45 protein-coding genes, 1 other RNA gene, 3 pseudogenes and 1 other annotated feature (1 of these 50 running past the window's edge) are annotated in these 57671 nt (G+C 67.7%); of the genes and pseudogenes, 21 read left to right on the forward strand and 28 right to left on the reverse strand.

Going from position 1 to position 57671, the window contains the following annotated elements; all coding sequences use genetic code 11:
* On the forward strand, positions 1–285 hold a 285-nt coding region (locus HC022_RS00985; protein ID WP_167451001.1), incomplete at its 5' end, for an ATP-binding cassette domain-containing protein.
* A 10-nt stretch (positions 286–295) separates the two neighbouring features.
* Here HC022_RS00985 and HC022_RS00990 read toward each other — a convergent pair.
* On the reverse strand, positions 296–766 hold the full coding sequence (locus HC022_RS00990; RefSeq protein WP_167451002.1) for an SRPBCC family protein: 471 nt from the start codon (positions 764–766) through the stop codon (positions 296–298).
* 55 nt (positions 767–821) lie between these two features.
* Positions 822–1787 carry an NAD(+) diphosphatase gene (nudC, locus tag HC022_RS00995; protein ID WP_167451003.1) on the reverse strand — a complete coding sequence of 322 codons (966 nt, stop codon included), beginning with the start codon at positions 1785–1787 and terminating at the stop codon, positions 822–824.
* A 200-nt stretch (positions 1788–1987) separates the two neighbouring features.
* Here nudC and HC022_RS01000 point away from each other — a divergent pair, with 200 nt between their 5' ends.
* Complete coding sequence (locus HC022_RS01000; RefSeq protein ID WP_167451004.1) at positions 1988–3967, forward strand: bifunctional 2',3'-cyclic-nucleotide 2'-phosphodiesterase/3'-nucleotidase; 1980 nt, start codon at positions 1988–1990, stop codon at positions 3965–3967.
* A gap of 68 nt (positions 3968–4035) precedes the next feature.
* Positions 4036–4134, forward strand: an RNA gene (gene ffs, locus HC022_RS01005) — signal recognition particle sRNA small type.
* A gap of 612 nt (positions 4135–4746) precedes the next feature.
* Here ffs and HC022_RS01010 read toward each other — a convergent pair.
* The 3 genes from HC022_RS01010 to HC022_RS01020 form a co-directional block, all read right to left on the reverse strand.
* Complete coding sequence (locus tag HC022_RS01010; protein WP_167451005.1) at positions 4747–5256, reverse strand: dual specificity protein phosphatase family protein; 510 nt, start codon at positions 5254–5256, stop codon at positions 4747–4749.
* 1 nt (position 5257) lies between these two features.
* Positions 5258–6094: a neutral zinc metallopeptidase gene (locus tag HC022_RS01015; RefSeq protein WP_089954101.1), complete on the reverse strand. Its 837-nt coding sequence runs from the start codon at positions 6092–6094 to the stop codon at positions 5258–5260.
* Positions 6095–6528: 434 nt separating this feature from the next.
* Positions 6529–6780, reverse strand: coding sequence for a hypothetical protein (locus tag HC022_RS01020; protein WP_167451006.1), 252 nt, complete (start codon positions 6778–6780; stop codon positions 6529–6531).
* Between the two features lie 96 nt (positions 6781–6876).
* Between HC022_RS01020 and HC022_RS01025 the strand changes: the two genes are divergently transcribed.
* Positions 6877–8649: a DNA polymerase III subunit gamma/tau gene (locus HC022_RS01025; protein ID WP_167451007.1), complete on the forward strand. Its 1773-nt coding sequence runs from the start codon at positions 6877–6879 to the stop codon at positions 8647–8649.
* Positions 8650–9002: 353 nt separating this feature from the next.
* On the opposite strand, the gene HC022_RS01030 is transcribed toward HC022_RS01025, so the two are convergent.
* Positions 9003–9929, reverse strand: a complete 927-nt coding sequence (locus HC022_RS01030) for an NAD(P)-dependent oxidoreductase (RefSeq protein ID WP_167451008.1) — start codon at positions 9927–9929, stop codon at positions 9003–9005.
* Entirely contained in the window at positions 9926–11029 is a 1104-nt protein-coding gene (locus HC022_RS01035) for an FAD-binding oxidoreductase (RefSeq protein WP_167451009.1), read from the reverse strand. Before HC022_RS01035 ends, HC022_RS01030 begins: the two co-directional genes overlap by 4 nt.
* A 249-nt stretch (positions 11030–11278) precedes the next feature.
* Here HC022_RS01035 and HC022_RS01040 point away from each other — a divergent pair, with 249 nt between their 5' ends.
* Both HC022_RS01040 and HC022_RS01045 read left to right on the forward strand, forming a co-directional pair.
* Complete coding sequence (locus tag HC022_RS01040; RefSeq protein ID WP_167451010.1) at positions 11279–13081, forward strand: BamA/TamA family outer membrane protein; 1803 nt, start codon at positions 11279–11281, stop codon at positions 13079–13081.
* Complete coding sequence (locus HC022_RS01045; RefSeq protein WP_167451011.1) at positions 13078–17355, forward strand: translocation/assembly module TamB domain-containing protein; 4278 nt, start codon at positions 13078–13080, stop codon at positions 17353–17355. The genes HC022_RS01040 and HC022_RS01045 overlap by 4 nt, the downstream gene beginning before the upstream one ends.
* A 299-nt stretch (positions 17356–17654) precedes the next feature.
* Here HC022_RS01045 and HC022_RS01050 read toward each other — a convergent pair whose 3' ends face one another.
* Entirely contained in the window at positions 17655–21206 is a 3552-nt protein-coding gene (locus HC022_RS01050) for an ExeM/NucH family extracellular endonuclease (protein ID WP_167451012.1), read from the reverse strand.
* A gap of 391 nt (positions 21207–21597) precedes the next feature.
* On the opposite strand from HC022_RS01050, the gene HC022_RS01055 reads away from it, so the two are divergent.
* Genes HC022_RS01055 through HC022_RS01065 form a run of 3 tightly spaced genes read left to right on the forward strand, consistent with a single transcriptional unit; the run spans position 21598 to position 23836 of the window.
* The gene (locus tag HC022_RS01055) at positions 21598–22539 is read left to right on the forward strand and encodes a sulfurtransferase (RefSeq protein WP_008884114.1); all 942 of its coding nucleotides are present in this window, start codon (positions 21598–21600) and stop codon (positions 22537–22539) included.
* Positions 22539–23675, forward strand: a complete 1137-nt coding sequence (locus tag HC022_RS01060; RefSeq protein WP_167451013.1) for a YeeE/YedE thiosulfate transporter family protein — start codon at positions 22539–22541, stop codon at positions 23673–23675. Before HC022_RS01055 ends, HC022_RS01060 begins: the two co-directional genes overlap by 1 nt.
* Positions 23672–23836 (forward strand): hypothetical protein, encoded by a 165-nt coding sequence (locus HC022_RS01065; RefSeq protein WP_165616991.1) that lies wholly within the window; start codon positions 23672–23674, stop codon positions 23834–23836. Before HC022_RS01060 ends, HC022_RS01065 begins: the two co-directional genes overlap by 4 nt.
* Before the next feature lie 76 nt (positions 23837–23912).
* On the opposite strand, the gene HC022_RS01070 is transcribed toward HC022_RS01065, so the two are convergent.
* The 3 genes from HC022_RS01070 to HC022_RS01080 are packed head-to-tail and all read right to left on the reverse strand — an operon-like array spanning position 23913 to position 26640.
* On the reverse strand, positions 23913–24371 hold the full coding sequence (locus tag HC022_RS01070) for a CYTH domain-containing protein (RefSeq protein ID WP_167451014.1): 459 nt from the start codon (positions 24369–24371) through the stop codon (positions 23913–23915).
* Between the two features lie 2 nt (positions 24372–24373).
* Positions 24374–25117 carry a ParA family protein gene (locus HC022_RS01075; protein ID WP_008883628.1) on the reverse strand — a complete coding sequence of 248 codons (744 nt, stop codon included), beginning with the start codon at positions 25115–25117 and terminating at the stop codon, positions 24374–24376.
* Positions 25114–26640 carry a CHAD domain-containing protein gene (locus HC022_RS01080; RefSeq protein ID WP_254884854.1) on the reverse strand — a complete coding sequence of 509 codons (1527 nt, stop codon included), beginning with the start codon at positions 26638–26640 and terminating at the stop codon, positions 25114–25116. The genes HC022_RS01075 and HC022_RS01080 overlap by 4 nt, the downstream gene beginning before the upstream one ends.
* 379 nt (positions 26641–27019) lie before the next feature.
* Here HC022_RS01080 and HC022_RS01085 point away from each other — a divergent pair, with 379 nt between their 5' ends.
* Positions 27020–27994, forward strand: a complete 975-nt coding sequence (locus tag HC022_RS01085; protein ID WP_167451016.1) for a transporter — start codon at positions 27020–27022, stop codon at positions 27992–27994.
* 171 nt (positions 27995–28165) lie between these two features.
* Complete coding sequence (locus HC022_RS01090) at positions 28166–28852, forward strand: YbaY family lipoprotein (protein WP_368484591.1); 687 nt, start codon at positions 28166–28168, stop codon at positions 28850–28852.
* Positions 28853–28879: 27 nt separating this feature from the next.
* On the opposite strand, the gene HC022_RS01095 is transcribed toward HC022_RS01090, so the two are convergent.
* Positions 28880–29212, reverse strand: coding sequence for a hypothetical protein (locus HC022_RS01095; protein ID WP_152335377.1), 333 nt, complete (start codon positions 29210–29212; stop codon positions 28880–28882).
* Positions 29213–29323: 111 nt separating this feature from the next.
* Positions 29324–29863, reverse strand: coding sequence for an HdeD family acid-resistance protein (locus HC022_RS01100; RefSeq protein ID WP_167451018.1), 540 nt, complete (start codon positions 29861–29863; stop codon positions 29324–29326).
* Between the two features lie 437 nt (positions 29864–30300).
* Here HC022_RS01100 and HC022_RS01105 point away from each other — a divergent pair, with 437 nt between their 5' ends.
* Positions 30301–31854, forward strand: coding sequence for a phospholipase D family protein (locus tag HC022_RS01105; protein WP_167451019.1), 1554 nt, complete (start codon positions 30301–30303; stop codon positions 31852–31854).
* Between the two features lie 16 nt (positions 31855–31870).
* Here HC022_RS01105 and HC022_RS01110 read toward each other — a convergent pair whose 3' ends face one another.
* A complete protein-coding gene (locus HC022_RS01110; protein ID WP_167451020.1) occupies positions 31871–32326 on the reverse strand; it encodes a hypothetical protein in 456 nt (151 codons plus the stop codon).
* Between the two features lie 25 nt (positions 32327–32351).
* Positions 32352–32750: a phage holin family protein gene (locus tag HC022_RS01115; protein WP_008885814.1), complete on the reverse strand. Its 399-nt coding sequence runs from the start codon at positions 32748–32750 to the stop codon at positions 32352–32354.
* Positions 32751–33067: 317 nt separating this feature from the next.
* On the opposite strand from HC022_RS01115, the gene HC022_RS01120 reads away from it, so the two are divergent.
* Complete coding sequence (locus HC022_RS01120) at positions 33068–35029, forward strand: cytochrome c3 family protein (RefSeq protein WP_368484592.1); 1962 nt, start codon at positions 33068–33070, stop codon at positions 35027–35029.
* Between the two features lie 78 nt (positions 35030–35107).
* Here the strand turns inward: HC022_RS01120 and HC022_RS01125 are convergent, their stop codons facing one another.
* The 5 genes from HC022_RS01125 to betI form a co-directional block, all read right to left on the reverse strand.
* Positions 35108–35914: a glycoside hydrolase family 25 protein gene (locus HC022_RS01125; RefSeq protein ID WP_254884856.1), complete on the reverse strand. Its 807-nt coding sequence runs from the start codon at positions 35912–35914 to the stop codon at positions 35108–35110.
* A 183-nt stretch (positions 35915–36097) separates the two neighbouring features.
* Positions 36098–37756, reverse strand: coding sequence for a choline dehydrogenase (gene betA / locus HC022_RS01130; RefSeq protein WP_167451022.1), 1659 nt, complete (start codon positions 37754–37756; stop codon positions 36098–36100).
* Complete coding sequence (gene betB, locus HC022_RS01135) at positions 37756–39213, reverse strand: betaine-aldehyde dehydrogenase (protein ID WP_167451023.1); 1458 nt, start codon at positions 39211–39213, stop codon at positions 37756–37758. The genes betA and betB overlap by 1 nt, the downstream gene beginning before the upstream one ends.
* Positions 39214–39234: 21 nt before the next feature.
* A complete protein-coding gene (gene betC, locus HC022_RS01140; RefSeq protein ID WP_167451024.1) occupies positions 39235–40746 on the reverse strand; it encodes a choline-sulfatase in 1512 nt (503 codons plus the stop codon).
* Positions 40743–41315 (reverse strand): transcriptional regulator BetI, encoded by a 573-nt coding sequence (gene betI / locus HC022_RS01145; protein WP_089954168.1) that lies wholly within the window; start codon positions 41313–41315, stop codon positions 40743–40745. The genes betC and betI overlap by 4 nt, the downstream gene beginning before the upstream one ends.
* 99 nt (positions 41316–41414) lie before the next feature.
* On the opposite strand from betI, the gene choX reads away from it, so the two are divergent.
* The 5 genes and pseudogenes from choX to HC022_RS01170 all read left to right on the forward strand — a co-directional run bounded on the left by choX (position 41415) and on the right by HC022_RS01170 (position 46553).
* Positions 41415–42335 (forward strand): choline ABC transporter substrate-binding protein, encoded by a 921-nt coding sequence (gene choX / locus HC022_RS01150; protein WP_167451025.1) that lies wholly within the window; start codon positions 41415–41417, stop codon positions 42333–42335.
* Between the two features lie 116 nt (positions 42336–42451).
* Positions 42452–43288 (forward strand): choline ABC transporter permease subunit, encoded by an 837-nt coding sequence (gene choW / locus HC022_RS01155; RefSeq protein WP_008883970.1) that lies wholly within the window; start codon positions 42452–42454, stop codon positions 43286–43288.
* On the forward strand, positions 43285–44307 hold the full coding sequence (gene choV / locus HC022_RS01160; RefSeq protein WP_167451026.1) for a choline ABC transporter ATP-binding protein: 1023 nt from the start codon (positions 43285–43287) through the stop codon (positions 44305–44307). The genes choW and choV overlap by 4 nt, the downstream gene beginning before the upstream one ends.
* A gap of 154 nt (positions 44308–44461) precedes the next feature.
* Positions 44462–45618: pseudogene (locus HC022_RS01165) on the forward strand (IS5 family transposase).
* 302 nt (positions 45619–45920) lie between these two features.
* Positions 45921–46553 (forward strand): annotated as a pseudogene (locus tag HC022_RS01170) (tyrosine-type recombinase/integrase).
* 176 nt (positions 46554–46729) lie between these two features.
* Here HC022_RS01170 and HC022_RS01175 read toward each other — a convergent pair.
* Together HC022_RS01175 and HC022_RS01180 are read right to left on the reverse strand one after the other, a co-directional pair.
* Positions 46730–46990 (reverse strand): hypothetical protein, encoded by a 261-nt coding sequence (locus tag HC022_RS01175; RefSeq protein WP_217703850.1) that lies wholly within the window; start codon positions 46988–46990, stop codon positions 46730–46732.
* 144 nt (positions 46991–47134) lie between these two features.
* A pseudogene (locus tag HC022_RS01180) lies at positions 47135–48007 on the reverse strand (IS3 family transposase); the annotation flags it as partial.
* Positions 47573–47726: a sequence feature (AL1L pseudoknot), on the reverse strand. (Overlaps the previous pseudogene by 154 nt.)
* 409 nt (positions 48008–48416) lie before the next feature.
* Here HC022_RS01180 and HC022_RS01185 point away from each other — a divergent pair.
* From HC022_RS01185 to HC022_RS01195, 3 genes are all read left to right on the forward strand, one after another.
* A complete protein-coding gene (locus HC022_RS01185; protein WP_167451027.1) occupies positions 48417–49409 on the forward strand; it encodes an ABC transporter substrate-binding protein in 993 nt (330 codons plus the stop codon).
* A 105-nt stretch (positions 49410–49514) separates the two neighbouring features.
* Positions 49515–50549, forward strand: coding sequence for a proline/glycine betaine ABC transporter permease (locus HC022_RS01190; RefSeq protein ID WP_008886133.1), 1035 nt, complete (start codon positions 49515–49517; stop codon positions 50547–50549).
* 10 nt (positions 50550–50559) lie between these two features.
* Entirely contained in the window at positions 50560–51603 is a 1044-nt protein-coding gene (locus HC022_RS01195; protein WP_167451028.1) for a glycine betaine/L-proline ABC transporter ATP-binding protein, read from the forward strand.
* A 307-nt stretch (positions 51604–51910) separates the two neighbouring features.
* Here HC022_RS01195 and HC022_RS01200 read toward each other — a convergent pair whose 3' ends face one another.
* The 6 genes from HC022_RS01200 to HC022_RS01225 all read right to left on the reverse strand — a co-directional run.
* Positions 51911–52963, reverse strand: coding sequence for a phage late control D family protein (locus HC022_RS01200; protein WP_167451029.1), 1053 nt, complete (start codon positions 52961–52963; stop codon positions 51911–51913).
* 427 nt (positions 52964–53390) lie between these two features.
* A complete protein-coding gene (locus HC022_RS01205) occupies positions 53391–54026 on the reverse strand; it encodes a TetR/AcrR family transcriptional regulator (protein ID WP_167451030.1) in 636 nt (211 codons plus the stop codon).
* 133 nt (positions 54027–54159) lie between these two features.
* Positions 54160–55467, reverse strand: a complete 1308-nt coding sequence (locus HC022_RS01210; protein WP_008885787.1) for a TRAP transporter large permease — start codon at positions 55465–55467, stop codon at positions 54160–54162.
* A gap of 21 nt (positions 55468–55488) precedes the next feature.
* Positions 55489–55983 carry a TRAP transporter small permease subunit gene (locus HC022_RS01215; RefSeq protein WP_167451031.1) on the reverse strand — a complete coding sequence of 165 codons (495 nt, stop codon included), beginning with the start codon at positions 55981–55983 and terminating at the stop codon, positions 55489–55491.
* A gap of 63 nt (positions 55984–56046) precedes the next feature.
* On the reverse strand, positions 56047–57168 hold the full coding sequence (locus HC022_RS01220) for a C4-dicarboxylate TRAP transporter substrate-binding protein (RefSeq protein WP_167451032.1): 1122 nt from the start codon (positions 57166–57168) through the stop codon (positions 56047–56049).
* 68 nt (positions 57169–57236) lie between these two features.
* Positions 57237–57671, reverse strand: partial view of a haloacid dehalogenase gene (locus HC022_RS01225; protein WP_167451033.1) — the 3' portion only. It continues 282 nt past the right edge of the window; the window shows 435 of its 717 coding nt (coding positions 283–717); its start codon lies beyond the right edge, outside the window — the gene reads right to left on this strand; the stop codon is at positions 57237–57239.

The raw sequence follows: 57671 nt of genomic DNA on the forward strand, positions 1-57671 counted from the left end.
GCCGAGATCGGCATGGCGGGCTTTGCGGGACGCGATCCGGCGACGCTTTCGGGCGGTCAGAAGGCGCGGGTGGCGCTGATGCGCCCCCTGCTGGCCGAGCCCCGCGCGCTGCTGCTCGACGAGCCGTTCTCGAGGCTCGACGCCGGGCTGCGCGGCCAGATCCGCGCGCTGGTCTTCGAGCGTGCGCAATCGCAGGGCCTGCCGGTTCTGCTGGTGACGCATGATGCCGCCGACGCCGAGGCGGCGGGTGGGCGGGTCATCCTGCTGGGACGACGGGATGACTGACGCGACAGGCTCAGCCCTCGCGCTTCAGCCGGTCTTCGAGGTGGTTGGCATATTCCGCCATCTTCACCCGGAAGCGCTTGTCGATTGTGCCCTTGGCAAGCTTCATCGACTGCACCATGAGCCGCGCCGACAGGGTGCGCGGCAGCAGCTCGATCTTCACGCCGACCCGGGTGCGGCTGCGCGAGAGCGCCACGAAGTCGATGGTGCTTCGGGTCTCGAGCCCGCCGATCACGGTCTGGTAGACCATGCCGTTGGGCGGGTCGTACTCGACCAGCGTCACCTCGGCCTCGCGCGCCTTGCCGCGAAACCGGAACGAGGCGAGCCAGACCATGCCCGCGGCGGGGGCCGCGTGGTCGCCCGAGAGCCGGCGCACCTCTGCCCCGCGGCGCATCGCCTGCCGTTCGATCTGGTCGAAATCCGTCGCCTGGGCGAAGACCCGGTCCAGCGGCGCCTCGATGTCCTCGCGTGTGGAAAACTCCATCTGCCCGGTCCTCTGCCCCATCATTTCGATGTTGTGGTTGGCCGCCAGTCTTGCTTCAATCCAGCCGGTCCGCAAGCCAGTTGCGCAGCAGAAAATGCGCGATGGATCCGCGCCTTGCGGGCTGGATCGACGGGTTGGTTCCGGCAAAAGAGGCGACGAGTTCCTCGCGCGTGACCCAGCGGGCGGTCTCGATCTCGTTGGGGTCGATGGTGATCTCTTCGCTCTCGGCGATGCCGTGACAGCCGATCATCAGCGACGCCGGGAAGGGCCAGGGCTGGCTGGCGAGATAGGAGACCGCACCGACTTCGACGCCCGCCTCCTCCCAGACCTCGCGGCGCACCGCCGCCTCGAGCGTCTCGCCGGGTTCGACGAAGCCCGCGAGGCAGGAATACATGCCCTCTGGCCAACCGGGAGAGCGGCCCAGCAGGCAGGAATTGCCGCGGGTCACCAGCATGATGACCACCGGATCGGTGCGCGGGAAATGCGGCGTGCCGCAGGACGGGCAAACCCGCTGCCAGCCCGCCTGGGCGACCTCGCTCTTCGCGCCGCAGCGGGCGCAGAAGCCGTGCGCGCCATGCCACGTGAACAGCGCCCACGCCGTGGCGCCAAGCTCGGCATCGCGCGGGCCCAGCCGGTTCAGCAGGGCGCGCAGCTCGACGAAGCGCTGGTCGCCGGTGCAGGCCGGGTGCACCTGCTCGGAGCTGTCGAGAAAGCCCTCGGCCCCCGGTGCGCCCTCGTCCGGCTGCCATTCCGACAGGTCGCGGGCGAAGATCGCCTCGCCCTCCTCGCGCCCGAGGAAGATCGGTGCAGTCGCGGCGCCGTCGAACACCGTGTGCTCGAGCGGCAGGCGCACCAGCGTGGCGCTCTCGTCGCCGCTCACCAGCACCTTGCCGCGCCAGAGCGCGATGGTCCGGCTGCCCTCGGCCTGCACCAGTGCCGCCATCGCCGGGATGTCGCCCCGCAGCTCGGCCGCGCGGTCGAGCCCCGAGCCTCCGAACGTCACCTCTTCCGCATGTCTCATGTCCCGCCCCGCATCACGCACACCAGTCTCGGAGGCTTGCATGACACGGCTCGCGCGGGGTGGCAAACCGCTTGCCGCGAAACCTGCCTCTTGCGCGAAGCCTATCCTTCCGGTTGAGTTGAGGTCTGGCGGGCCGGCCCTCCCCGGATCCCGGCCCCAGCGGTCACCGCACCAAGGCACCTGCCCAGAGGAGAGCTGCCATGCCCCGTATCCGTCCTTCCGATCTCACCCGCCGCACCTTCCTGGCGGGCTCGGCCGCAGGCTCTGCCCTGATCGCGCTGCATCCCTATTCCGCCAATGCCGCCCAGAACCAGGCGCACCTGCGGATCATGGAGACCACCGACCTGCACGTGCACGTCTATCCCTACGATTACTACGCCGACAAACCGGTCGACACCGTGGGGCTCGGGCGCACCGCCTCGATCATCCGTGGCATCCGGGCCGAGGCCACCAACTCGATGCTGCTCGACAACGGCGACTTCCTGCAGGGCAACCCGATGGGCGACTACATCGCCTACGAGCGCGGCATGAAGGAGGGCGACATGCACCCGGTGATCGCCGCGATGAACGCCGTGGGCTACGACGCCGGCACCATCGGCAACCACGAGTTCAACTACGGGCTCGACTTCCTGATGAAATCCACCGCGGGCGCCGAGTTCCCGGTGGTGCTCGCCAATATCGCGACCGAGGCCGGGTCCTCGCCCCGCGAGGACAAGACGCTGTTCAAGCCCTACGTGATCCTCGACCGCGAGCTCACCGACGGCGCCGGGAACACCCACCCGATCCGCGTGGGGGTCATTGGCTTCACCCCGCCGCAGGTGATGTACTGGGACCGCAAGCACCTCGAGGGCAACGTCACCGCCCGCGACATCGTCGCGACCGCGCAGGCCTACGTGCCGCAGATGATCGAGGAAGGCGCCGACATCGTCATCGCGCTCAGCCATTCGGGCATCGGCGCGGCGCAGTACGAGGAAGGCATGGAGAACGCCAGCGTGCCGCTCGCCGGGGTCGAGGGCATCGACGCGGTGATGACCGGGCACAGCCACCTCGTCTTCCCCTCGGCCGATTACGCCGACCGCGAGGCCATCGACCTCGACGCCGGCACCATCCACGGCACGCCCGCGGTGATGGGCGGGTTCTGGGGCTCGCACATGGGGCTCATCGACCTGCTGCTCGAGCGCGACGGCGACGGCTGGCGCGTGGTCTCCACCAGCTCCGAGGCGCGACCGATCTCGCAGCGCAACGAGGACCGCTCGGTCACCGCGCTGGTCGAGGACGACGCCGAGGTGCTGGCGGCCGCGGCGCAGGAACACGAGGAGACGCTGGCCTACGTGCGGCGCCCGGTCGGCAAGACCTCGGCGCCGCTCTACTCCTACTTCGCGCTGGTGGCGGACGACCCGTCGGTGCAGATCGTGTCGATCGCGCAGGAATGGTACATCAAGCAGATGCTGGCGGGGACCGGGTACGAGGGGCTGCCGATCCTCTCGGCGGCGGCGCCCTTCAAGTCCGGTGGCCGGGGCGGCCCGGACTATTACACCGACGTGCCGGCCGGGGACGTGGCGATCAAGAACGTCGCCGACCTCTACCTCTACCCCAACACCGTCCGCGCGGTGAAGGTCACCGGCGCGCAGGTGAAGGACTGGCTGGAACGCTCGGCCGGCATGTTCAACCAGATCGAGCCCGGTGCGCAGGACGCGACGCTGCTGAACCCCGAGTTCCCGAGCTACAATTTCGACGTGATCGACGGGGTGACCTACCAGATCGATCTCTCCGAGCCGTCGAAATTCGCCGCCAAGGGCGAGCTCGCGAATCCCGACGCCAATCGCATCAAGGAGCTGATGTTCGACGGCGCGCCGGTCACCCCCGACATGGAATTCGTCATCGCCACCAACAACTATCGTGCCTCGGGCGGCGGCAACTTCCCCGGCGCCATGGGCGACACGGTGATCTTCGAGGCCCCGGACACCAACCGCGACGTGATCGTGCGCTACATCGTCGAGCAGGGCACCATCAATCCCAGCGCCGACGGCAACTGGAGCTTTGCGCCCATGCCCGGCACCACCGTGCTCTTCGAGACCGGACCGGGGGCCCGTGCCTATGCCGACGGGTTGCAGGGGCTTGCGATCGAGGAGGCCGGCGACACCCCCGAGGGCTTCGCGCTCTACCGCATCACGCTTTGATCACGCGACCCGGCGTCACCGACGGCGCCGGGGTTGCGAATCCGTCGCAATGCCCCTAAGTGAGGGGTCGAGAGGTTGGCGCGGGCAGGCACCTCGCCAACCCGGTCAGGTCCGGAAGGAAGCAGCCGTAACGAGCCCCGCTTGGGTCGTTGTCCAGCCTCTCACCTCAACAGGGCAAGCCCGCCTGCCGGCGGACGGCCCATGCGCCAGACTGCGGCATCAGCCATCTTCCCCAGATCGACTGCCGCCGCCCGATGGCGCCAGGCGGGATTTTTCGCCAGAAGAATCTCGCTGCCCCCAAGTCCCCGCTGCCCCCAAGTCCCCCGCTGCATCCAGGTCCCCCCGCTGCAACAGCCGTGCCGCTGCGGATGACCGCGGCATCGATCTACCTGCCTCAGCCCTCCGCGATCTCCCAGCGCTGCGTTCCCGTGCGGCGCTCAGATGGTGCGCGCCGCGCTGTCGCCCGAGATCCCCGTGGGTATCGCAGACCTCGCTCTTCACATTCGGAAACGCAGAGACACCGCCGCGTGACACGGTGCCGCCCGCGGACAGTGCGCCAGCGCCATGGCGTTGGCAATGCAGGCGCCCAGCCCCTCAAGCTTCGTGGCGCAGGAACACCGCTGAAAGATGCGGAGCCGCCATCCCAGTCCTCTGCGCGCTGGCTTCAACGCCGAGAAGCCCGGCCCCTGACTCCCCGCACCTCAGAAACGCCCCTGCGCGCGCCCTGCCGCACGCATCACGCCAGCGCGCCGACCTCTGTGTCGCAGTGACCGGCTCCGTCAGTCGCCTCGGCGCAGGAACAGCGCCGCCTGGCGCGGGGCCGACATGGCCCAGTGCATCTGTGCGGTTGTCTCGACGGCGCAGGGCCGCACCGTGCGCAGCCGCGCCAGCGCGTCGTCGTGTGCCTCACCCGCCTCGATCATCAGCCGCAGCGCCACCATGCCCGAGCGGCCGCAACCGCCCCGGCAATGCACGAGCACCCGCCCGCCCCCGCTCAGCGCACTCCGCGCCAGCGCGCTGACCTTCGGCCAGCGGGCGAGGAACGCCTCGTCGGGCGTACCGAAATCGACGATGGGCAGATGCTCCCAGCGGGCGCCGTGATCCTGCACGTGGTGCCCGATCCCCGACGCCCCGGCGGCGGCCATCTCGGCCGCCGAGGTCAGCGTCAGCACCATCGCGGGGCGCCATTCGGCCAGATGGGCCGCGTCTCCGGCGAAATCGCCTCCGGCCCCCGGCAGCGGCGAGATGGCGAGGATGCCGCCGGCCACTGGGAGCGCGTGGAGGATCATCTCAGAGCTGTTCCGCGGAGAAGGTGTTGCAGGCCCGGATGTCGCCCGAATCGTAGCCCCGTGCGAACCAGCTCGCGCGCTGTTCCGAGGTGCCGTGTGTGAACGTGTGCGGCTGCGGCACCTGCCCCGCCCGCCGCTGCAGCCGGTCGTCGCCGATCATCCGCGCCGCGTTGAGCGCCTCTTCGATGTCGCCGGGCTCGAGCAGCCCGTCCACGTGGGTCGCCCAGACCCCGGCGAGGCAATCGGCCTGCAGCTCAAGCCGCACGGTCAATGCGTTGGCCTGGGTCTGGCCGGAGCTGCGCCGGGCCTCGTCGACCTTGCCAAGGATGCCGAGCTCGTTCTGGACGTGATGGGCGACCTCGTGCGCGATGACGTAGGCCGAGGCGAAATCCCCCGAGGCGCCAAGCTGCCGCGAGAGCGTGGCGAAGAACTCGGTGTCGAGATAGGCCTTCTGGTCGATCGGGCAGTAGAACGGGCCGGTGGCGCCGCTCGCACCGCCGCAGGGCGATTGGGTCTGCCCGGAGAAGAGCACCAGCACCGGCGCCGCGTAGCTGCGGCCGACCTGCTCGGGGAAGATCTGGGTCCAGACCTCCTCGGTGGTGGCGAGCACCTGCGACGAGAACTCGGCGGCGCGCTCTTCCTCGGCGCTGATCTGGCGCGGGGCGCCGCTCTGGCCCGACAGGTCGCCGAGCAGCGGGGTGACGTCGATGCCGGCGAAATATCCGATGGCCAGCACCACCAGGAGGCCGATGCCTCCGATCGGGGCGATCCCGCCCCCTCCCGACCTGCGACGGCGATCCTCGACGTTGCTGCTGCGACGAACTCCCCTGAGACGCATCCGGCGACCCTTTCTGGTGATGGCTCGAGGGGATCATAGCCCCCCCGTGGCGTAGCGTTAATAGACAACGAACGCGCAGGGGACGGTTTGGATCCCGCCCCGCCAGCGCCGTGCCGGGCCTTCCCGCCCGCGGCGGGGCCGGATAGTGCGGCGGCGGAGGGTCGGGATATCGCACCCGAGGCGGTTTGGGCGATCTCGCCGGAGACGGGGCGAGGAATTGCGTCGGCCGCTCGCAGGCGCGTCGCGGACATGCAGACGGTGACCACGTTCGGCCAGCCTGCCACAGCGATTCTGACGGAGCGGCCCCCAGCGTGGCCCTGCCACAGCGAAACAGGACCTCCGTCACAGCACAGCGCCTCCGCTACAGCACAGCGCCTCCGTCACGCGCGGCCGCGCCTTCGTGGAACGACCGCGCGCCAAAGCCCCTCGTCGGGTCAGACGGCCTGCCCCGGATGTGCCTCGACCCAGTCCTGGAGGAAGGCCGCCACGTCATCGCGCCCGGCGCTGCGGATCGCGCTGCGCGGCAGGGCCACGCCCGCGTGCAGCGCCAGCTCGAGGCGGGCGATGTGGTCGGCCCCGTCGCGGTCCGGCGCGTTCTCCGAGCCGTGCAGGGTCGTCGACAGCAGCGTGCCGCCGCAGCGGTTGACGTGCGACAGGTCCGGGCGCTGGCCCAGCAGGTCAGACATGACCTCGGGCGCGCAATCGGCTTTTCTGCGTACGCCGGTTTACCTCGGGCGGCGGGGCGCATACCTTGGCCCGGTCCATCACCGCAACAGGCCCCAATGTCCGAGCAAAGCCCGAAGTATCAGGTCCTCGCCCGCAAGTACCGCCCCGAGACCTTTGCCGATCTCGTCGGACAGGATGCCATGGTGCGCACCCTGAAGAACGCGTTCAAGGCTGGCCGGATCGCCCAGGCCTTCATCATGACCGGCATCCGCGGCACCGGGAAGACCACCACGGCGCGGATCATCGCCAAGGGCATGAACTGCATCGGCCCCGACGGCGAGGGCGGCCCCACCACCGAGCCCTGCGGCGTCTGCGAGCATTGCAAGGCGATCATGGAAGGCCGCCACGTCGACGTGATGGAGATGGACGCGGCGTCGAACACCGGCGTCGGCGACATCCGCGAAATCATCGACAGCGTGCACTATCGGGCGGCCTCGGCACGCTACAAGATCTACATCATCGACGAGGTGCACATGCTGTCCACCTCGGCCTTCAACGCGCTGTTGAAAACGCTTGAGGAACCGCCGGCGCACGTGAAGTTCATCTTCGCCACCACCGAGATCCGCAAGGTGCCGGTGACGGTGCTGTCGCGCTGTCAGCGCTTCGACCTGCGCCGCATCGAGCCCGAGGTCATGATCGCGCTGCTGCGCAAGATCGCCGCTTCCGAAAGCGCCGAGATCACCGACGACGCGCTGGCGCTGATCACCCGCGCCGCCGAGGGCTCGGCCCGCGACGCGACCTCGCTGCTCGACCAGGCGATCTCGCATGGCGCGGGCGAGACCACGGCCGAGCAGGTGCGGGCGATGCTGGGGCTCGCCGACCGAGGCCGGGTGATGGATCTCTTCGAGAAGATCATGCGCGGCGACGCGCCCGGCGCCCTGACCGAGCTCTCCGAGCAATACGCCGACGGGGCTGACCCGCTGGCGGTGCTGCGCGATCTGGCCGAGCTCACGCACTGGGTGTCGGTGGTGAAGATCACCCCGGAGGCGGCCGAGGATCCGACGATCTCGCCAGACGAGCGCGCGCGCGGACAGGCGCTGTCGGCGAACCTCGGGATGCGGGCACTGACCCGGATGTGGCAGATGCTGCTCAAGGCGCTCGACGAGGTGGCGCAGGCGCCCAACGCGATGATGGCCGCCGAGATGGCGGTGATCCGGCTGACCCACGTGGCCGAGCTGCCCTCGCCCGAGGAGCTGATCCGCCGGCTGCAGGACACGCCCCCGCCGCCCCCGCCCGGTCCCGGTGGCGGTGGCGGTGGTTACGCGCAGGCGCCCGGCGGTGCCGCGACGCAAGCGATGGGCCATCCGCAACAGACCCACCCCGGTCCCGGGCCGTCGGGCCCCGTCGCCTCGCAGGGCAACACGGTTCTGGCGCTGGCCGCAGACGGAGCGCTGGCGCGCTTCCCGAGCTTCGAGCACGTGATCGAGCTGATCCGCGCCAACCGCGACGGGCTGCTTCTGGCGCAGGTCGAGCGGCACGTGCGGCTCGCGGCCTACCAGCCCGGCCGGATCGAGTTCACGCCGACCGACAACGCGCCCGCCGATCTCGCGCAGAAACTCGGCAGCGCGCTGCAGCGCTGGACCGGCAACCGCTGGGGGGTCTCGGTGGTGAACGGCTGCGAGACGCCGACGGTCTACGAAAAGAACCACGCCGCCGAGCTCGCGATGAAGGCCGAGGCCACGGTGCACCCGCTGGTACAGGCCGCCATCGCCGCCTTCCCCAGCGCCGAGATCGTCGAGATCCGCACCCCCGAGGCCGCGATGCAGGAAGCCACCGCCGAGGCTCTGCCCGAGGTCGAGGACGAGTGGGACCCGTTCGAGGAAGACTGATGTCTTTTGCCCGGCCGGGGGGGCGCCGGCGACAGGCCGGCGTGTGCTGGCACCTCTGGGGCGCGGGTGGCTGCGCAACCCTGTGGCAGACGGGTATCTGCGGGCCCATGGACGTGCGGGTTTCCGAGGGCCCTGCCGCCGGTTGGATCGCTGGCTACCGCCGACGCATGGAGTTCAGGCGCGCCTCTCTCCTTTGGAGGACGGACCACGCCTTCGTCGTGTCGACTCGGGCCAGGCCGCCGTCGCGTGGGTGTCGAACCACGCCTCTGTCGAGCGGACGCCGGAGCCACGCACCGGGCCGAAGGCCGGGCCACGCACGCGGCGCATGTCGTCCTGACAATTGAAAACCACGCTCAGTCGGTCGCGGGTCTCCGGGCGTAGACCTCGGCGGCGCGGCGCAGGCCGTCCTCGATGCCGATCTCGGGGCTCCAGCCCAGAAGCGCGCGGGCGCGGGAAATGTCGAGCACGCTCGATTTCAGTTCGTTCTCCAGCGGCTCGCGCCGCAGGTCGAGGCTCTGCCCTGTCACCTCCTGCACCAGCGCCACCAGCCGTGCCAGCGAGGTGCCCTGACCGGTGCCGAGGTTCAGCGTGGTGACCCGCTCGGGCAGGTCCACGGTCACCACCCGCTCCACCGCGCGGGTGAAATCCGCCACGTGCAGGTAGTCCCGCAGGCTCTCGCCCGTGCCGAACAGCCGAAACGGCGCGCCGCTGCGCAGCGCCTCGAGCAGGATCGTCACCACGCCGAAGCCCGGGCCCGCGAGCGGCGAGCCGTAGGCATTCGCGAGGCGCAGCACCGTGAGCCTGAAGCCGTGCCGCTCGGCCAGCATCCGCAGCGCCTGCTCGGTGGCGGTCTTCTGCAGCGTGTAGAAGGATTTCGGCACCAGCGGCGCGGTCTCCGGGATCGGCAGGTCGTCGGTGTCGCCGTAGACCCCGGCGGAGGAGACATAGACGAGATGCCCCGCCCAGCCGCGCGCCACCAGCGCCTCGGCAAAGGCGGCCTGCGGTTCGATCTCGCGGCGGCTGAGGTCCTCGAAACGGGCGAAGGGCACGCGCGGGCTGGCGAGGCCGGCGCAATGCACGATGGTGGCCGAGCGCTCCTCTCCGGGCAGCCAGTCCGGCGTCAGCACAGCGGGCGTGACGATCTGCGCCAGCGTCTCGGCGCGGAGCGGCAGCGGCTTGCGGGCGACGCCGGTGACCCTGCCCGGCAGCGCCGCCGAAAGGTGGTCGAGCAGCTCGAAGCCCAGCACGCCCGAGCTGCCGGTGACGTAGATTGCGCTCATGCCGCGGCCGCCGCGAAACGGGCGGGCGCGAGCGCGGCGCAGGTGGCAGCGTCGAGCGCGGGCGTTTCGCCAAGACAGAGCGCCCGGGCGAGCCCCGCCAGCGCCGGCGCGGTCTGGATGCCGTGGCCGCCCTGCCCCGCCAGCCAGAGGAACCCCTCGGCGCCCGTGTCGAAGCCGCAGACCGGGGTCTTGTCGGGCGCGAAGCTGCGCAGACCGGCCCAGCTCGAGACCATGCGCGTCACCGGGATGGTGACCGCGGTCTCGAAGCGGTGCAGCCCCTCGGCCAGCACCATGTCGTCGGGCCATGCATCCTGCGGCGGCACCGGGTCGGCGTCGGCGGGGCTGACCATGAGCTGGCCGCCCATGGGCTTGGCGTACCAGGTCTCGGCGATGGAGCCGAAGAGCGGCCAGCCGGCGCAGGGCTGGCCGTCGGGCGCGGGAATCACCGCCGCCGAGCGCCGGTGCGGGGTGATCGCGATATCCTGCGCACCCGCCATGCGCGCCACCTCCGAGGCCCATGCCCCGGCGGCATTGACGACGATGGGCGCGGTGTGGATCTCGCCCCCCGCCGTCACCTGCCAGAGCCCGCCGCCGCGGCTCAGCCCGGTCACCGCCGCGTTGGTCCGCAGCGTGCCGCCGTTGGCCTTCAACCGCCGCAGGTAGCCCTGCAGCATCATGTCGACGTCGATGTCCCGGGCGTCGGGCTCGTAGACCCCGCCCGCCACGAGGTCCGGCTTCAGGATCGGCACCATCGCCTCGGCCTCGGCGCCGGTCAACCGTTCGAGCCCGGCGCTGCCGGCGAGGTAGTCCTCGAGCACCGGCATCTCGGCCTCGGTGGCGACCATCAGCTCGCCGCGCGGGGTCAGCAGCGGCGCGTCGATGTCGAGGTCCGGCGCCTCGAAGAAGCCCACGGCCTCGTCGCTGAGCGCCCGCAGCGCGGCGTTGCCGTAGTTTCGGATGAAGATCGCGGCAGAGCGCGCGGTGGAGTGGCGCCCCGGCCCCGGCTCGGTCTCCAGCAGCAGCACGTCGGCCTCCGCGGACAGGGCCGCCGCCGCGCTCATGCCGGCCATGCCGCCGCCGATCACGATGATGTCAGCCATGCGCCCTCCGTTCGCCTCCGAGGGGCCAGGAAAGCCCCTGTCCCGGACCGGGATAGACAGTGCTGCACCTGCACGCAAGCGATGCTCCGCCGATGCCCGGATCCGGGGGCGCGTCCTTGCGGCAACGCAAGCCCAACAATGCGCCGGATCTGCGATTGGTTACTGGCCAGCGCCCGGTCGCTACCCTAGTGTCTAAACGCACCCGCCCCGGAGCCGCCGCTCCGCGAGGCAAGAAAAAGGACCACGCCCGTGACCCTTAGGCGCACCTCTGTCGCTCTTGGCATCGCTCTGTCCCTCTCCGCCATCCCGGCCGCGGCCATCGAGACGGTGAACTTCTCGACCCCCGGCATGGACGAGGATCTCAGGGCCCAGATCAAGAGCAACTCCGCGCTTGCGGCGGCCGAGGACGAGGGCCGCGTGTCCGGTCAGGACGTGCTCGCGGCGGCGCTGTCGGATTACGGCGTGCTGCTCGAGACACTCTATGCCAACGGCTATTACGGCGGCACCATCAGCATCACCCTAGACGGGCGCGAGGCGGCGGACATCCCGCTGCTGCAGACCCCCGACGCGGTCAACCGGGTGGTGGTCGACGTCCGGAGCGGGCCCAAGTACAAGTTCCGCACCACGCGGCTCGAGCCGCTGGCCCCCGAGACCGAGCTGCCCGAGGGCTTCGCCCCCGGCAACACCGCGCGCGCCAGCATCGTGGGCGAAGCCGCTGACGCCGGCATCGACGGCTGGCGACAGCTGGGCCGCGCCAAGGCCGAGCTGACCTACCAGCAGGTGACGGCGAACCACCCCGACCGCCGGCTCGACGTCGACATGCGCATCACCCCCGGGCCGGAGCTGCGCTTCGGCAAGCTGCGCACGCTCAACGACAGCGCCGTGCGCAGCGCCGCGCAGCGCCGCATCGCGGGCCTGCCGACCGGCGAGCGCTTCGACCCCGACGAGCTTGACGAGGTGGCCCGCCGCCTGACCGACACCGGCGCCTTCTCGAGCGTGACGCTGCGCGAGGAAGAGGTGCCCAATGCCGACGGAACGCTCGACATCGAGCTGCGCGTCGCCGATGCCAAGCCCCGCCGCTTCGGCTTCGGCGCCGAGATCAGCTCGCAGGACGGGCTTACGCTCACCACCTACTGGCTGCACCGCAACCTGCTCGGCGGCGCCGAGCACTTCCGCGTCGATGCCGAGGTCTCGGACATCTCGAGCGAGACCAGCGAGATGGACGCCAGCCTCACCGCCCGGCTCGAGGTCCCCGCCGCCATCGCCGAGCTGGGGCCCAACACCGACGCCTTCTTCCAGGCCGCGCTCTCGAGCGCCAACGAGCCGACCTACAACTCGGACAGCATCGGACTGACCGCGGGTTTCACCCGGCGCTTCACCGATAAACTGACCGGCGAGATCGGCGTGGGGCTGCTCTACTCGCAGACCGAGGACGACCTAGGCGACCGCGAGTTCCTGCTCTTCACGCTGCCGACCTCGCTTACCTGGGACAAGCGCGACGACGACCTGAACGCCAAGTCGGGCTTCTACACGAACACCGAGTTCACGCCCTTCATCGACCTCGACGGCAACAGCAGCGGCGCCCGCCTCTACACCGACCTGCGCGGCTACTACGGCTTCGGCGAGTCCAAGAACACGGTTCTGGCCGGCCGGCTGCAGCTTGGGTCGGTGATCGGCCCCGAGCTCGAAGACACCCAGCCCGAGTTCCTGTTCTACTCCGGCGGCGCGGGCTCGGTCCGCGGCCAGCCCTACCAGTCGCTGACCGTCGATCTCGGCGACGGTGACGAGACCGGCGGGCGCAGCTTCCTTGGGCTGTCCGGCGAGATCCGGCAGGATTTCGGCGCCAACTGGGGCGTCGTGGCCTTTGCCGACGCCGGCTTCATCAGCGCCGACAGCGCCCCGGGCGGCGACGGCGAATGGCATTCCGGCGCCGGTCTCGGCGTCCGTTACAACACCCCCATCGGCCCGCTCCGGGTGGATGTCGCGGCGCCCACCAGCGGCGACACCGGCGAAGGGGTCCAGCTTTACATCGGCATAGGTCAGGCGTTTTGAAACGGCTTCTCCTCCTCCTCCTCCCGCTCCTCTTCTGCCTGAGCCAGCCCGCCCAAGCGCAGGATGACGACGAGGGCACGCGCCTCGAACGGCTGATCGAGGACGCGCTCTCGTCCGAGGGCACGCAGGTCACCGTGCGCGGCTTCCGCGGTGCGCTCAGCTCGCAGGCGACGATGGAGCGCATGACCATCGCCGACGAAGACGGCATCTGGCTCACCCTCGAGAACGCCGAGCTCGACTGGAGCCGCCTGGCGCTGCTGCGCGGGCGGCTGCAGGTGGACACGCTCTCGGCCGAGCGGCTCGAGGTGGCGCGCACGCCGACGTCGAACACCGAGGCCCCTGCCCCAGAGGCCAGCGGCCAGCCGTTCTCGCTGCCCGACCTGCCGGTCTCGGTGAACGTGGGCGAGTTCCGCGTCGACCGGGTCGAGCTCGGCGCGCCGCTGATCGGCGAGCCGGTGGTGCTGACGGTCTCGGGCGCGGCGCAGCTCGCCGACGGCGATGGCAACGTCGAACTCGACGTGCAGCGCGTCGACGGTCCCCGCGATGCGCTCACCTTCGCCGGCAGCTATGCCAACGAGAGCCGCCAGCTGTCGCTCGACCTCGTGCTCGACGAGGCCTCGGGCGGCCTGCTGACCACCAAGGCCAACCTCCCCGGCGCCCCGGACCTGCGGCTGACGCTGCAGGGCAAGGGCCCGATCGACGACTTCACCGCCGCGCTGGCGCTCGCCACCGAGGGCGAGGACCGGTTTTCCGGCGACATCACGCTGCAGGGCTCGGTGGGCGCGGATCACCGCTTTGCCGCCGACCTGTCGGGCGACCTGCGCCCGCTGTTGCCGGACGAGCAGCGCGCCTTCCTCGGCGACAACCAACTGCTGCGCACCAGCGGCGTGGTCGAGGCCTCGGGCGCCATCGAGCTCGACACGCTGGAACTGCGCACCGCCGCTGTCGACCTGACCGGCGCCGCGCGCATCGGCGCCGACGGCTGGCCCGAGCGGCTGGCGCTCGACGGGCGCATCGCCTCGGAAGACGGCAGCCCGGTCACGCTGGCCTTTACCAGCGACGTCACCCGGATCGACGAGGCGGTGCTGACGCTGTCCTACGACCGCGCGCAGGGCGACGGCTTTACCCTCGAGGTGCTGGCGCAGGGCATCGACCGCCCCGAGCTGGCGCTGCGCGAGGCGAAGATCAACGGCGAGGGCACCATCTCGCGCAACGCCGACAGCGCAACGCCCGGCGAGATTGCAGGCCAGCTTCAGCTGGCGGTGGACGGGCTGGCGCTTGCCGACGAGAACCTGCAAAGCGCCGCGGGCGACGCGCTCGAGGGCGCTCTGGCCTTCGACTGGCAGCAGGGCAACGGCTTTGACCTGACCGACATCGACATCGCCGGCGCGGGCATCTCGATCACCGGCGACGTGGCCTTCTCGGGCCTCGCCGAGGGCGAGGACCCGGCCATCGAGCCGAACCTCGCGATCCGCACCGACGACATCGCGCGCTTCTCGGGACTGGCCGGGCGCGCCCTTGGCGGCGGCGCCGCCTTCGATCTCGAGGCCCGCGCCGAGCCGGTCTCGGGCCGCTTCGACGTCAACCTCTCGGGCACCGCCACCGACCTCTCGGCGGACATCCCGCAGATCGACGGGCTGCTCGCGGGCGAACTCAGGCTGGCGCTTGCCGCCGAGCGCAACGAACAGGGCACCTTCCTGCGCAACCTCGACCTCGACGGCGATGGCATCGTGATGACCGCCAGCGGCGAGCTGCGCACCGGCGCCAGCACCGGCAGCTTCGACCTCTCGCTGCCCGACCTCTCGCGGGTGCAGGACGGCATGTCCGGCCCGCTGACCGTGAACGGCGACCTGCAGGAAAGCGCCTCGGCCTACACGCTCGACTTCACCGCCGCCGCGCCGGGCCGCACCGCGCTCGACGGCGTGCTGACCGCCACCAAGGACGAGGCCGGGGCGGTCGAGAGCCTGTCGTTCAACGGCACCGCCGCCTCGGACGAACTCGCGGCCTTCGCCGCCCTCGCCGGGCGCCCCCTGCGCGGCTCGGTGAGCTTCGAGGGCCAGGGCTCCTACGCGCTCGACGACGGCACCGCCAGCGCCATCGGAGCGCTGGTGACGCAGGATGTCGGCATCGGCATCCCGCAGGCCGACGGGCTGCTCGAGGGCCGGGTGACGATGAACGTCAACGGCTCGCGCAGCAGCGAGGGCATCTTCCTGCGCACGCTCGAGATCGACGGCCCGGCCATCACCCTCGACGCGCAGGGCCAGATGGTGCCAAACGCCAGCACCGCGACCTTCGACCTCGTGCTCTCGGACCTTGCGAAGGTGCAGGACGGCATGTCCGGAGCCGCCGCGCTCAAGGGCGACCTGCAGGAAAACGGCGAGGCCTACGTGGTGAACTTCAGCGCCACCGGCCCCGGCGAGACCGCGGCGCAGGGCGTCGTCACCGCCGGCAAGACCGACGCGGGCGAGATCGCCACCGTGGCCTTCGACGGCACCGCCTCGGCGCGCCGGCTCTCGGCATTCGCGCCGCTCACCGGGCAGGCGCTGCGCGGCTCGCTCGATTTCGACGGCGAGGGCTCGTATTCGCTCAGCGATGGTTCGGCCCGCGCCGACGGCACGCTGACCACGCAGGATCTGGGGCTCGGCATTCCCACCGCCGACCAGCTGATCGGCGGCACCGGCCGCGCCGTGGTCTCGGCCTCGCGCGATGCCGACGGCACCATCACCGTGCAGCAATTCGACCTCAGCACCGCCGAGATCACCGCCTCGGCCAGCGGTAGCCTCGGCCAGTCCGGCGACAGCGCACTGACCTTCGACGTGGCGCTGCGCGACCTCGGGCTGCTGGTCGAACAGCTTCCCGGCCGCGCCACCGCCAGCGGCACCGTTTCGGCCACCGGCACCGGCCCCTATCAGGTCAACACCACCCTCTCCGCCCCCGGCGGCACGCAGGCGCAGGTGAGCGGCAGCATCGCCCGCAGCTTTGACAGTGCCAACATCGCGGTGAACGGCAACGCGCCGCTGTCGCTGGCCAACCGCATTGCCGAGCCCAACCTGCTGAACGGCACCGCCCGCATCGACCTGCGCCTCGACGGGCCGCTGGCGGTGTCGTCGCTGTCGGGCTCGGTGCGCGTGAACGGCGCCGACATCGTGCTGCCCGGCCCCGCGCTCACGCTCACCGGCGTTGACATCGACACCCAGCTCGGCGGCGGGCAGGCGCAGCTCACGGTCGAGGGCGCGCTCTCGAGCGGCGGCAGCCTGCGCAGCCAGGGCACCATCGGTCTCACCAGCCCCTACAACGCCGATCTCCGGGTGCGGCTGCGCGACCTGCTTCTGCAGGACCGGCGGCTCTACCAGGCCACCGCCAGCGGCAACGTGACGGTACAGGGCCCGCTGCTCACCGGCCCAGCCATCGGCGGGTGGGTCGAGATCGAGCAGGCCGAGATCCGCATCCCCGAAACCGGGCTCGGACCGGGCAGCCGCAGCTTCACGCTCACCCACGTGCGCGAGCCGGCGCCGGTCCGCCAGACCCGTCTCCGCGCCGGTCTCGTGGAGACGGAACAGCAGGGCCGCGGGTCGTCCTACACGCTGCCGCTCGACCTCGAGATCCGCGCCCCGCAGCAGATCTTCGTGCGCGGCCGTGGCCTCGACGCCGAGCTCGGCGGCTCGCTGACGCTTACCGGCACCTCGGCCGACATCGTGCCCTCGGGCCAGTTCGAGCTGATCCGCGGCCGGCTCGACATCCTCGGCCAACGGCTGGTGCTGGAAAAGGCCGTCCTGCAGCTGACCGGCGACTTCATCCCGACCATCGACGTGCTCGCCACCACAGAGGTCGAAAGCGCCACGGTCTCGGTCGCGCTTAAGGGCGAGGCCACCTCGCCCGAGGTGACCTTCTCATCCAACCCGGCCCGCCCCGAGGAAGAGGTGCTCGCGCTGCTGCTCTTTGGCCGCGATCTGGGCGAGCTCTCGGCGCTGCAGGCGCTGCAGATCGCCTCGGCGGTGAACTCTCTCGCCGGGCGCGGCGGCGAGGGCATCATCGGCAACCTGCGGCAGGGCTTCGGGCTCGACGATTTCGACGTCACCACCGACTCCGAGGGCAACGCGGGCCTGCGGCTGGGCAAGTACATCACCGAAAAAATCTACACGGATGTCGAGGTGAGCAGCGGCGAAAGCTCGATCAACCTCAACTACCAGATCAACCGCAACATCAAGGCGCAGACCAGCGCCACGTCGGACGGCGACACCACGCTCGGGATCTTCTTCGAGAAGGACTACTGAGCCCCCCGTCTCGACCGGCACTTCCTGAAGACCACCGGACCACGCAGAAGGGGCGCCCGCCATGCCGCGAGCGCCCCTTTTCCTTTGAGGGTCTGCCGGACGCAGCCATGGCGCCTGGCCCGCTGCGGTCTCACGAGGCGTGGGGCATTGCCCCCCAACCGCCCCGCATGCCGACAGCCCCAGAGAGCGACGAAGGGCACCCGCTTCACAGCGCACGCCCTTGCGGTCATGGAACCGCTGACCTCTGGCGGCGGTCACCCTGCCCCTCCGCCCCGGCTCGGCCCGGGCGGAGGCAGGCCTCAGCTCAGGCCAAGCCCGAAGTCGAGCCCGACGATCAGCGGGTCGTGGTCCGAGCTGCCGAAGACGCCCGCGTCGTAGAAGGCGCTGTCGACGAAGCTCTCGTCGTAGCTCAGAAGGTCCGGCTCGTCGGCGTTGATGTGCCACTCGGTGACCCCGGTGACGAAACCCGCCAGCATGTCGTCAGCGAAGCCCTGATCCAGCGTGCCCTGCTGGCCGTCGAAGACGTAGGAATAGGCCTCCTCCTGCGCGATGTAGGCGTCGATGAGGTCGGTGAAGCCCGCGTCGTCGTCGAGATACTGGACCGGGTCCTCCTCCGCGTAGGAGTTCATGTCGCCCAGCATCACCACGTTGCTGACGCCGCCGCCGTTGTACCCGGTGCCGATCCACTCGGCGAGCTCGACCGCGGCGTCGGTGCGCACACCGTTCCAGAAGCCCTGCCCGTCGCCCTGGTCGAAGTTGGCATCGGCATAGAGCGCGTCGAGATCGGCCTGCGTGATCGCCGTGCCGCCGCCTGCGAGATAGTCCTCGGCGGCCGAGGCCAGCGCCGCCAGCCCGCTGTCGCCCTTGGACTTGAAGTGCGAGGAGACCACGGTGAAGGTCTCGCCGCTGGAATTGTCCTGGAAGGTCGCGGCGACCGAGGGGCGATTGGACTGGTCATAGGCCTCGAAGTCATAGCCGATGGCGTCGGCGATGGCGGTCGCCAGTGCGTTGGTCACCGCCGCCGAGCCTTCCTCGTAGGCGATGAAGTCGCTGTAGAGCAGCGTCACCGCGTCCGCGTCGTAGATGATGCCGGTGGTGATGGCGTCGGTGCCGATGAACCCGCCGCTGCCGGTCGGATCGACGTAGCCGAAGTTGGCCCCCGGATCGTTGGCGTTGATCAGATCCGTCAGCGTGTCGATGGCCGAGCCCTCGCCCGAACCGTTGTTCTCGATCTCCTGCAGCGCGAGCACCTCGGCGCCGCTGCCAAGGATACCGCCGACCAGCTTGTCCGCCTGCCGCTCGAACTCGGCGGCGGTGTCGGCGCCGCGCGGGTCAAGATCGCCGTCGGGGCCCGTGAGCGCGCCGTCGTCGAGCGTCGTGAAGAAGTTCAGCACGTTGTAGGACGCCACCTGCAGCGTGCCGCCAACGTCATCGGGCGTGTCCTGACGGGCGCCCGAGTTGGTGCTTTCGTCGATGGTCACCGTCCCGGAGGCGTTCACCGTCCACTCGTCGAAGCTGTAGGTCAGCACGCCCTCGACGGTGCTGGTGATCTCGGCGCCGAGACGGATGGTGCTCAGCGAGAAGTCGTCGCCCGCGTCGAGATAGCCGTTGCCGTTGTCGCCGGCGCCACCGGGCAGGAACTCGAATCTGTCGGGGTTCTGCGCCGAGCTGCCGTCGTCGATCAGCAACGAGGCGTTGGCGTTGGCCTCGGCCAGCGCCGCCACCTCCACCGCCTCGGTCTGGGCGTCGAAAAGCTGCGTGGGCTGGGTCTGGATGCCCGCCGAGACCCGGATCTGGCCGTAGCGGTCGAGGTTGTAGTTCTCGGTGATGGTCAGCGCCTCGCTGGTGCCGGTGGTGACCGAGACGCTCATGCCCTCCATGGCCTCGTAATCCGGGGCCGCGTCGGGCGTCAGCAGGATGCTGGCCGCGGTGGGCGCGGTCATGCCACTGCCGAGCACCGTCACCTCGCTGACCGAGGTGAGCTCGGTGAGGCCCTGGTATTCCGCCACGGTGCCGGTTGCCTGCACCAGATCGCCCACGGCGGCGGTCGGCGCGCTGCCGGTGTAGATGAAGAGCCCTTCCGAGGTTGCCGCATTGCCGTCGGCATCCGCGTCCTCTTCCTGCAGGAAGAAGCCGGTGGAGGTGACGTAGGTAACCACCGCCTCGACCGTGACCTCGTCGCCTTCCATGGTGCTGGCGTCGCCGCTGCCCTGCACGGCGCTGATCAGGGTGACCTCGGCCGAGGTGGTGTCGTCGCCGGTCTCGACCGGTTCGAAGATGCCCACGTTGTCGATGAAGAGGCTCTCGGACGAGGCGTTGCTGTCGAGCTCCACCACCAGCCGGGCGCTGTCGATGTCGGCGCCGAGGCTGGTCTCGAGCGTCATCCACGCCCCCTCGATGCCAAGGTCGTCGATGTCCTGCCCGGTGCTGTCGAGCAGCGCGACTATGCCCTGATCGGTCTCCACGTAGATGTTGACGAGGTCGTCCGCCTCCCAGCCGGTCTCCTGCAGGAAGACGTCGAGCGCGACGGTGACCTCGCCGGTGTTGGACAGGTTCACGGTCTGGAAGGTCAGGCGCAGCAGCCCGTCGGCGTCCTGAAGCTCGTAGCCCTGCGTGCCGTCGGTGTAGGCGCCCACGGTGCCGGTGAAATCCTGCACGCCGATGTAATCCCCGTCCGAGATGCCGGTGTCGCCGCGGGTGTTCACCCACGACAGGTCATAGCCCAGCCCCGCGAGGCTGGTGCTATCCACCGTCGCCTGCCCGGCGTTGTTGACCAGATCGACCTCTTCGCCGAGGGCGGTGATCGCCCCGTCGGCCTCGGCGCTGACGTATTGCGCGCCCACCGCCTCGGTCTCGAAGCTCTCGGAGATGCGCAGCAGCCCTTCGTCCACATCCGCGACGGTGACGCCGAGATCGGCGCTGTCCGAGCCGCCGTTGCCGTCGCTGACGGTCACGGTGATCTCGTAGCTGTTGTCGCCGTCGGCATCGCGCGGCAGCTCGAAGTCGGGGGCCCCGGCAAAGGCCAGCGCGCCGGTGGCCGCGTCGATGGTGAACTGCGCGGCATCGGCCCCGGACAGCGCGTAGCTCAGCGTCTCGCCGTCGATGTCGCTGGCCGAGATCCCGGCGTCGATGGCGAGCGTGCCCCCGTCGACGCTCACGGTCTCCGGCACCACCAGCACCGGGGCGTCGTTCTCGCCGGTCACGGTGACGGTCACGGTGGCAACGTCGGTGCCGCCCTTGCCGTCGTCGATCACGTAGGTGAAGCTATCCTGCGCGGTCTCGCCCGCGGCGAGGTCGTCGAAGGCGCTACCCGGGTCGTAGGTCACTGTAATGCCGTCGAAGCCGACAGTGGCGCCGCCGGTCGAGAGCCCAGCCACCGAGACGATCGTGAGGGTGTCGCCGTCGAACTCGCGGTCATTGGCCAGAAGGTCCGCGGCAGAGATCTGCAGCAGCGCGTTCTCGGTGGTTTCGGCGCTGTCGTCGCCCGCCAGCGCGGCGTTGTTGGTGCCGTCGAGGTGCAGCGTGTAGCCGTCGGCCGCGAAGTAAAGCGCCTCGACCCCGAACAGCGTGTCGGTGCCGGTCTCGGGCGCGCCCCCGAGGGCGGTCACGGTGACCGGGCCGAGGCCGAAGAACCCCTGCCCGATGTCGTAGTCGTCGACCCCGCCGGCATATTCGGCCACGTCCTTGCCCGCCCCGCCGATCAGCATGTCCCAGCCGTCGCCGCCGTTCAGCGTGTCGTTACCGGCAAGCCCGAGCAGCAGGTCGCTGCCATCGGTGCCGACGAGCGAGTCAGCCCGGCGCGTACCGAGCCACGCGGAACCGGCGGCTCCGTAGAAGATGCTGAATGCCATGATATTCCCCCGAACCCGGAAAACTGAATCGCCGAAAGCTGTGTCTCCGTTAACTGTAACCATGGAATGACATCGGGCGAGCCTCGCGTCGGGGAGGCACCGCCGCTTGGTGGGGTTCTGCCAACCGGTTGGGCAGCGCGGGTCAATGGCGGAAGACTGTCCCGGCAAACCCCGGAAAGCGCCTCGGGAATAAGGACGCTGTCTTGCAATAGAAGCGGCACATGGAACGCCTTCCCACGAGGGCGCGCCGCACCAATCAGGCGTCCGGATGTGCGAAAGACACCGGGCGGCTGTTCCGCCCGAACGGGCGCCGTTCAGGCAGCCGACCCTTGCGGTCGGGCGCAGTTCGGCCAATTACACGGGGAAACCACTCAGAACGGGAAGCCTTCCGATGAAACGTCATGTCATTGCCATTGCCGCCGCGCTCGCCGGTCTCTCGGCGACCGCTTCCTTTGCCGCCACCCTCGGCCCGCTGGTCACCGCGACCGAGCTCGACGCCGCGCTGCAGGACGGTGCCGAGGCGCCGGTCGTGCTCGACATCCGCGGCGACGCCTATGCCGACGGCCATATCGACGGCGCCATCGCCGCGCCCTACGGCCTGTTCCGCGGCCCGGCCGACAACCCCGGCCAGACCGTGCCGGTCGACCAGCTCGAAGCCACCTACGAGAAGCTCGGGCTCGAGCCCGACGACGCGGTGGTGATCGTCGCGCAGGGCGCCACCGACACCGAGTTCGGGGCCGCAGCACGGGTCTACTGGACGCTGAAGAGCTCAGGCTTCACCGAGCTGTCGATCCTCAACGGCGGCGCGCAGGCCTGGGTCAACGCCGGCCTGCCGGTCTCGAAGGAAGCGGTCACGCCCGAGCCGACCGAGCTCTCGATCAGCTGGGACAACACCTGGACCGCCGAGACCCCCGAGGTCGCCGACGTCATCGCCGGCAAGCGGCAGGCACTGCTGCTCGACGCCCGCCCCGAAGCCTTCTTCGAGGGCAGCAAGGCGCATGAGGCCGCCGAGAAGCCCGGCACCCTGCCCGGCGCGCAGAACTACCCCTACACCCGCTTCTTCCAGAGCGGCGCCACCGCCATCGGCCAGATCTCGGACGTGCAGGAGCTGAAGGCCTCGCTCGGCGTCAGCGACGGCGAGGAGATCGTGTCGTTCTGCAACACCGGCCACTGGGCCGCGACCAACTGGTTCGCGCTGAACGAGATCGCCGGACTCGGCAACGTCAAGCTCTACCCCGGCTCGATGGTCGAGTACTCGCACACGGACGGCGAGATGGCCAACGCGCCCGGCCTGTTCAAGAACCTGATGAACCAGCTCAAGGGCAGCAACTGATGGCACAGACGGCAACCGAGGGCGCGGTCTCCGCGCCCGCCGGAGCCTGGGGCAAACGCGCCGGCCTTCTGGTCGGCGCGCTTGTGCTCGTGGCCCTCGTGGCGCTTTTCGCGGGGGCGCGCTACGGCTTCCTGCTGCTGATCGGGCTCGGCTTCGGCATCGTGCTCGAGGGCATGCGCTTCGGCTTCGCCGGGCCGTGGCGGGCGATGATCCTGCGTCGCGAGCCCTCGGGCGTGATCGCGCAGCTGCTGTCCATCGCGCTGGTCTCGGCCGTGGCGATCCCGCTGCTGGCCAGCCACCCGGGCGAGCTCGTGGGCGCGCAGGCCCCCGTGGGCTTTGCCATGATCGGCGGGGCCTTCATCTTCGGCGCCTGCATGCAGATCGTGCTGGGCTGCGGCTCGGGCACGCTGGTCAATGCCGGCAGCGGCAACCCGGTGAGCCTGCTCGCCCTGCCCTTCTTTGCGCTCGGCAGCTTTGCCGGGGCGTGGAACCTGATCTGGTGGACCGACCTCGGCTCGCTGCCGATCCTGACGCTGCAGGGCACCTCGGGCCTCGCGGTGACGCTGGTGCTGCTGGCGCTGGCCGCGGGGCTGTTCCTGTGGCGCGCGGCGCCGGGCACGGTGAAGCTGAGCCGCCGACACGCCATCGCGGCGCTCCTGCTGGCGGCACTGGCCATCGGCAACCTCGTGGTCGCGGGCCAGCCCTGGGGCGTGGTCTACGGGCTCGGGCTCTGGGCGGCCAAGGGCTACGCGGCGCTTGGCGGCGACTTCGCGGGCTCGGCGTTCTGGAGCGCCCCGGGCTCGATGGAGCGCGTGCAGGCAAGCCTGCTGACCGACTACACCTCGCTCACCGACATCGGCATCATCGCGGGCGCCTTCGGCGTCGCCGCGTGGCGCCGTGGCGCGCTGTCGGCGGCGCTGCCCGGCTACCCGGCGCGGGCGTGGATCGCCACCGTCGTGGCGGGATTCCTGCTGGGCTACTCGTCGCGGCTGGCCTTCGGCTGCAACGTGGGCGCGTTCTTCTCGGGGATCTCGACCGGCAGCCTGCACGGCTGGGTGTGGTTCGTCGCGGCCTTCGCGGGCGCCTTCCTCGGCATCCGCCTGCGCCCTGTGCTCGGGCTGGAGGCGCGCGCATGACCCGCACCTTCACCGCGTCGCTGGCAATGCTCTTCATCGTGGGGCTGGTGGGCTTCGACCTCGCCACCTCCGAGCTCAACCCCTACCAGGCGCCCGCCGCCTTTGCGCTGGGATCCGGGACCGCGGCCTCCGGCGGGTTCTGCGGCGCGCTGCCGAACTGACCGCCCCTCCTTGAAACGTCGAAGGCCCCGCGCGATCTGCGCGGGGCCTTTTTGTCGGCCGGGCAAGCGCGCGGGATCAGACCGCGCCGTCGCTCGCCAGCACGTTGTTGGAATAGGCGTGGTTGCCGGTGACATCCGCGCCGAACCAAGCGGGCGGCTCAAAGGCCGCGGCCTCGGCCTCGGAGGCGAATTCCACCTCAACGAGCCGCAGGTCGCGGTCCTCGAAGAGGTCGAGCTCGTAGACATGGCCGTTCTCGAGCCGTCCGGTCCAACGCACCTTCTCGATGCGGCGGTCGCCGGTCGAGGGCCACATCGCGTCGAAGGCCTCGGCCGGGGTCTCGGGCTCGTGCTCGCTGCGGACCAGCCCGCCCTGCCCCTTCACCGTGAGGAAGAACTTCTCGCCCTTCTGGCGCAGCCGCACCTGCACGGAGTCGCTGGGCACGGTGACATAGCCCTGACGGATCTTTCTGGCCTCGGCCTCGCCGAGATCGGGGAGCGATGCCACGAGGAACTTGCGTTCGATTTCCTGCGCCATGGTCAGAGCCTCTTCTGCACGGTCTGGCAGAGCGCGTCATAGGCCTTGGCCGCGGCGCCGCTGCGGGCGAAGGTCGCCACCGGCGCGCGGTGCACACCCATCTTCTCGACCTCGGTGCTGAACGGGATCGCCACGTCGAGCAGGCGCTTGGGATAGGCCTTGCGCATCCCCTCCATGGTCTCGGCGTGCAGTTTCTTGGTGCCCTGCACCATCGAGAAGAAGCCCATGATCTTCTTCTGCGGCAGGTCCTGCTCGGCGAAGAACTCGAGCAGCTGCTCGAAGGTCCGCTCGGAGAGCGTCGTCGGGATCACCGGCACGAGGATCGCGTCGGCGCTGCGGAAGATGTTCTCGGACAGGGTCGAGATGTTCGGCGGGCAGTCCAGCAGCACCACGTCATAATCGCTGTCGACGCTCTTCAGCGCCTTCTTCAGCCGCGAGCGCGAGTTCTTCATGCGCGACAGGAACACGTCGAAATCGCGGAAGGTCATGTTGGCGGGCAGGATGTCGAGATTGTCGAAGTCGCTGCCCCGGATCGCGCTGGTGAACCGCTTCACGTCGGTGAAGAACCGGTCGTCGGTCAGCTTCTTCGACGGTTTCACCCGGAAATAGAACCCCGACGCCCCCTGCGGATCGAGATCGCAGAGCAGGACACGCTGCCCCGCCTTCGCCAGCCCGTAGGCCACGTTTACCGAGCTCGCGGTCTTACCCACGCCACCCTTGTTCGAGTAGCAGGCGATGATCTTCATGTCGCGGCTCCTTCCGGCTTAAAGAGCGAGCGGAACTGCGCCCGGGTCTCGGGCGCGTCGAATGCGGCGAAGGAGTCGGTCACGCGGGCCCGTTCCTCGACCTGCCCCTGATGTAGCACGGTCACCAGCGCGCCAAGGCTCGTGGCGATTTCGACCGCATCCGACTTCGACCCGGCGGTCAGGCCCTCGGACATGTCCTGCAGCGCCGCCTGCTGCACCGAGTAGTCGTTGAAGGCGCCAAGGTTGTCCTGCAGCCGCTTCAGCGACTTGATCAGCGCCCGCACCTCTTCGTCGCCGAACAGCGGGGCGAAGAATTCCATCAGGTAGCGCAGCTTCTTGCAGTGGATGCGCAGCTCGTGCACGTCCTCGTCGGGCGTGTGCTCTCCGATGCTGCGGGCGATGGCGCAGACCTTCTTGTAGCGCTTCCAGATCAGCATCTTGGCGTAGTCGAGCGCGTGGCGGTCGGCCTCGGGCCCCTTGCCGAGCCGCTTGGGCCGGTCGAACAGCTTCTCGAGCTTCGCCATCTCCTTGGCATAGCCCTTGCCGCCGAGATAGGCCGCGAGCTCGGCCTGTGCCTCGCCCCGGTTTCCGGCGAAGGTGGCGAAGAGCTTCTCGAGGCCACCGCGGAACTTGGCGGGCACCAGCGCGATGTAGCGGTCGCGCTCGAGCATATAGACGTCGAGATCGCGCAGCGCCCCGGTGCGCGCCATGATGGCGCCGAAGCGGGCCTTGAGATCGGCGGTCTGCTTCTCGTCGTAGACGCCCTTGAAGAGCGAGATCACCGAGCGCACGCGGCGCAGGGCGACGCGGTACTCGTGCAGGAACTCGCTGTCGAGATCGGCGATCACGCCGGCCTCGTTGCGGCGGGCCAGCGCGATCTGGGCCCCGATGATGTCGTTGGCGGCCCTGAAGGCGCGCTCGTCGGGGGTCATCGTGACCCGCAGTTTGCCGGTCATCGTGGGGTCTTCGCCGCGCAGCACGGCGCAGGCCTCGGCCGCGTTGGTGACGGACCCGCCGCGGGCGCCCGCGAGCGCCGAGGCGAATTGCTTGAACGACTTGTCATAGCCACGCAGCGCCCGCAGGTCGAACATGGTGACGGTGCCGTCCGCGGTCGAGAGCACCCAGGCATCGCCGCGCAGGTGGGTCTTCTCGTAGTCGTCGAGCACCCGCACCGGCGCATGGGACAGCGCGCCCTCGGCCACGGTCATCAGGGTGCGCAGGGGCGACACCACGCCGGCCAGCGCCTCGGTCACCGGGCCCGCGGGCATGCGTTCGACGAAATCCGGCTCGGCCGGGTCCTGCGTCAGGATCCCGCCCTCTCCGAGCAGCATCAGCGCGTCGCCGGTGGCGACCAGCAACCGGCCCTTGGCCGCGATCTGGGCGTCGAACGTGTCGATCAGGCGGATCTCGGTCGCGGCGGTCGCCTCTTCCGTGGCCACGGAGAGCCCGCCAAGGTCGAGCCCGGCGAGGTCGGTCCGAAGGTCTCCGGCCCGAAACAGGGCTAAAGTCGCGGTCGCGGTCATGTCCGGTCTCCGAAGCTGGGTCGCAAGGTCTTTCTGAGCCTCCCTGGCAAGGTCCGTGCCCGATCGGGCGGTCTCTGTCGGTGAAGAGCCGTTCTTCCCTGAAATCATTACAGACCTCAAGATCGCAATTCGACCGAAAGCGCACCCTGACGTGTTGACGCGGGCCCGCTGCCCGCCTTCTGAGGCCACGACCAGCGCCAGAGCCCAGCTGTCTTGCAACCCGCAACCAGACTGCCCACCACAGCGAAGAACGTGGACAGAACGGCGCCGACGAGATACCCTTTAGGTAGATTCATCCCAGTTCGTTTCCGCCATTATGTGAGAGACGGAACGACCTCGAATAGGTTCAAGCACTTTTCAGGCCCGGGAGGGACGACCCATGACGTACGAGGTTCCCAGCATCAGTTTCAGGACGGCAACCCGCGGCGCGGCAGCCTGCGGGCTCGCGCTTTTCGCCACTACCGGCGCGGCGCTGGCGGCGGAGGGCGGCATCGGCTTCTACCTGCTCGGCTCCAAGGGCCCCTACGCCGGGGTTCTGGTGCCGCCGGGCACCTACATCAACAACGACCTCTACTTCTACACGGGCAACGCCTCGGCCAGCGAGTCGCTGTCGCTGGGCGGCGAGATCACCGCAGATGTCGACGCCATCGCCCGGCTCGACGTGTTGACAGGCATATGGGTGCTGCCCAACGAGGTGCTGGGCGGCAACCTCGCCTTCACCCTGTCGCTGCCCTTCGGCTATCAGGACGTCAAGGGGAAGGCGGCGGTCACGGGCACCGCGCTCGAGGCCTCGGTCAACGACGACGTCTTCACCATGGGGGACCCGGTCCTCGGGGCGACGCTGGGCTGGCACAGCGGCAACCTGCACTGGACCACCGGCGCGCTCGTCAACGTACCCATCGGCGACTACCACGAGGGCGATCTCGCCAATATCTCGTTCAACCGCTGGGGCCTCGACCTCACCGGCGCGCTGACATGGTTCGACCCGGCCACCGGCTGGGAGGTCTCGGGCGCCGCGGGCTTCACCTTCAACGGCGAGAACCCCGAGACCGACTACCGCACCGGCACCGAGTTCCACTTCGAGACGGCGGTCACCAAGACCTTCCCCTCGTCCTTCTCGGCGGGGCTCGTCGGCTACTATTACGAGCAGATCAGCGAGGACAGCGGATCGGGCGCCACGCTCGGCGACTTCAAGGGCCGGGTGAGCGCGCTGGGGGCGACCTTCGGCTACAATTTCCAGATGGGCAACACGCCCGTGTCGATGCGGCTCAGGGTGCTGCAGGAGTTCGAGGCGCGCAACCGGCTCGAGGGCACGGCGGCCTTCCTCACCCTGAGCTTCCCGCTCGGCGGCTAACGGCAAGGTTGCATCTGACCCAGCGTCAGATCTTGCCCGCTGACGGGCAGCGTCACCATATCGGACCCGGGCCAGAGAAGAAGATGGAGAGAAACGATGCGGACCAAGACGGTATGGCGCGGCGGCCTTGCGCTGATCGGCGTGTGTTGTGCCCTGGCCGGAGGAACCGCCGTGGCTGAGCCGGCCGAGCTTCCGGTGATCGTGCGGCTGGCAGATGGCGCCACCCTGCCCCCCGACGCCACGCTCGAGGTCTCGCTGCTGGACGTGTCGCGCGCCGACGCGCCGTCGGTGACGATCTCCGAGCGCGACTACAAGATCTCCGAACTGCCGGTCGAGATCCGCCTGCCCTACGAGAGCGACAAGATCGACGAGCGCATGAGCTACATCGTCTCGGGCAAGGTCGCCGTGGGCGACACGGTGCTGCTGCGCACCACCACCGCCTATTCCGCCCTCACCCGCGAGGCGCCCGAGCGGCCCGAGATCGAGCTCGAGCAGGTCGCGACGCTGGCCGCCACGCCGCGCATCAGCGGCGTCGAATGGGCGGCATTCGAGATCGGCGGACGGATGCTGGTGGCCGAGGATCCGCCCACCATCGCCTTCCTCGACGACGGCAGTTTCTCGATGTACGGCGGCTGCAACACCTTCCGCGGCAAGGCCGAGATGGGCAACGGCACGCTTCGCATCAGGGAGCCCTTCGCCGGGACCAAGCGGCTCTGCCCCGAGCCGCGCATGGAGCTGGAGAAGACCATGGTGGACGCGCTCAACGCGACCCGCGGCTACGTCCGCGTCGACAACCGCCTGAGCCTGACCAACGAGGCCGGCGTCACCACGCTGCGCCTGACCGAACGGCCCGAGTAACGCCTTGCGACACAGACCCGGGGCCCGTCAGGGGCCCGCGGTCCAGTGCGCCTCGGGGTGGGCCTCGCAATAGGCGCCGAGCCGCGACAGCGCCACGCTGTAGTCCTCGCCGCTCGCCGCCGCGTATCCCTTAACATAGGCGAAGACGAAGAGCATGCTCACGACGTCGCCGTCGGGCATGTCCGAGGCCACCGAGGGATCGACCCGGAAGAGCTCGCGCACATCGCCGCAGGTGGCCTCGTCGAAGAGCCATGTCTCCGAGGCGCTTACCACCTCGAGCGTGGCCGGATCGGCCATGACGAAGGCGGGGGCGAAGGCCGGCAGAACCAGCGCGAACAGCAACGCAACAGGAGCTTTCATAGGTCTTGTGACCTCTTGGGGGGCGCGGCGGGACGCCTTGCCCGGTGTCGTTGTGCCGGGGGCGACGGTGTTGCCGCCGCCGCCCGCCCGGCCAGTCGATTGCGCCCGGTCTCAGGCGTGCAGGCCCCGCTCTTCCGGCGGCAGCTTGCGGGCGGCAAGGGCGAAGGCCACCATGGTCACGCCGCTCGAGATCAGCTCGATGGCGAGCAGCGCGCCCAGCAGCACCGCGCTCGACTGCAGGAAGTTGCCGAAGACCATGACCCCCAGCACCACCGACAGCACCCCCGACAGCAGCGCCACCCAGAAGTAGCCGCTGCCGCGTGCGCCAAAGGCCATGACGATCTTCAGCACGCCGTTCACCACGAACATGATCGCCACCATCATGGTCAGCGTGATGATCCCGACCAGCGGATTCCCAAGCAGCGTCACGCCAAGCCAGACGTAGGCGATGCCCAGCAGCACGCCGAGGATCTTCGAGCCCCAGCCATCGGCGCGCAGGGCGGCAACGAGCTGCCCGATGCCGCCGAAGACGAAGCACCATCCGGCGATCTGCTCGGCCGCGACGCTGGCGGCGAAAGGGTTCATCAGGGCGAAGATGCCGCCGAGGATCAGCACGATCCCCACGATCAGCCAGAGCAACCAGTTGTTCATTGTCTCATCCTCCAGACGTGTTGCGCCGCCCCCGAACCGGAGGCCGCGCGCGAAAACGGATTGACGGAAATCTCAGGACGGCCGGACAAAGGCATGGCCTCCGGGACTTGGGGATTCCCGGGGCGGAAAAGCGACTCCCGCAAGCCTCGGTCACGAAAGCCAGACACGGCATAACCCTCTCCCAAGCAACGGTTTCATAAAACAATCGGCCGCAAGCAATATATTGGTAACCCGAAAAATGCGGTCCGAGAACAGGCAATGTTCCGGTCTCCGTACATAAAGTCCCCTTGGAATTGCGGCCCACAATACGGGCCGCGCAGCCCCGCTCTCCGCGCCTCGTGACGCAGCTCCCGCGGCCGCCGCTGCGCTTCGGTCGCCGTTGACCGCGGGCGCGGGCGTCTCTAGCCTGAACTGCAGGGGAGAGTTTCGGGGGGAACATGCGGTTTCTAAGGTTCGTCGTCGCGCTCGCGCTGGTGGTCGTCATCGTGGGGATCGCGGTCTTTACCATGCGCGTGCTGTACCCGCTGCCCGAGCTGGAAGGCCGCAGCGAAAGTACCCACCTGCAGCCCTCGGCCGAGACGCCGCTGGGCAAGGCCCTGCTGCCTGCGACCGAGGCCCACCCCGGCCAGAGCGGCATCTGGCCGCTCGCCGACGGGCGCGAAGCCTTTGCCGCACGCATCCTGCTCGCCCGCCGCGCCCAGCAGAGCATCGACGTCCAGTACTACATCTGGCAGACCGACACGACCGGGTGGATCCTGCTCGATGAATTGAGACAGGCCGCCGAGCGCGGCGTGCGGGTGCGGATGCTGCTCGACGACAACGGCATTCCCGGGCTCGACGCCGAGCTCGCGGCACTGAACGCGCTGCCCGATGTCGAGATCAGGATCTTCAACCCGTTCACCCTGCGCAGCCCCAAGATTCTGTCCTACGCCTTCGACTTCCCGCGACTGAATCACCGGATGCACAACAAGTCGATGACCGTGGACGGCGCCGCAACCGTGGTCGGCGGGCGCAACATCGGCGACATCTACTTCGATTACGGCAACGGCGTGCATTACTTCGACGCCGACGTGCTGGCGGTCGGTCCCATCGCGGCCGAGGTCGAGGGGGCCTTCGACGAATACTGGTCGAGCGGCTCGTCCTACCCGGCCGAGACCATCCTGCCCGACGCCCCCGACGGGATGGAAAGCCTTCTGGCCCACGCGCAGCAGGCCCGCGAGACCGCCGTCGGCTCGGATTACGCGCAGGCCGTGGCCGACACGCAGCTGGTGCAGCGGCTCGAGGCCGGGACGCTCGAATTCGAGTGGGGCGAGGTCTCGCTGTTCTACGACGATCCTGCCAAGGGTCTGGGCGAGGCCGAGGCCGACGCGCTGCTGATCAGCCACATCCTCGAGATCGCGCAGCCCACGAAGAGCTTCGACCTCGTCAGCGCCTATTTCATTCCCGGCGACGCCGGAACCGAGATCCTCAACGGCTTTGTCGAGAGCGGCGTGAAGACGCGGGTGCTCACCAACGCGCTGGCCGCCACCGACGTGCCGCCGGTACACAGCGCCTACATGCGCTATCGCGGCGATCTGGTGGATGGCGGCGTCGATGTGCTTGAGCTGCGTCCGCAGGCGGACCGGGTCAAGGAGCGCGATCTCTCGAGCATGATCGTGGGCTCCGCCTCGAGCCTGCACGCCAAGACCTTTACCATCGACGGCGAGCGGATCTTCGTGGGCTCGTTCAACTTCGATCCGCGCTCGGCGCAGCTGAACACCGAGATGGGGCTGCTGATCCCGAGCGCCGCCATGGCGCAGGCGCTTGGCCAGGTGCTCGACGATCCCCGGCAGTTCTACGTCATCGAGCGCGATCAGGACGGCGAGCTGGTCTGGATCGAGACCGCCGAGGACGGCACCGTGACCACGCTCCACGACGAGCCCGAGACCGGCGCGTTCAAGCGGGGACTGGTGCGGTTCATGAGCTGGCTGCCGATCGAGTGGCTGCTCTGAGGTCTGCCGCCCGGCCTCATTGCGGCGCCGGGGGCTCGAGCCCGAGCAGCCCGGTCAGCGCCACTGCCACGCTGCGGCCAAGGTTGCCGAAGGCGGCTTCCACCCCGTCCGAGATCGCCGGGTAGAGATCGGCCTCGATGCGCTTCAGGGTCTCGTTGAGCTCGCCGATGCATTGCTCGGCGCGGGCGACCTGTGCCTCGAGCTCGGTGCAGATGTGCAGGTCCGGCCTCCCGCCCTCGCGCAGCTCGGCGATGTTGGCGCGGGTCTCGGCGATCTGCACGGTCAGCGCGCGGATCTCGGAGCGTACCGGAAGGATGGTCTCGGTGATCCCGGCGAGGTCGTCGGTGATGTGCTCGACCTTGGACAGCGCGCTCCACCCCAGCCAGAGGCAGAGCGCCAGCAGGATCAGCGTCGCGTTGAGAAGCGCCAGCACGAGGTTCCAGAGCGTCCGCCCGAGGCTTCGGCGTTCCATCGGTCCCGCTCCCCGCGCCGCGCCGTCAGGCCTTCTTCTTGTCCTTGGCGTTTTCGGCGAGTTGCTTGAAGACGTAGATCGGGATCAGGATGGTGGCGATGAGGCTGCCCAGCCAGACCAGCAGGGTCGCGCCGAGCCAGTTGGCCACGCCACCGATCGACATGCCCGGCAGCAGCAGGTCGGTGATCAGAAGCCCGATGGAGACCGTCACCAGCGCCACGCCGCCCATCAGCTGCGGCAGATGCTTGAGCGAGATCTTGGTGATCAGCGGGCCGAGCACGGCCTGGATGACCGAGAAGGCAACGACCACGACGACAAAGGACAGCGCGTCGATCTGGAAGCCTTGCAGCAGCAGGACGGCCAGCAGAAGACCCACGGCGTTGGCGATCAGGTAGGCGGCGGCGGAAAGGGCTAGGCGGACCAAAATCAGTGCCTCCGAAATGTCCCGGGACCCACCGGGTCAGACAATGACCGAGGCCCGGGAAATGACAATCTCAAGTTGAAGTCTGCCAGCGGAATTCGACAGGTCAAGGACATTCGTGCCAAGGCGGGAGACGCTTCCCCGACAGGTGTACCAGGCTTTGTCCGGGGGTTGTCACGACTCCTGCTGCGGCTCTAAGGTCGCCCTGAGGGTGTATGCGCCACCCCGCGCGCGCCCGGGACATGCGATACCGGCGACCATTCCCGGGGCCGGCCCACACTGCCCCGCCACCAGCCGCAGCCAGGACAGGAATCGACGACGTGCGCAGATCCACCCGAAGCAGACCGCAAAGCGTCTGGCGCTTCCTGGCCGTGGTCTTCGCCACGGCGCTGCTCGCGACGCAGGCCCCCGCGCAGGAGGACGGCTATGTCGGCTCCGACACCTGCGCCGGCTGCCACACCGACGCGGCCGAGGCCTGGGAAGGCTCACACCACGCGCTGGCCTGGACGGAGGCCACGCCCGAGAACATCCTCGCGGATTTCGACGGCACCGAGTTCGCGCTCGGGAACATGCGCGTACGCTTCCGCATCGGCGAGGACGGCACCCGCTTCGCCTCGGTGACCGAGCGTGGCGGCGTCACCACCGAGTACCCGGTGCAGGCCGTCGTCGGCGTCGCGCCGCTGCAGCAGTATCTCTTCGAGACGGAATCAGGCCGCCTGCAAAGCTTCGACGTGGTCTGGGACACCGAGAAGGGCGACTGGTTCCACCTCTACCCCGGCACCAATCCGCCCCCCGAGGACGCCTTCCACTGGTCCGGTCCCTACAAGACCTGGAACGCCCGTTGCGCCACCTGCCACGCCACCGGCTTTGAGGCCAACTACGACATGGCGACACGCGGCTATGCATCGGAACAGGTCGAGATCGGCGTCGGCTGCGAGGCCTGCCACGGCCCGGGTGCGCGCCATGCCGAGTGGGCGGAGCAATGGCAGACCACGCAGGCAGCGCCGCCCGAGAACCACGGCTTCCCACGCGACCTGTCGGACCCTGCGGCGTTCCTCGACACCTGCGGCGGCTGCCATTCGCGGCGCGAGGCCTATTTCGACGGCACCCCGCCGGCGGGGACGTCCTATCACGACGCCTACAACCTCTCGCTGTTGCGCCCCGGGCTTTACTGGCCGGACGGGCAGATCCGCGACGAGGTGTACGTGCTGGGCTCGTTCCTGCAGTCCAAGATGCAGGACAGGGGCGTCACGTGCAACAATTGCCACGATCCCCACAGCGCCGAGCTGATCGCCGAGGGCAACGCGGTCTGCACCACCTGCCACAGCGCCGCCGGCAACCCGGACTTCCCGAGCCTGCCTCTCGAGGTCTTCGACAGCCCCGAGCACCATCACCACCCCGAGGGCAGCACCGGCGCGCAGTGCAAGTCCTGCCACATGCCCGAGCAAGTCTACATGGGCAACGACTGGCGCGCCGACCACTCCTTCCGCATTCCGCGTCCGGACCTGAGCGCCGAGACCGGAGCGCCCGACGCCTGCACCTCGTGCCACACCGAGCGCAAGCCGGACTGGGCGGCCTCCGAGATCGCGAGCTGGTTCCCCGACAGCTCCCATCGCGGGCCGCATTACGGACAGGTGCTGGCGCGCGCGGTCAACAGCCCGGAGCCGGTCACCGACGATCTGGCGGCGCTGGCGACGGAAGAGGCGCAGCCCGGCATCGTGCGCGCCACCGCGATCTGGCTGATGGCGCAGGAAGGTACGGCGCTCGACGCGGCAACGCTGGAGCGGCTGCTGGCCGATCCCGACCCGCTGGTACGGGCCTCGGCGCTCGACGCCGGGCGCAGTGCCGAGCAGCCCGAGATCCTGCTGCTGATCGCGGGCATGCTCGATGATTCCTCGCGCACAGTGCGCATCGCCGCCGCCAAGGCCATGCTCGGCGCGCCCATTGCGCATCTTCCGGGGGCAATGTCGGTGCGGCTGCAGCAGGCGCAGGGAGAGTGGCAGGCGGCTCTGTCCTCGCGGCTCGACTTCCCCGAGACCCACCTGCAGCTCGGGGGCATGGCGCTCAGCACCCGGCGTTTCCCCGCCGCGGCGCAGGCCTTTGCCGAAGTCACCCGGCTTGATCCGCAGCACGTGGACGCCTGGGTGATGCGGGCGCGGCTGGCGGCGGCGCTCGAGGACGTGGACGCGGTGCGCGAGATCCTCGAGGCGGCGATCGCCGCCAACCCCGAGGCCCCGGCGCTGCAGGGGATGATGTCGCAGATCGACGCCCAGTCGCCCTGATGCGCCGATCAGCCGATCAGCCGCTCAGACGGGCGGCCCGGGTCGGCCCCGGCCTCCGAGTTAGCGCCGGCGTCAGGCTCAGCCCTGACGGCGCGACGACAGCCAGCGCACCCAGTCGCTCTCGCTGCCGGCGAAGGCGTTGAGATCCACCGTCCCGCGCACCCCCGGCACCAACCCGGTGCCGCTGTACTGCCAGAAGCTCCAGCGTTCGTTGGGGTAGCGGTCCTGCGGATGGGCGGTGACCGAGCGCAGCCAGAACTCCTGCCCGCGCAGCTGGCCGAGGTCGTTGCGCGCGTAGAAATCCGGCGTCGTGTAGATCAGCGGCGCGGTGCCGTAGTGGCGCTGCACGATCCGGGTGAATTCCTCGATGCTCGCGCGCACCGAGGCCGGGTCAGGCCGCAGCTTGCAGGTGGGCGAGAGGTGGTTCCACTCCATGTCGAGGATCGGCGGCAGGTCGCCCCGCACCCGCGGCACGTTGGCGATGAACCACTCGGCCTGCTCGCGCGCCGTCCTGCAGAAATAGTAGAAATGGTAGGCGCCCACCGGCACCCCTGCCCCGCGCGCCGCGGCGGCATTCTCCCTGAACGCAGGATCCAGAAGGTCGCCGCCCTCGGTCGCCTTGAGCCAGGCGAAGCGGATGCCGGCCTTGCGGGCGGAGAACCAGTTGATCTGCCCCTGATAGCGCGCGGCGTCGAGCCCGTGCACCGGGTAGTTCGCGGGCGAGATCCGGCCCCACGCGTGCGGGTCGGTGTCGCCGAAGCGGTTGGGAATGCCCTCGGCGCGGTTCTCGCGAGTGTAGAGCTCGGAGGCGCCGGAGACCTGCGCCGAGGCGCCCGTGGTCCTGACCTGGGGGCTGCTGCCGCCGCACGCCGCGAGCAATGTCATGGCGATCGTGAGGCCGAGAGCCGTGGCTCGTGCCCGGCCCGGTCGAGTTGTCTTTCGCATCCTGCCTGTCCCTGCTGCCTGTTCCGGTTTCTTGCCTGGCAACAAGGATAGCGCGAAAACCTGTATCACGCATCAACTGCGTCGCCGGGCAGGATCACAATTCCCGCCCGACCGCTGTAACGCTCAGCGCTGCGCGGTTTCCCAGTTCGGGTGGATCCACGGCGCATCGTTGCGCGGCGGCAGCGGGGCGCGGCCGAGGATGTGGTCGGCGGCCTTCTCGCCGGTCATGATCGACGGCGCATTCAGGTTGCCGTTGGTGATGCGCGGGAAGATCGAGCTGTCCGCCAGCCGCAGCCCCTCGACGCCGATGACCCGGGTCTCGGGATCGACCACCGCCGTGGGATCGTCGGCGCGACCCATGCGGGCGGTGCCGCAAGGGTGGTAGGCGCTTTCCACGTGCTGGCGGATGAAATCGTCGAGCTCGTCGTCGCTCTGGACGTCGGCACCCGGCTGGATCTCGTGCTTGTAGTAGGGCTTGAAGGCGTCCTGCTCGAAGATCTCGCGGGTGAGCCGGATGCACTTGCGGAAGTCCGCCCAGTCCTTTTCGTGGCTCATGTAGTTGAAAAGGATGCGCGGCGCCTCGTGCGGATCCGAGGACCGCAGCGTGACCTCGCCCCGCGACGGGCTTCGCATCGGGCCGACATGGGCCTGGAAGCCATGGCCCTCGGCCGCGACCTGGCCGTCGTAGCGCACGGCGATGGGCAGGAAGTGGTACTGGATGTCGGGATAATCCACGCCCGTGTCGGAACGGATGAAGCCCGCGCTCTCGAACTGGTTCGAGGCACCGGGCCCGGTGCGGGTGAAGAGCCAGCGCGCCCCGACATAGGCCTTGCCGAGCAGGCTCCAGTACTTGAAAAGGCTCACCGGCTGGCTCGCTGCCGCCTGGATGTAGAGCTCGAGATGGTCCTGCAGGTTCTGACCGACGCCGGGACGGTCGGCCACCACCTCGATGCCGTGCTCGGCGAGATGCGCCGCCGGACCGATCCCCGAGAGCATCAGCAGCTTCGGCGAGTTGATCGACGAGGCGGCGAGGATGACCTCGGCCTCGGCCCGGATCACCTCGATCTTGCCGCCGCGCTCGACCTCGACGCCGACGGCGCGGCCGTCCTCGATCACCACGCGGCGGGCGAAGGCGCGGACCAGATCGCAGTTCTCCATCTTCAGAGCCGGGCGCAGGTAGGCCTTGGCAGCCGAGAAGCGCTCACCCTTCCAGACGGTCATGTCGTAGGGGCCGAAACCTTCCTGCTGGTGGCCGTTGTAGTCGGGCGTGACGGGATAGCCCGCCTGCTGCCCGGCCTCGACGAAGGCCTGCGTCAGCGGGTTGTCGCGCCGCCCGCGGCTCACCCGCAGCGGGCCGTCGGTGCCGCGCCAACGCGCATCGCCGCCATGGCCGCCGTCGCTCCAGTTTTCCTGCCGCTGGTAGTAGGGCAGCACGTCGGCATATCCCCAGCCATCGGCGCCCTGATCGCGCCAGTGGTCGAAGTCGCGGGCGTGGCCGCGCACGTAAATCATGCCGTTGATCGAGGACGAGCCGCCGATGACCTTGCCGCGCGGCGTCGCCAGCCGGCGCCCGCCGAGATGGGGCTCGGGCTCGGACTGGAAACCCCAGTCGTAGCGCGACATGTTCATCGGGTAGCTGAGCGCTCCCGGCATCTGGATCAGCGGCCCCACATCGGTGCCGCCGTGCTCGATCACCAGCACCCGCCGACCAGCCTCGGCGAGCCGGTAGGCCATGGCGCAGCCGGCGCTCCCGGCCCCGACGATGACGTATTCGGCCTGCATCAGAAAGGAGCCTCCACATCGCCCATGCGGACATAGACGGATTTCATCTGGCTCCAGTGCTCGATCGCGGCCTTGGAGTTCTCGCGGCCCACGCCGGACATTTTCACGCCCCCGAACGGCGCCTCGACCGGCGCGTCGTTGTAGGAGTTGATGAAGCAGCTGCCCGCCCGAAGCTGGCCGATCACCCGGTGACCGCGGGCGAGATCGCGGGTGAAGACCCCGGCGGCGAGCCCGTACTCGGTGGCATTGGCGCGTGCGATGGCCTCTTCCTCGGTGTCGAAGTCGAGCACGCTCATCACCGGGCCGAAGATCTCTTCGCGGGCGATGGTCATGTCGTCGGTGACGTCGGCAAAGACCGTGGGCTCGAGGTACCAGCCGTCGCGGTCAATGCGATTGCCGCCGGTCACCAGACGTGCGCCCTCGGCGACGCCCTTCTCGATGAAGCCCTGCACGATGGTCATCTGGCGTTCCGACACCATCGGGCCGAAGCTCGTGGCCTCGTCCAGCGGATCGCCGATCACCGCGCTCTTCAGGCGTTCGGTCAGGCGGGCGAGGAAGGCCTCCTTGATACCCTTCTGCACGAAGACCCGGGTGCCGTTCGAACAGACCTGCCCCGACGAATAGAAGTTGCCGAGGATGGCGCCGCCCACGGCGTTGTCGATGTCGGCGTCGTCGAAGACCAGCATGGGAGATTTACCGCCCAGCTCCATGGTCACGTGCTTCATGCCCTCGGCGGCGGCGGCGTAGACACGGCGGCCGGTCGGCACCGAGCCGGTGAGCGAGACCTTGGCCACGCGCGGGTCGGTGACCAGCGCGCTGCCGACCTCGCCCATCCCCTGCACCACGTTGAAGAGCCCCGCAGGGGCGCCGGCCTCGGTCAGGATCTCGGCGACCTTGAGGGCACACAGCGGCGTCGCCTCGGAGGGCTTGAACACCATGGCGTTGCCGCAGGCCAGCGCGGGCGCGGCCTTCCAGCAGGCAATCTGGGTGGGGTAGTTCCACGCGCCGATACCGACGCAGACGCCCAGCGGCTCGCGGATGGTGTAGACCCAGTCCTCGCCCAGCGGGATGTGCTCGCCGGTGAGGCTTGCAGCAAGACCGCCGAAATACTCCAGCGCATCGGCGGCCGAGCTCGCGTCGGCCACCAGCGTCTCCTGCAGCGGCTTGCCGGTGTCGTATGTCTCGAGCACCGAGAGGTCGTGGTTGCGCTCGCGCATGATCTGCGCGGCGCGGGTCAGCACTCGCCCCCGCTCGCGAGGGGAGAGCTTCGCCCACTCGGCCTGCGCCTTCTCCGCCGCGACCAGCGCCTGTTCGACGATGGCGGGTGTGGCGGCGTGGAGCGTCGCGATCCGTTCGCCGGTGGCGGAGAAGATCACCGGGATCTCGGCGCCTGCGGTATCCTCGACATAGGCGCCGTTGACGTAGTGGCTGCCGTCGGGCTGGAGTTCATAGGGCATCGGTCATCCTCTGTCGAAAGGTCATTCGCCGCGCGGGTAGCGGGCGTTTTCCTCGACCACGTTCAGGTCCATGTGGTTGCGCATGAAGCGGTCGCTGGCCTTCTGCAGCGGCTGGTAGTCCCAAGGGTAGTAGGCGCCGTTGCGCAGGCTTTCATAGACGACCCAGCGCTTCGCCTGGCTCTTGCGGACCTCGGCGTCGAAGCGGTCGAGATCCCAGCGCTCGTCGGCCATGGCGCGGAACCGCGCCAGCGTCTCGGCATGGGTCGGATCGGCGGCGAGGTTGGTCAGTTCGTGCGGGTCGGCGGCAAGGTCGAAGAGCTGCTCGGGGTCGAGCGTGCAGCGGGTGTATTTCCAGTCGCCCTCGCGCAGCGCGACCAGCGGCGCATAGGAGGCCTCGGCGGCGTATTCGATCGCGACCGGCCCGCGCCCCTCGCCCCTGGCGACCGGCACGAGCGTCTCGCCCGCGGTCCACGGCATCACCTCGTCCATGCTGACGCCGGCGAGATCGCAGAGCGTCGGGCAGACGTCGATGTTGCTCACCGGCGTCTCGACCAGTCCCGACGCGACCCCGGGGGCGGCCATCATCATCGGCACGCGCGAGGAGCCCTCGAAGAAGTTCATCTTGAACCACAAGCCGCGCTCGCCGAGCATGTCGCCGTGATCCGAGACGAAGAGGATCGCGGTGTTCTCGGCCTGGCGGGTACCCTCGAGCGCCTCGAGGATCTCGCCGATCTTGTCGTCGAGATACGAGATGTTGGCGAAGTAGGCCCGGCGCGAGCGGCGGATGTCCTCTTCGGTGATGTCGAAGCTGCGCCAGTCGTTGGCGTCGAAGATGCGCTGCGAATGCGGATCCTGGTTGTCGTAGCCGAGATCGCCAACCTCGGGCAGCAGGTGCTCGCAATCCTCGTAGAGATCCCAGTACTTGCGCCGCGCCACGTAGGGGTCGTGCGGGTGGGTGAAGCTGACCGTGAGGCACCACGGCCGGGCGTCCTTGCGCCGCCCGAGGTCATAGACCTTGCGGGTGGCGTGGTAGGCGACCTCGTCGTCGTATTCCATCTGGTTGGTGATCTCGGCCACCCCTGCCCCGGTCACCGAGCCCATGTTGTGATACCACCAGTCGATGCGCTCGCCCGGCCTGCGGTAGTCCGGCGTCCAGCCGAAATCGGCCGGGTAGATGTCGGTGGTCAGGCGCTCCTCGAAGCCGTGCATCTGGTCGGGACCGACGAAGTGCATCTTGCCCGAGAGACAGGTGTGGTAACCTGCGCGGCGCAGATGGTGGGCGTAGGTCGGCAGGTCCGAGGGGAACTCGGCGGCGTTGTCGTAGACCCCGGTGACCGACGGAAGCTCGCCCGACATGAAGCTGGCGCGGCCCGGCGCGCAGAGCGGCGAGGCGGTGTAACAGTTGCGGAACCGCACCGACCGCTTCGCCAGCGCCTTGAGGTTGGGCGCGTGCAGCCAGTCGGCCGGACCGTCGGGGAACAGGGTACCGTTGAGCTGGTCCACCATCAGGATCAGGAGGTTCGGTCGTGTCATGCGAGGGCCCTCAGTTCGTTTTCGAGCGCGGCCAGGACATGGGCCGAGGCGTTCTGCTCGGGCTCGTCCGACGGGAAATGCGCGAAGCGCAGGTAGATCCCGTCGATGAGCGCGGCGATGCGCCGGGCGATGCCCGGGGCGGCGTCGCCGGCCAGTTGTTTCAGGTCGCGGGTCAGGTTGGAGTGCAGGCGGCGGTGATAGACCACCAGAAGGCGCTGCGCCTCGGTGGAGCGATGCGCCAGCACATAGAAGTTCAGCCAGGAGGCGATCACGTTGTGGCTGAAGTTGGTTTCGCTGAAACTGGCACGAATTACGCCCTCGAGCCGGGCACGGGGCGATTCGGCCTCTCTCAGGGCGGCGCGCACCTCCTGCCCGTAGGCGCTCAGGATGTGCCGCATCGAGGCCAGGAACAGCCGGTCCTTGTCCCCGAAATAGTGGAAGGCAAGGGCCGGCGAGACCCCTGCACGCCTGGCGATTTGCCCTACCGTGACGGTCAGCGCACCGGTGGCGCCGATCTCCTGGATCGTCGCCTCAATAAGCTGCGTTCTGCGCTGTGCCTGAGCCGACATCGCGGGCCCTTCCAACAAAAATGGTTGCAATACTCAGGTAATCAGGCACTGTTTGACTGGTCAATCAATAAAACGCAGCCAACGAACAGGGGAAGCAACATGAAGCTCCGCACAGCAATTTCGGCCATCGCACTCACTGCCGCGGGCGCGGGCGCGGCCTTCGCAGACTGCGACGCAGTCTCGATGTCCGACGTGGGCTGGACCGACATCACCACCACCACCGCCACCGCCAAGCACGTGCTCGAAGGGCTCGGCTACGACGTCGACGTGAAGGTGCTTTCGGTTCCGGTGACCTTCGCCTCGCTCGAGAGCGACGACGTGGACGTGTTCCTCGGCAACTGGATGCCCGCACAGAACGGCGCCATCAAACCCTATCTCGACAGCGGCGAGATCGAGTCGATCAACACCAACCTCGAAGGCACCAAGTACACGCTGGCCGTCCCCGCCTATGCCTATGAGGCCGGCCTGCAGAGCTACGCCGACATCGCCAAGTTCGAGGACGAGCTCGACGGCAAGATCTACGGCATCGAGCCCGGCAACGAGGGCAACGCCTATCTCGTGAGCCTGACCGAAGAGAACAAATTCGGCCTCGGCAACTTCGATGTCGTGGAAAGCTCGGAACAGGGCATGCTCGCGCAGGTCGCGCGCTTCTACAAGAAAGAAGAGCCCGTGGTCTTCCTCGGCTGGGAACCCCACCCGATGAACGCCACCTTCGACCTCAAGTACCTGCCCGGCGGCGAAGACTTCTTCGGCGGCGAGGGTGTGGTCCACACCGTGACCCGCAAGGGCTTCTCGGAAGAGTGCCCGAACCTCGGCAAGCTCTTTGCCAACATGGATTTCACGCTCGAGATGGAAAACAAGATCATGGGCGAGATCCTCGATGACGGTGCCGACCCGGCCGAGGCCACCGAGGCCTGGCTGAAGGAGAACCCCGACGTTCTCGACAGCTGGCTCGACGGGGTGACCACCGTCGACGGCGGCGACGCGGTCGCGGCGGTCAAGTCCAGCCTGGGAATGTGATCCCGCGACATCGCCCGCGGACCCGCTCCGCGGGCGGTTCTCTTTCCGGCCCACGGCGGGTACGGAGCGCAGAAATCCGAACATAAAAAGGCAAGAACCGAGGGAGTTCCTACGCAGTGGAGTGGCTGACCGAATACAAGATACCCGTGGGGGACGCGGCAAGCGCAGTCTTCGAATGGATCAGGGACAACGGCGAGTTCGTTCTCGATGCCATGTCCACGTTCATGGAAGGGATGATCGACGGGATCCTCTGGATCCTGCAGGAGCCTCCAGAGCTCATCGTGATCCTCGCCTTCGTGGCCATCACCTACGCGCTCCAGCGGAACTGGAAGACGGCCCTGTTCGTGTTCGCGGGCTTCCTGTTCATCCTCAACCAGGACTACTGGGAAGAGACCACCGAGAGCCTGACGCTGGTGCTGTCCTCCTGCCTCGTCTGCATGGCGATCGGCGTTCCCATCGGGATCTACGCGGCGCACAGGCCCAAGCTCTACACGTACCTGCGGCCGATCCTCGACCTGATGCAGACGCTGCCGACCTTCGTCTACCTGATCCCGGCCATCGTCTTCTTCGGCATCGGCATGGTCCCCGGCCTCATCGCCACGGTGATCTTCGTGCTGCCCGCGCCGATCCGCCTGACCTATCTCGGCGTCTCCTCGACCCCGAAACCGCTGCTCGAGGCCGCCACCGCCTTCGGCGCCACCTCGAGCCAGACGCTGTTCAAGGTCGAGCTGCCCTACGCGGTGCCGCAGATCATGGCAGGGCTCAACCAGACCATCATGCTGTCGCTCTCCATGGTCGTCGTTGCCGCCCTCGTGGGCGCGGACGGGCTCGGGGTGCCGGTGGTGCGCGCGCTCAACCAGGTGAACACCGGCCTCGGCTTCGAGTCGGGCTTCGTCATCGTCGTGGTCGCCATCATGCTCGACCGCATCCTCAACGTCGGAGGGCGCAAATGACCGCGGCCGTCAACATCGACAACGTTTCCATCGTCTTCGGAGACCACCCGAAACGCGCCCTGCCCCTGATGGACGCGGGCCAGCAACGGGCCGAGATCCAGACCGAGACCGGGCAGGTCCTGGGCGTGCACAACTGCGACATCACCGTGAAGCAGGGCGAGATCCACGTGCTCATGGGGCTCTCGGGCTCGGGCAAGTCGACGCTGCTGCGTGCCGTCAACGGGCTCAACCCCGTGGTGCGCGGCAAGGTCGAGGTCAACGACGGCGACAAGATGGTCGACGTCACCCACGCCGACCCGGCGACGCTGCGGCGCATCCGCATGCGCCAGGTCGCGATGGTGTTCCAGCAGTTCGGGCTCCTGCCCTGGCGCACGGTGCGCGAGAACGTCGGCCTCGGCCTCGAGCTTGCTGGCATCAAGGCCCGCGAGGCCAACGAGCGCATCGACGAGCAGCTGTCGCTGGTGGGTCTCTCGGACTGGGCCGACAGCAAGGTGAGCGCGCTCTCGGGCGGCATGCAGCAGCGCGTGGGCCTCGCCCGGGCCTTCGCCACCCGGGCCCCGATCCTGCTCATGGACGAGCCCTTCTCGGCCCTCGACCCGCTGATCCGCACCAAGCTTCAGGACGAGCTTCTCGAGCTGCAGGAGCGGCTGAAGCGCACCATCCTGTTCGTGAGCCACGATCTCGACGAGGCCTTCAAGCTGGGCGACCACATCTCGATCATGGAGGGCGGCCGGATCGTCCAGAGCGGTGCGCCGCAGGACATCTTTACCGACCCCCGGAACGACTATGTGGCCGAGTTCGTGCAGCACATGAACCCACTGGGCGTGCTGCGCGCCCGCGATCTGATGCAGCCGCTGGCAGGACAACCCACCGCCACCATCGAGGCCGACTGCCTCGTGCGCGACGGCTTCGACACGCTGCTCGCGGCGAACGTCCCGCTGGGCGTGGTCGAGAACGGCCAGCTCGTGGGCCAGCTCGGCAAGGACGACGTCCTCCGCGGCCTCCGCGCCTCGCACTGAGCGACGGCACAAGCAAAGCGACCGCCGGCCCCCGCCCGGCGGTCGCCGCATATTCTTGGGTGTTTGATCCCACGGTTTGATGATGTGATCCGGCATTTGTGCACAAATTCTGTGGGGGATTCATTTTGTGAATCCAGAGAGGTAGCTGGGATGCATGAGCAAACCCACACCCCCAACCTACAGGACCAGGAACTCGCCGGCCTGCAATGAAGCGCTCGAGCGCCGGGGCTCGCTGACGATCCGTTGACCGTCAGTGCATTGCGCAGCAATGTCACGAGAGGTTGGTTCGATCCCACCATGACCTGGGATGCCGCACCGACAGGCAGGCGTGGCCGCCAGCGGACCTGCAGCGACGCCGCCATTCAGTCGTGCCTGACGATGAAGGTGCTGTTCGGCATGGCCCTGAGAAAGACGACAGGGTTTGTCGACAGCCTGTTGCGACTGGTGGGCCTCGACTGGTCGGTGCCCGATTTCAGCACTCTGTCCCGCCGCCAGCAGACCCTTACCGTGAACATCCCCTATCGCGGCTCCAAGGGGCCGCTGCACCTGTTGATCCCTCTCGGGACATTGCTGCGCAATGCCCTTCCGGGCCGCGGACAGCACTGGGATCAAGGTCGAGGGCGAAGGTGAGTGGCACGCCCGCAAGCATGGGGGCCCAAAAAGGCGGGTCTGGCGCAAGATCCACCTTGGGCTCGACGAGGAAACGCTGAAAATCCGGGCTGTCGAGTCACCGGAAGCCACATTGGCGATGCACCGGTCTTGCCCGACCTTCTCAGCCAGATATCGGAGGGCCAGGAGATCGGCAGCGTCACGGCAGACGGCGCCTGCGATACCCGCAAATGCCACGATGCCATCGCTGACCGCGGTGCGCATGCCGTCATCCCCCCGGGGCTCCGCCCGTTCAGGGCTGAATTGATCCACCGGATCAATTCCAGGCCGCCCTCCCCCTCCGCAGGAACGCCAGGCCCTGGAAACCCACGACAGCAGGCGCAATCGCGCGCAACGAGGCGCTTCGCGCGTCGAAATACCTCGGTCGCGCCATCTGGCGACCCCTCTCGGCAGCATCCTGCGGTTGCGCCTGCCGGGCAGTGGATGGACCGGATACCACCGCCGCAGCCGTGTCGGGACGAAACCTACCGGGATCATGCTGCGCATGACCCTGCCGGTCAGTGGATGCATTGCGTGAAACTGATGGGCGAGCGGCTCATGGCACGCAACTTTGACAGTCAGGTCGCCGACCTCCAGGTCCGCATCGCCGTCCTGAACGGCGACACCGCGCCCGGCATCCCGATCACGGAGGCTGCGGGATAAGTCTGTCCGGGGAAGGGGTTACCCCGCCCATCACCCGATCTGTGCGACAGAGCCAGGCGAAATGCGCGTGCAAATAAGTCGTCTGGCAAGGACAATTGCAGAGCTTTATCAGCTTGTTTTGGTAGAGGGCGGCGGTGGGCATTGGGGCCGACGGCCACATAGGGATCGTAGCAGCCTTGCGGCAACGCGGCGGCGGCGCCCCGGAGCCAATCTTCTTCACCGGTCATTCGCGACGTCGCTTGGCATCGCAGGGTCATGCGATGTCGACGCCTGGGCCGGGAGGGACGGATGGAGAAAGTCTCATGTCCAAAATCCAGCTCCCCGCCATCAAACCGAAGCGACGCCCCTGGAACCGTGGCAGGCTCGTTGGCCAGAAACGGCCTCTGCTGCCGAAACAGGTCTGGGCGATCCGTGCACGCCTCGAACTCGCGGGCAACCTTTGCGATCTCGCTCTGTTCAATCTCGCCATCGACAGCAAGTTGCGGGGCTGCGACCTCGTCGGTCCGAGGGTCGCCGAGATCGTTGTCGGCGATCGTGTCCGCGAACGCGTATCGGTCATCCAGAGCAAGACCCGCCGCCCTGTTCAGTTCGAAGTCACGGAAAACACCTGAGCTTCGATCTCGGCTTGGGTGAATCGGCCAGCGACGACCGGCTGCGCCTTCCTGTTCCCGAGCCGGTTTCATGCCAGACCGCACATTTCGACGCGACAATACGCGCGCCTCGTCCGAGAGTGGGTGACGGCGATCGGTCTCGAGCCGAGCGACTACGGCACGCACTCGTTGAGGCGCACCAAGGCTGCGCAGATCTACCGCAAGACAGGCAATCTTCGCGCGGTCCAACTCCTGCTCGGTCACACCAAGGTGGACAGTACGGTCCGGTACCTGGGCGTTGAACTTGAGGATGCTCTGAGCATCGCGGAGTCGGTCGACATTTGATACCTTCGGCGGACGGCGCACGCCGTTCGCCAGCCGAGACCGGACGTGCGAGGAGATACGTGCCGACCTGGGCTTCGAGCCCACAGCTGTCGCTCTTGTCGGGCGCAGCGAAAGGCGAAGGCGGGTCCGACGGCGGAGTGTCTCCGGGCCCGAAGTGTGAGGGCCTTCATGCGCCTTTAGCTGTCCGTGGAGTAGGTGACGGCCTCCCAGTCATCGATTTCCTGGAGCATCGCATGAAGCCGCTTGCGCACAAGGCCGAGCGCGTCGCTGCCGAGCAGAAGCTGCGGCGGGGGAGTGTCCGACATCACGAGGCCGAGGACGGCCTCAGCGAGCTTGGCGGGGGCGCCGAGCTGGGCGCCGTGCTTTTCCTGCCGCGCTTGGCGGATCGGGTCGAAGAAACTGTCGTAATCGCTGATAGAGCGTACGCTCCGAACCATGGATCGACCTGCCCAGTCGGTGCGGAAGGAGCCGGGGCAAAGTGCCGTTACATGCGCCCCGAACGGCGCCATCTCGCTGCGCAAGACCTCGGAGATGCCCTGCAGTGCGAACTACCGCGGCGGCGCGGGTCCGCTGAACCCTGTCTGCGCCGATGTACTAACCCGCCAGCCGACGATCTTGCGCGCATAGGCGTCGATGACGAAAGCGACATAGACGAAGCCTTTCCAGGTGGCGACGTAGGTGAAGTCGCTGACCCAGAGCATGTTAGGCGCCGGGACGCGGAACTCGCGGTTCACCTTGTCCAGCGGACATGGCGCTTTCTTGTCGGGGATCGTCGTTCTGTGCGGCTTGCCACGGATGATGCCTTGGATGTCCATGTCCTTCATCAGCCTTGCCACCGTGCAGCGCGCGACAGCGAAGCCTTCCCGAACGAGCTGTCGCCAGACCTTGCGGACACCGTAGACGCGCCAGTTCTCTTCGAACACACGGCGTATCTCGGGCCGCAGGGCGGCATCGCGAAGGGCACGGTCCGACAATCGCGCTGTATCCACCCGCTTCGCCAGGTGATCGTAGTAGGTGGAAGGGGCGATCGGCAGCACCGCGCAGATCGGCTCGACCCCATGCGCATCCCTGTGCGCCTCGATAAAATCCACCATCACTTCGACCGGCGGTCGAGCATCTCAGGCAGCGCTCGAAGCGATGCCGCTGCTGCCTTCGATCATCGCAAAATATGCGCTCGCCTTACGCAGGATCTCGTTCGCCTGCCGGAGCTCCCGGTTCTCACGCTCAAGGGCCTTCATCTTCTCAGCCATGTCGCTCGGGATACCGGCACGCATCCCGCTGTCGACTTCGGCCTTCTTTACCCAATCGTTCAGCGTGTTCGCCGAACATCCGATCTTCGCTGAGATCGACGTGATCGCCTGCCAGCGAGAGCCATGCTGACCCTCGTTATCGAGAACCATCCGCACGGCGCGCTCGCGGACTTCCGGCGAAAACTTGTTCGTAGTCTTGCTCATAGTGCTCCACCTTACTCAGGAGTTGGAGCCTCCGGCAAACCCGGGGCGGTTCAGGTCGTGCCCCGATCGGGGTCGGACTGGGAAACCCAGACGAAGCGGTGCTCTTCCCTCTTCGCGCTTGGGATATGGGGCAAGGACCAAGCTTGTATTGGTGCCCTTCAGGAGAACAGAGTGCGCACGGCGAAGCAACGATGGCCGACCGCCACTGGTCCGATCATCAGGGGCGAGCGCGCGCCCGGTGGAGCACACCCGCGCTCGCCCGTTTGCGGTTCGACGCAGGGCCTGTTATCTACTGAATAAATGTTGAAAAGAAACGCAAAATGAACGCTTGGCATGTCCTGAACATGCCAACCCTCATGGCGTGCGCTGTCCTTTCCGCATTCAAATGAAAGTCACAAAGGAGAACCTCATGCGTACTATGAAGCTCGCATCTACTGCCCTCGTTGCCACCCTCGTACTGCCGCTGGCCAGTCAGGCGCAGGCCCAGGACGACGCAGGCCAGTGCGGCGAAGTTTCGATCGCCCAGATGGGCTGGGCCGCTGCCGAAGTGACGACAAACATCGCCAAGTTCCTGCTTGAGCAGGGGTATGGCTGCGATGTCACCTTGGTGCAGTCCGACACCATCCCCGCCATCACCTCGGTCGCCGAAAACGGCGAGCCGGACGTTGTGACCAACCTTTGGCTCAACTCGGGCGGCGAAGCCTATACCAAGCTCGAAGAAGGCGGCACCATCCAGCGCCTGACCTCGGTGCTCGAGCCGGGCGGTGTCGAGGGCTGGTGGATCCCTACCTCGCTCGCCGAAGAGCACCCCGAACTGAAGACCATCGACGGTATCCTTGAGAACCCCGAACTGGTCGGCAGCCGTTTCAACAACTGCCCCGATGGCTGGGGTTGCCGCGTGGTGTCGGATAACCTGGCACGCGCGCTGGATCTCGAAGGTCATGGCATCGAGGTCTTCAACCACGGCTCGGGCGAGACGCTCGCGACGTCGATGGGCGCGGCTGTGACCGGCGGTGAGCCCTGGTTCGGCTACTACTGGGGTCCGACTGTCCCGCTCGGCAAGTACGACATGACCAAGGTGGACCTGGGCGGCTATGACGAGGCGGCCTTCACCCCGCTGCAGAACCCCGACACCCCCGACCCGCAGGTCTCGGATTTCCCCGCGGCGCCGATCCTGACATCCGTCACCACCGAGTTCGCCGAAGAGAACCCCGAGGTGACCGAGTTCTTCACCAAAATGACCTTCGCGACCGACCAGATGTCGGGCCTCCTGGCATGGAAGGACGAGAACAACGCTTCGAACGAGGAAGTCGCCGTCTACTTCCTGTCGACCGCGTCCGACACCTGGACCAACTGGGTCAGCGACGAGGCGCGCGAGAACCTCTCGGCACTCGTTCAATAATCGAGTGCTCGGCCCTTCGGGGCGCAGACTCTCAACGGGGCCGGGCAATCGGCCCCGTTTTGGTTTTCAACAACAAGGAGGGCCTGCAAGGGCCGCAATGCTCATATGGCAACCTATGATGGTCTCTTCGACACCCTTGGCCTGAGGGACTGGTGCGGCACGCAGGACTCCGGCGCACCAATGTCAATGGCCGACCTGCTGGCCAAGTCAAGCGGCGCCGATGCCGACAGCTCGTTGCGGGATTTTCCATTTCCTTCGCTCGATGCCCTGCACGAGGCCTGCTCGGCCATTCCGCAATCGCGCGATCTGACGCTTGGGCTGGAAACCGGCTTTCTCGGCATTCGCGATGCGCTGCGCGTGGTCGTCGATCCGCTGACGCAACCGCTGAGCTGGGCGCTTGAGGACATGCTTTGGGTGATGACCGAAACGCCCTGGTGGGCCATGGTTCCGATACTTCTTGTGATCACCTGGGTGGTGGGCCGGTCATGGAAGGTCGTGGGCTTCGTGGCGCTGGTGCTTGCGGGCCTCGCCTTTGTCGACCACTACGAGGTCGCCATGCAGACCCTCGCGATCATTTTCGTCTGCGCCTTCATATGCGTTTTGCTCGGGGTACCCATAGGGATCGCCATGTCACGCAGTGATCGCCTGCAGAGCGTGCTGACGCCGGTGCTGGACATGCTGCAGACCCTGCCGCCATTCGTTTACCTGATCCCGCTGATCTTCCTGTTCTCGGTGACCGAGCCCAAGCTTTATGGGATCGCCGTCATCCTCTACGCGATCGTGCCGGTGGTGCGCCTGACCAACCTCGGTATCCGGCTTGTCAATCCGGACGTGATCGAAGCGGCCGACGCCTTTGGCATGACCAAAAGCCAGAAGCTTTTTGGCGTGCAGATCCCGCTGGCACTGCCCAACATCATGGCGGGCGTGAACCAGACGATCATGATGAGCCTTGCCATGGTGGTCATCGCCTCGATGGTCTCGGCCCCGGGCCTTGGCATCCTGGTGCTGCGCGGCATCCGCAACCTCGAGCTGGGTGTCGGTCTGATCGCCGGTCTTGGCATCGTGGTTCTGGCCATTGCGCTGGACCGCGTGACCAAAGCCTCGCTCGCACGCATCGATGCCAGCCAGACCAGCCGCTAAGGAGACGGACATGACCAGGAAGAACGTGAAAGTCTCGATCAGGCACCTTTACAAGATCTTCGGTGGGGACCCCAAAGGGGCCCTCGCCAAGGTCCGCGAAGGAATGACGAAGGCCGAGCTGCTGGACCAGACGAGCCATGTGCTGGGCCTGCAGGACATCAACGTCGACATGAAAGAAGGCGAGATTACCGTCATCATGGGCCTTTCGGGCTCGGGCAAGTCCACGCTGATCCGTCACCTCAACCGGCTGATCGAACCCACGGCTGGCGAGGTGCTTGTCAATGGCGAGGACATCCTGTCGTGGAACGACGCGCAGATGCGCACCCTGCGCCGGGAATCCATGTCGATGGTGTTCCAGAACTTCGCTCTTCTGCCGCACCGGACCGTGCTGGAAAACGCTGGCATGGCGCTGGCCACGCGCGGCAAGGCGCGCCGCGACTATGAGGGCGAGGCCAACAAGTGGCTCGACCGGGTCGGACTTGCCGGTCAGGGCGAGCAGTATCCCCACCAGCTCTCGGGCGGCATGCAGCAGCGCGTCGGTATTGCGCGGGCTCTGGCATCAAACTCGGACATCATGTTGATGGACGAGGCGTTTTCCGCCTTGGATCCGCTGATCCGCACGGACATGCAAAACCTTCTGCTCGAGCTGCAGGACGAACTGCACAAGACGATCATCTTCATCACCCACGATCTTGATGAAGCACTGAAGCTTGCCGATCACCTGGTGATCCTCAAAGACGGCGCAGTGGTGCAGCAGGGCCAGCCGCAGGAAATCTTGCTGAATCCTGCAGACCCGTACATCGAGGAATTCGTCGCCGACATCAATCGCGCGCGCGTGCTGCGCGTGCGCTCGGTGATGACGGGCCGCAAGCCGGACGCTCCGATCGACGGGGAGGTCGCTCCAGGCGACAACCTGGAGAGCATCATCGCGCTGGCCGAGGGCAATCTGGACCGTGTCTTCGACGTAAAGAACGATGGCGAAACGTTGGGTTATATCGACATGAAATCCGTCGTGCAGGCCCTGGTGCCGCGGCGCGTTGAAGCAGCAGGTTGAGCCCTGACCACCGCAATCGCCCGCCACGCTGCGCGAGATGAAAGCTCCGCGCGTCGGGCGATTGCTCAACCCGCGCCAACCGGCGTAAATACCAACCGGACTCCGGTCGCGGCTGGATGAAAGTTCAGTGGCAGGTCAGGTTGGCGCTATGGCCCCTGGGGTGCGCATTCCGGGCTTCGCGGAAAGCGATTCCAATGGCAAGCGGACAGACATTCCGGGGCTCGCGGGCAATCGTTCACGAATGTGATCCGGACGCAGGGCGCTCTGAGACAGGGCTTCTCGTTACCCCGCCCAAACTCGAACCACCTCAGACGCGGTCCTCGAACCCAAGGAAAACGCTTGTCTGCCACGCACCACTCTCGACGATGTGACGCACCGAGGTCATGTATGCATTGCCGTTGAAGCGATCTCCGAGGCCGTTCAGCTCCAGCAGGTGACCTGCAACGAGAGAGGCATTCCCCGGGAGCAGGACCTCCCCCGTGACGCGAGAAAGGCGGCTTTCGAACAAGAGCGCGTCGGCCCATGCCTGAAGCTTTTCCGGCTGCATGGCGGAGTCGCTCATCACCGAACGGGTGACATCGAGCACTCTGGACAGCACCTTGCCGGTCAGGTTGCCGTGCGCATTGACCGACGGCTCTGAAGCCGTTGCGCTGATCCGTTCGTGACCTTCGGCATCGAAAGCCTCGACCCGGACAGCGGCGTCTTGCGTCGCTGCGTTCATGCTCAGCTCCAGCCCGAGGATGCTGTCGCCAAACGCGGCAAACAAGTCCGGCGCGTCGAAGCTCGGCGCAGCAAGTGCCACCCGGCCATTGCCGACCGAAACCACAAGGCCGTTCGCCGATGCAATTCCGAGCAGGCAGTCCCAGGCCGTCGCCCCCTGTCGCACTTCCCGGGCGGAGCGGCCGCTCATCCGGGCGAGATCCGCGTCGAGGCCAGCCCCCTGGAGGATTTCCGCGACCATGTCTTCGTCGTTCAGATCGTCTCCGACAACGGGAGCCGTGAGCCGCGCCAGCTTCTCTGCCCTGTCCCCGCAGGTGACGATCAGGACAGGGCTGCCAACAGCTTCGATCCGGATGGACTGCGCAAGCACGATGCCCTGGAACACGCGGGTGTGCTGTCCATGGTATCCGAGCGCCAGTGCGATCCCGGCACCGGGAACGAAGAGCGAGGCGCTGCTGACATCGAAGGCCTGCTCGGCGGCATTGCCGTCCTCGACCACGATGCGGACGCGCGGCAACCTATTCAGCCCCTGATCGACCTCGAAGCTGCGCACCACGATGTCGTCGGGAAGCGGAGCGTCGTCGATCAGGAGTTCGAAGGAAACCAGATCGGCATTGGGCGAACGCACGGAACGGGACATATGGATTTCCTGAACGTTGGATCGAAAGGCTTTTTGGGCCGCCGCACCGCGGAAATCGCGATCAATTCGGACGGCCAGAACTCGGTGGCACCATAGTGCGGGGCGAGCCACCCCTTGGCAACATTCGACGTCGCCCGGCGCGAAGACCGTGTCCGCCGGTCATTCGCCCACGAGGCCCACTCGCACGCCGGGAGTACGACTTGGTGCCTGGGGTCTGTTGCGAGAGGACAGGAGACGAAGGCGCTCGCAGCGCTCCGGCGCGCCGTGCAAACCTGCGGTGTGCATCGCCCCAGCCGGGGGCAAGAAGCGTGCAGATCCCAAGTGGTCACCTGCATCTCCGCGATCCTGCGAACCCGCCTCCGAGCGAGACCACCGGGACGCGCCGCCCCTCGTGCGAGTGGATCTCGCACGCCCCGACCACCTATGATCACCCGTCGGGGGGCGGAAACATGCGGTCCTTCATCTCGCCGGTCATGAAGTGAGGCAGAACGGCCTTCCACGCATCCAGCAGGCGCTTGAAGTAGGCCGGATCCTGCCGCAGCACGGTCTGTATGCCCATGCCGCGCAGCAGGCACAGGGTCATGTTCAGCACCACCGCCGCTTCCTGCGCCGAGAGGTCCGTCGGCTCGCAAAACCCTCTCCAGATCTCGTCGAGCGCCTCGTGGAATTCCCGAACCACCGGAATCATCCGGGCGCGAAGCTCGTCATCCGTTCTCGAGCCGTTGATGAACTCGACGGCCAGGTAGAAGAAGCGCCCCGAGAAGAGCTGGTGCAGCCAGTCGATGAAGGCATTGAGACCGATCTCGTTGCGCGAGACCGAGGCCGCCATGTCGCGAATCTCGTCGGTGCCGCCGCGCAGGAGCGTCTCCATGGACGCGACCATGATGTCGGACCGCGCCGGGAAGTGATGCAGGAGCGCGCCGCGGGACACTCCGGCCCGCCGCGAGAACTCGGGCGTCGAGGCTTTTTCGTAGCCGACGTCGAAGATCGTATCCAGCGCCGCCTCGATGAGCTTTTCCCGCGTCGCCACGCTGCGCGCCTGAACCGGTCCGTCTCGTTTCACGTCTGGACCCCTCTTCTGCCAAACATTCCTCAGGTCGCAAGCGACCCGAGGCCCCCTCTCCGATCGGCCAGCACGTCTCGGCGCGCCGAGGGTGGAGCACTCCGGGCCGCTCCCCCCCCTACACTGATAGGGCTCAGTAGGCGAGCGACGGAAGCCACAGCGAGATCATCGGGAAGGCGATCAGGATCAGCAGCGTCAGCAGGTCCATCGCAAGGAACCACGTGATGCCCCGGAATATCTCGGGCAGTGTCACCGCGTTCTTCAAGGCGCCGTTTATCATGTATACGTTCAGCCCGATCGGCGGAGTGATCAGACCGATCTCCAGCAGCTTGATCACGATGATCCCGAACCAGACCGCATTTATCCCTGAGGCGTCGATCATCGGCACCAGGATCGGCAGGGTGAGCAACAGCAGGCCGATGCTGTCGATGAGCATCCCGAGCACGAGGTAGATCACCGCGACGGCGAAGAGGATCCACCAGGTCTGGTCGCTGACCGACAGGATCGCGTTGCTGAAGGCGCGCGGAAAGCCGGAAAGCGCCAGGAAGCGCGTGAAGAACAGCGAGCCGATCAGGATGATGAAGATCGACGCGGTCGAGATCATCGCCTGGCTGACGGCCTCGACGAAGGTCTTCCAGTTCAGCTTGCGGCGCACCAGCGCGATCAGCGCGGCGAAGAATGCGCCGAGCGCGCCTGCCTCGGTCGGAGAGAAAACGCCCGTGAAGATGCCTCCGAGCACGAGCAGGATCAGCGTCGGCAGGGGCCAGATGTCGCGCATCGCCTCGCGACGTTCCTCGTCGGTGACGACAACCTCTCCGCTGCCCGCGAGTTCGGGCTTCAGCTTCACCCGGACGATGATCATGGCCATGTAGATGAGCGCGGACAGCAGGCCGGGCAGGAAGCCCGCCATGAACAGCTGTCCGACCGAAACCTGTGCGTAGACCCCGTAGAGGATCAGCAGTACCGACGGAGGGATGAGTGAGCCGAGGGTGCCAGAGGCGGCAATGGTGCCGGTGGCAAGGCCCCTGTCATAGCCGTTCTTGAGCATCTCCGGCACCGCCATGCGCGACATCGCCGAGGCGGTCGCGACCGACGATCCCGAGGCCGCCGCGAAGAAGGCGCAGGCCCCCACCGAGGTGATCGCCAGCCCTCCCGGCAGGCGCGACAGGTAGATCCGCAACGCGAGGAACAACCCACGCGTCATGTCCGTGGACGAGCACAGGAAGCCCATCAGCAGGAACATCGGCGCCGCCGACAGCTCCCACTGGCCGACGTAGTCGAAGGGGGTGGCCGAGATCATGCCCCATGCCACGTTCATGTTGAACATCAGGGCGATGCCGCCGATGGAGACCAGCCCGAGCGCCAGCCCGACCGGCACGCGCAGGGCAATCAGCACGAGGGCCAGGACGACACCGCCGATCCCGACGTCAAGGTTGCTCATCACAGGTTCTCCAGAGCGGGTTCACAGCGCCTTGCGCTGCGATACGGAAGTGAGAAGGTTGGCCATGACCGCGAGGAAGGCGGCGGCGAAGCCGATCGGCAGCGACCAGCGCGAGGGCCAGATGATGAAGCGGAAGTTGCTCATCGCCTCCTCGCCGCTGCCGGTGGCGCGGATCGCGTCGTGCAGCGTCTGCCAGAACAGCATCCCGAAGAAGATCAGCCCCAGCACACAGGCCAGAAGGTAAAGCGCGAACTGCACCGGCCTCGGCATCATCTGCGCAAACAGGTCGACCCGGATGTTCTCGTGCTTGAGTTCGACGAAGCCGAAGGCGAGGAAGACCAGCGCCACCATGTAGTAGAAGGACACCACTTCGAGCGTGCCCACGATTTGCCCGTTGAAGAAGTAGCGATTGGCGACATCGAGCGTGATGTGCAGCATCATCAGCACCATCATCGCGCTCGCCAACGTTGCACTTCCGATGTTGAGCCAGCGGATTGCGGTCATGAGTCGCTGCATCGGCAGTCTCCGCGTCAGGGGATTGCAGGGCGGGTCCGCGGGTGCGGATCCGCCCGGTGTGCCTTAGTCCACGCCGTAGGTGGCCGGATCGATCTTGCTGTAGATCTCCTGCATCGCAAGCTCGGTAAGCGCGTCCTCGTCATCCGGCGCGACATCGGCCAGCAGGCCCTGCCACTTTTCCATCTTGCCGAGGAAGTCGTCGATGACCTCCTGCCCGTTGCTCAGGCCATACTGTTCCTGCGCGGTGGCGTAGACCGAGTCGATGGCCTTCTGGCGGAAGGCGGTCACCGAGGCGAGCAGATCCTCGCCCGGCTCGTAGACGTTGCCGCCCGCCTCCTGCGAGGCCTTGAGGCCCGCCTCGGCATTGGCGGTGTAGGCAATGATCATGCGCGCCATCGAGCGGGCCGAGGCCTCCATCAGCACGCCGCGCTGCTCGGGGGTGAGCCCGGCCCAGAAGCTCGGGTTGAAGCCCCACTGCGGGCCCGACCAGTACATCCCGGTGGACAGCAGCGTGGTGTGCTCCGCGACCTCCATCAGCGAACGGTCGACGAGATCGCTGGCGGCATTGGTGGCGCAGTCGAGCGTGCCGCGCTCGAGGCCGGTATACATCTCGCTCGACGGCACGTTGACCGGGATGCCTCCGGCCTCCTCGACCCAGACCGACACGCTGGAGCCGGCGGTGCGGATGCGCTTGCCCTTCAGTTCCTCAAGCGTGCGGACCGGGCTCGAGCACATCAGGATGTAGGGCGGTGTCGTATAGGCGCCGAGGTAGACGACGCTCTTGTCCTTCCATTCCTGCAACTGGGTCGGGTTGGTCATCGAGAACTCGGTGACGGCAAAGATCGTCGGCAGCGGGTCACTGAAGTTGAAGCCGAGCTCCTGCACGGCGTTCGCGACCGGCAGGTCCGAGGGCGTGTAGATGGCGGCGTGGTGCGCGACCTGCACGACGTTGTCCTGCACCCCCTGAAGCGACGCGCGCGGTGCCAGAAGCACGGTGCCCGTGTAGACCTCGGGGACGAGGTCGCCGCCCGAAAGCTCCTTCACCAGTTCCGCCCACTGGATGTAGCCCTGCTGCGACATCGGCACGGCCGCGTCATAGAAACTGTTCGCGATGAAATTGGTCTCGGCCGACACCGGCAGTGCAAGCGTGGCGGCGAGAGCCGTCGAGACGATGAGCTTCTTCATGGTTGGTCTCCCTGTGCGTTGGAAAGGGACGGGCCGGACTTTTTGCCGCCGGCTCCGCCGGAAAGGCGTCAGATGTCGCCCTTTTCGTGTGCCTCTGCCATCTCCCTCAGGCTGTTGAAGCGATAGGTGGTCTCGGCAAGCTTACCCGGATCCATGGTCGCGCCGAAACCTGTCTTGGCATGGCGCCGATAGATCCACGCGTTGTCCAGCCCGTTGCCACGCGCCGGGACATGGTCGTGGAACATGCTCTCGGCCGTGTGCAGGAGTTGGGCTTTCTCGACCCCCAGAGCGTCGATCATGCCCAGAAGGTAATCGAAGTTGCGCTGGTTGGGTTTGTAGGAGCCGATGTCCTCGGCAAGGTAGGTTCCGTCCCAGGCGATGCCCAGTTTCGCCGCGGAGCCCGCAAAGCTGCGGTTGTCGACGTTCGACAGCGCGATCATCTTGTAGTGCTGCTTGAGATAGGCGAGCGCCTCGGCGCTGTCCTCGAACGCCGGCCAGTTGCC

This window comes from Salipiger sp. HF18, assembly GCF_011806505.1.
Taxonomy (GTDB): domain Bacteria; phylum Pseudomonadota; class Alphaproteobacteria; order Rhodobacterales; family Rhodobacteraceae; genus Salipiger; species Salipiger thiooxidans.

Excerpts from the sequence above, each read along its gene's own strand:
- betA (WP_167451022.1), bottom strand. The coding sequence starts at position 37,756 with ATGCAGGCCGAATACGTCATCGTCGGGGCCGGGAGCGCCGGCTGCGCC.
- HC022_RS01185 (WP_167451027.1), top strand. The coding sequence starts at position 48,417 with ATGCGTACTATGAAGCTCGCATCTACTGCCCTCGTTGCCACCCTCGTA.
- choV (WP_167451026.1), top strand. The coding sequence starts at position 43,285 with ATGACCGCGGCCGTCAACATCGACAACGTTTCCATCGTCTTCGGAGAC.
- betI (WP_089954168.1), bottom strand. The coding sequence starts at position 41,315 with ATGTCGGCTCAGGCACAGCGCAGAACGCAGCTTATTGAGGCGACGATC.
- HC022_RS01060 (WP_167451013.1), top strand. The coding sequence starts at position 22,539 with ATGGCACAGACGGCAACCGAGGGCGCGGTCTCCGCGCCCGCCGGAGCC.
- HC022_RS01030 (WP_167451008.1), bottom strand. The coding sequence starts at position 9,929 with ATGAGCGCAATCTACGTCACCGGCAGCTCGGGCGTGCTGGGCTTCGAG.
- HC022_RS01175 (WP_217703850.1), bottom strand. The coding sequence starts at position 46,990 with ATGGTTCGGAGCGTACGCTCTATCAGCGATTACGACAGTTTCTTCGAC.
- HC022_RS01010 (WP_167451005.1), bottom strand. The coding sequence starts at position 5,256 with ATGATCCTCCACGCGCTCCCAGTGGCCGGCGGCATCCTCGCCATCTCG.
- HC022_RS01125 (WP_254884856.1), bottom strand. The coding sequence starts at position 35,914 with ATGACATTGCTCGCGGCGTGCGGCGGCAGCAGCCCCCAGGTCAGGACC.
- HC022_RS01050 (WP_167451012.1), bottom strand. The coding sequence starts at position 21,206 with ATGGCATTCAGCATCTTCTACGGAGCCGCCGGTTCCGCGTGGCTCGGT.
- HC022_RS01220 (WP_167451032.1), bottom strand. The coding sequence starts at position 57,168 with ATGAAGAAGCTCATCGTCTCGACGGCTCTCGCCGCCACGCTTGCACTG.
- HC022_RS01210 (WP_008885787.1), bottom strand. The coding sequence starts at position 55,467 with ATGAGCAACCTTGACGTCGGGATCGGCGGTGTCGTCCTGGCCCTCGTG.
- HC022_RS01015 (WP_089954101.1), bottom strand. The coding sequence starts at position 6,094 with ATGCGTCTCAGGGGAGTTCGTCGCAGCAGCAACGTCGAGGATCGCCGT.
- HC022_RS01100 (WP_167451018.1), bottom strand. The coding sequence starts at position 29,863 with ATGAACAACTGGTTGCTCTGGCTGATCGTGGGGATCGTGCTGATCCTC.
- HC022_RS01110 (WP_167451020.1), bottom strand. The coding sequence starts at position 32,326 with ATGGAACGCCGAAGCCTCGGGCGGACGCTCTGGAACCTCGTGCTGGCG.
- nudC (WP_167451003.1), bottom strand. The coding sequence starts at position 1,787 with ATGAGACATGCGGAAGAGGTGACGTTCGGAGGCTCGGGGCTCGACCGC.
- HC022_RS01190 (WP_008886133.1), top strand. The coding sequence starts at position 49,515 with ATGGCAACCTATGATGGTCTCTTCGACACCCTTGGCCTGAGGGACTGG.
- HC022_RS01000 (WP_167451004.1), top strand. The coding sequence starts at position 1,988 with ATGCCCCGTATCCGTCCTTCCGATCTCACCCGCCGCACCTTCCTGGCG.
- HC022_RS01075 (WP_008883628.1), bottom strand. The coding sequence starts at position 25,117 with ATGAAGATCATCGCCTGCTACTCGAACAAGGGTGGCGTGGGTAAGACC.
- HC022_RS01095 (WP_152335377.1), bottom strand. The coding sequence starts at position 29,212 with ATGAAAGCTCCTGTTGCGTTGCTGTTCGCGCTGGTTCTGCCGGCCTTC.
- choX (WP_167451025.1), top strand. The coding sequence starts at position 41,415 with ATGAAGCTCCGCACAGCAATTTCGGCCATCGCACTCACTGCCGCGGGC.
- HC022_RS01070 (WP_167451014.1), bottom strand. The coding sequence starts at position 24,371 with ATGGCGCAGGAAATCGAACGCAAGTTCCTCGTGGCATCGCTCCCCGAT.
- HC022_RS01025 (WP_167451007.1), top strand. The coding sequence starts at position 6,877 with ATGTCCGAGCAAAGCCCGAAGTATCAGGTCCTCGCCCGCAAGTACCGC.
- HC022_RS01085 (WP_167451016.1), top strand. The coding sequence starts at position 27,020 with ATGACGTACGAGGTTCCCAGCATCAGTTTCAGGACGGCAACCCGCGGC.
- HC022_RS01195 (WP_167451028.1), top strand. The coding sequence starts at position 50,560 with ATGACCAGGAAGAACGTGAAAGTCTCGATCAGGCACCTTTACAAGATC.
- HC022_RS01020 (WP_167451006.1), bottom strand. The coding sequence starts at position 6,780 with ATGTCTGACCTGCTGGGCCAGCGCCCGGACCTGTCGCACGTCAACCGC.
- HC022_RS01035 (WP_167451009.1), bottom strand. The coding sequence starts at position 11,029 with ATGGCTGACATCATCGTGATCGGCGGCGGCATGGCCGGCATGAGCGCG.
- HC022_RS01105 (WP_167451019.1), top strand. The coding sequence starts at position 30,301 with ATGCGGTTTCTAAGGTTCGTCGTCGCGCTCGCGCTGGTGGTCGTCATC.
- HC022_RS01215 (WP_167451031.1), bottom strand. The coding sequence starts at position 55,983 with ATGCAGCGACTCATGACCGCAATCCGCTGGCTCAACATCGGAAGTGCA.
- HC022_RS01080 (WP_254884854.1), bottom strand. The coding sequence starts at position 26,640 with ATGACCGCGACCGCGACTTTAGCCCTGTTTCGGGCCGGAGACCTTCGG.
- HC022_RS01065 (WP_165616991.1), top strand. The coding sequence starts at position 23,672 with ATGACCCGCACCTTCACCGCGTCGCTGGCAATGCTCTTCATCGTGGGG.
- betB (WP_167451023.1), bottom strand. The coding sequence starts at position 39,213 with ATGCCCTATGAACTCCAGCCCGACGGCAGCCACTACGTCAACGGCGCC.
- HC022_RS00990 (WP_167451002.1), bottom strand. The coding sequence starts at position 766 with ATGGAGTTTTCCACACGCGAGGACATCGAGGCGCCGCTGGACCGGGTC.
- HC022_RS01200 (WP_167451029.1), bottom strand. The coding sequence starts at position 52,963 with ATGTCCCGTTCCGTGCGTTCGCCCAATGCCGATCTGGTTTCCTTCGAA.
- HC022_RS01055 (WP_008884114.1), top strand. The coding sequence starts at position 21,598 with ATGAAACGTCATGTCATTGCCATTGCCGCCGCGCTCGCCGGTCTCTCG.
- betC (WP_167451024.1), bottom strand. The coding sequence starts at position 40,746 with ATGACACGACCGAACCTCCTGATCCTGATGGTGGACCAGCTCAACGGT.